Origin of the sequence: Rhizobium aethiopicum (assembly GCF_014197535.1) — a bacterium.
In the GTDB taxonomy this organism is placed as follows: Bacteria; Pseudomonadota; Alphaproteobacteria; order Rhizobiales; family Rhizobiaceae; genus Rhizobium; species Rhizobium aethiopicum_A.
Map to the genome: position 1 here is coordinate 1 of NZ_JACIFV010000029.1, position 57,038 is coordinate 57,038.

Sequence of the window (57,038 nt, forward strand, 5' to 3'; positions counted from 1 at the left end):
CGGGGTGGAGCAGCCCGGTAGCTCGTCAGGCTCATAACCTGAAGGCCGCAGGTTCAAATCCTGCCCCCGCAACCAAATCTTCCCAAAAGCCCGCCATATTGGCGGGCTTTTGTTTTTCCGGGACCTCAAAACATACGTTCAGCGAACGGCGCGGGAGTCCGATCCCTCACGTTCAGCTCGTTGCGGGCCAGGAATTCCGCGGGCCGAATCGTCTGCAATGCATTTGCAGCCTCCCTGAAGTAGGGAAGTGTTTGCCAGAGCGTGCGGTCGCCGACGATGTAGAAACGGCGCTTGGCGCGTGTCAGCGCCACGTTCAACAGGTTTGGCTTGGATGCGGCCCAGCCGGCCGCTCCGCGATGTTCGGCATCGGCGCCGAGGACCATGAAAACGATATCTTCTTCCTTGCCCTGGAAGGTATGGACCGTGCCGACCCGTTCCTGAAGCCATTTCTGCAGTTTCGCTGGAGATCCGTGCGCATATCCGTCTTGGCCGATCCAGACCGCATGGGAAAGAGCCCGTCTCAAACTGGTCTTGATCTCCTTGAACGGCGAGATGAGGTAGATGTCTGGCAATGCACCGTCTCGCCGATAAGTCGCGGCGAGGAGGTCGACGATGAAGTCGGTCTGCTCGGCGACGGCCTGTTTGCCCGATACCTTGCCCTTAACGTCGATCCAGGCACTGTCGCCATAGAAGGGCGATGCGTCGCCGGCCGGTTGGCGCTCTTGCAGCCCGAAGATCATGTTGTTCTGATAGGCGATCTGATTGGCAAGGCTGAACATCGGATCGATGCAGCGTCGATGCACTCTGAGCGGGCTGCCGATCCAAAGCCCATCTGCCTCCTCGCCCTGAAGTGTCGTTCCGTAGCGATTGGCGGCATCGGCCAGCATCTGCACAGACGCCCTGTTCGGCGAGTATTGGCCTGCCGCCGTGTGGGGTGAAAGAGCCGAAGCGCCTGAAATCAGCGCGCTGGGAAGCGTAAAAACCGGTTCGATCTGCAAGGGATCGCCGATCACCATGACGCGACGTGCCCGCAACAAGGCCCCGACCGCCGCCTGCGGCACGGCCTGGCCGGCTTCATCGATGAAGACCCAGCCGATCGAGCCGGGCCCGAGCCCGCGGAACTGCTTGGCAAAAGACGCGAACGTCGTCGACACGACCGGAATGATCATGAAAAGGCTCTGCCAGATCAATGCAATGTGCTTGTCATCGACGGGATTGTTGTTGGAAAGCAGCTTGGTGATGGCAACGATGTTTCCGCCAAAACCTCCGCCCTTCCTGCCGACATCGGCCAACCAAGCTTCGTGCAGCGTCAGCGCCGCTTCCAGCAATGCCGAACGCAGAGCCGCCAGTTCGTCCTGATGCCAGAGACCGTCGATCTGCACCTGATCCTTATCGAGATCGGCGAGACGCTCCGGTGCGGCGGGATGATCGAGAATTTCCCCCAGCCGCTCGAGTTCCTCTTTTTTCGCAGACCAGATTTTCCGCCGTGACCGCAGTGCCCGTTCGGCCCGGTCATGCTCTCGCAAAGCCCGCTCCAGCGTGGGTTTATCGGTTTTCGCAAGCCGATCTTCGCATTCGGTCAGCGCCTTGCGCAGTTCCAGCTGCTTTCGCGCATTGACGACGACGTCTTGCCGATGCTGCCGGGCCGGGTTGGTCGAGAGCACCCTCTTCCATCGCGCAGGAGCGCTGCGATCGAGCAGTTGTTCCTCCTCCTTCAGATAAGACAAATCGTCGGCGATGCGGCGCATTTCGGTCGCCAGCATGTCGCATCTGTTCTGCGCATGCAAAACTTCGTCCGCGGCGGCAGCCACCCTCTCGAGCGCTTCGCGGCAGAATACATTCTGCGAAACGGGCGCTATTTCATCGCGAAGATCGGCATAGCGCGCATATTGGCCGATCTTTTCGCGAACCATCTCGTCGGCAGCATGAAAAGCCGATGCCGCTTCGGCAAAGCTTGGACCCTCATAGCTCTTCAACCATTCCCAGATGCTCTGCGGCTTTGCGGCGCCCGACCAGCCGGGCTTCGGTCTTTCGGCGATCTCCATGAAGGCGAAACGTTCCTTGAAGGCTCGGCGGTTCCTGGAATTGCCGAGCGCACAGGCGATCAACCCCCATGGGCGGTCGCTGTCGGAGAGCTTGACGACGGCCCCATTGTCTTTCTGGCAGGCGATCTTGTGCGCGACCGTCTGCAGATATTGAAAGCAAGACTTCCTCGCGATCGAGCTCTGCTTGGGAAGGTCGCGCGAAATATTCTCCACGGCGGCATTGTTGGACGAGGCGACGACCATTTCGAACCCGGCAAGAGCCGGGATCAGCGCCGATATGGAGGCGGTGCTCCGATCCGTAAAACCGACACGGCGTGGCGAGCCGTCAAAGGCATCGCGCGCCGCCGTCAAGGAGGAGAGCACCCGGGCGCGCCGAACGATATTGTCGGCGAACATGTCGCGCAGCAGGGTCGTCTTTCCGGTGCCCGGTGGGCCGTTGACCGAGAACAATCCCGTTTCTGACAGGCCGCCGATCGCCGAACTGATCGCGAACTGTTGCATGAGGCTCATTGCAAGGTGAGGCTCGCTCAACCAACGTCCACGGTTGAGATTGCCGGGATGCAGCGCCCGAATGATCGCCCGGCGTCCTTCCTCTGAATAAAGGTCGACCCGATTTTCATCTGCCGGCGGGTTGAGGTACCGCCGGAGCGGCTCCGGGACATTGCCCTGCTTGACGCAGATCATCGCCCGTTCGATATCCTCGATAAAGAAGCTGTTCAGAATGCCAATGTCTTCATCAAGGCTGGCACTTTCGTCTTCCTCGTCGGCATTGGGTGCATGGTCCTCCTGTTGAGGCGGCAACGAGATGAGCTCGGGTCTTTCCGCCCTGTCGCGGTAGCGTATTTCAACGGCGGCGATGGGCTTTTCCTGGCGTGAGGCAAAACCCGCCCAATCGCAGAGCAATTCATGCAGCGCCAGGATTTCGCCGGCATCGATCGGCTGATCGGTGGCCGCCTCGAAGGATGAAGATCCCAGCTGTCGCTGCGCCTGAAAGTTTTGAAGCAATTCCGACAGCTGCCGCTTGCCGTCTGCAAATGCCTCATGGCTGAGCGAGGAGAGACCGGTTTTCCGTACCCGTCCGAGGGCCCACGGAAGCGTCGAGACGGAAAATGTTTCGAACATCGGCTGTCCGAGCGGAGTAAGCTGCAGGCTGGCAAAGCAGGTATCGCCATCGAGATCGCTCCGTTCGGCATCCTCATACTCGGCAATGTCGAGCGCAGCGCTGTCGAAGTGCCTGCGGATGTCGGCGATCTCGGATTTGCTGAAAACGCCGAGGAACAAGGTAAAGCCGGTGATCTGCTTCTCCTCGGGTATGACAGGACGGCCGAGTGCAGCGCTGTCCTGCAAGAGCGTCTCTGCACGCAGCCAGAAAACGGTCCGTCCTTCGCCGAGGACAAGGCGACTGGAGAGATCATAAGGTATGAAAAACTCGATTTTATGCCAGAAATCGAGAATGGCCAGAAGCCGTTCCCGTTCCGCCCTGTCCGCATCGATCTGCATGACGTCTCACTGAGGAGTGCAAAATAGGCTCACGCCTCTTTTAGCAGCGATTGCAGCTCAAAATCAAAGAGCATGGTGATGATGCGCCCGGTCGGCCGCCTTTCTTCACCTTGCAGGCGCCCCCTGTCCAGCGCACGAGGGTCTCCGGCACGATATCAGCCTTGCGATGCTCGGCCTCGGCGAACGACCGGACACGTTCGAGAGCAGCGCTGGCCTTGCAGGGATCGCGGCTGGGCACGAGCAGCTGGAATGCGAGACTTCCGCCAACCGCCGCGGGGTTGAACAACCCGCGAGCATTTCGCATGCCTCATAATCTTCAGGCGAAGATGACAAAAAATATTACAATTTGTACTGAAATATTACATTTACTGAATTATCTATAGTGGGGACAAATATAACCTTGAAGTATAAGGATCAGTAAAAATACAACCGATACGTAGTATCTTATTGTTTCTCGCTCCCTAAAACTAATCACTTTGGGCCATTTCCTTCCTTCTCAATCCGTATTAACATAATTAAGAAATGTCTAAAGAAAAAGGCGATGACACAATAGGACCGGCATTTCATACTATCTTATACCTGCCATCGCTTCATGTTTGAGTAAAGTGTACCGCTAGGGGAGGCGTATATGTTCATGACAGGCTCAGGAATGGAGAATGCGGACCAGGCAAGAAAGTCTAGCCCATCCGGAGATACTATCCTTGTAGTAGCCAAGGCTGATCTGTTTTCAGAATGCATGGTGGAAGCGCTGGCAAAGAAATTTCCCAATTGCGATGTGCCAAGCATAACGAACGCAAATCCGATGCTGGAAAAGGATACCAGCGATATAAAGCTCGTTTTATTTTACCATATACCCGCACCTGAGCTGCAAGAAGCGTTGCAGGCGGTCAGGGAAAATCACCCGGAAACCTCGATCGGACTTGTCGTCGAGGCCATCGACATGATGGAGCCCTATGTCAGCCGCTTGGTGGAGGCAAGAATCATCGACGGCGTTCTGCCGCTTAACCTCCGACTTGATGTTTTCATGGCGGCGGTGGATCTGCTGATGAAGGGCGGGGAGCATTTTCCCTCGGCGCTTCTCAACCGCCTCACCAATAAGGGCACCCAGTTGGAGGCCTCACTTTATCAGACGAAATCGGTTGATGCCGCCCGCAACAATGCGCTCAAGCTGAGACGCGACAGCATCTCCGCCTTGACGACTCGGGAGGTTCAGATCCTGGATCTCATCTGCAAGGGGACGCAGAACAAGATTATAGCCGACAAGCTGCACCTTTCCGAAAATACGGTGAAGGTTCACGTCCGCAACATCTATAAGAAGATGAACGTCCGAAACCGCACGGAAGCAGCGTCCCGCTTCTTCAATGATCATCCGGTCGGCGATGACGACATGTCCAGCCGTTGGCGCAACTGATCGACAGCGCCGCGCCCCTTGCGTGCAACAGCGTTGTCTCACTTTGAGTTACGCATGTTCTATCCTTAAATCGATTCCGATTTAAGAAATATGCAGCGGCGCTTTTGCTTCAGATCGAGGGACGCGCAAAGCAGCGCGACTTCTGTCCGAAGCCGCTTGGAGAGCAGATATAGCGCGCGGACCCGTGATAGGCGACGATGCGGGCTCGTGCCGCAGCAGGCCGAGCGGTTCGATTTTCCGGGTAGGTGTAAGCCTTCGAAACGGATGGCGTCTCGACGACAACAACATTCTTTTTCGCGATGGCGGCCATGTCGTCGTCAACGACCGCACAAGCCGTTGCTCCGATCGCAAGAAGCGTCGCTCCCCCGGCAAGCGTCGCAAAATGAAATGGACGCCAGCCTTTCGGCCGGGCTGCGGCGCGATTTTTGAACATGCCCAAATCCCTCGCATATGACGCTTCCGGATGCAAGGCCGGTCGCGCAGCCCTGCGCGGCCGACCTCTCCTCTTCTATCCGATCTTTATTGAGCAAAGTTTGAGCAACGCCGTGATTCCCGTATTACGTGAAAAAATAGGTAAAATGATTAATCATTTGTTACCCCAAAGAACAACGGCGTAATTATTTGGGATATTTTATGTTTTTAAAGTTGACCGCTATAACAATCGTCTTATCATTTCAATAGTAAATGAGTTATCGGAAGAATAACCTCGAAATTATTCCTGTATGGGTACTCAGTTGCATGAATATCCATCCGGGTAGTGGAGGTGTAAGGCGCCTTAATAATACAAAAGACTAAAACGTGGGGAGGAGTTTGTAATGCGTAGTTTCGTTCCCGGCAAAGGCTGTTCTGAAGTAAAGAACATAGCGGTGCTCAAGAATCTGGGCACCGCTCTTGTAAATGGCGGAGCCGGCTTTCTTGGCTCGCATCTCTGCGAAAGGCTTCTGCTGCGCGGCCACAGCGTCATATGCCTCGACAACTTTTCCACCGGCCGCCCCGCAAATGTCGAGCATCTCGCGTCGAACCCCCGCTTTCGCATCATCGAGCACGATGTCCGCCAGCCCTTCGATATCGAAGCGTCGCTGATCTTCAACTTCGCCTCTCCTGCCTCTCCCCCCGATTATCAACGGGATCCGGTGGGCACCTTGCTCACCAATGTGCTCGGCGCCGTCAACACCTTGGATTGTGCGCGCAAGACCGGCGCGATCGTCGTTCAGTCGTCGACGTCGGAAGTCTATGGCGATCCGACCCAGAGCCCGCAGCGCGAGTCCTATTGCGGCAATGTCAACTCCATCGGGCCGCGAGCCTGTTACGACGAGGGAAAACGCAGCGCCGAAACCCTGTTCTTCGATTATCACCGGACCCACGGCGTCGACATCAAGGTCGGCCGCATCTTCAACACCTACGGACCTCGCATGCGCCTGGATGATGGCCGCGTGGTCTCCAACTTCATCGTGCAGGCCCTGCGCAACGCCGACATGACGATTTACGGCGACGGCCTGCAGACCCGTTCTTTCTGCTATGTCGATGATCTCATCGAAGGTTTTCTGCGTTTCTCGGCCGCCGGCAGCGCATGCCACGGTCCGATCAATCTCGGCAACCCGGGCGAGTTCACCGTTCGACGACTGGCGGAGATCATCCGGGATCTCACGAATTCGCGCTCGCGCATCATTCACCTGCCTGCTGTCGTCGACGATCCCCGCCAGCGGCGGCCGGATATCTCACGGGCGATGACGGAGCTGGCATGGCAGCCTCATATCGAGCTCGAAGCCGGCCTGGCGCGCACCGTCGAATATTTCGACGGCCTGCTTGCCGGGACGGAGCAGGCGGAGGTTGTATGAGATGCCCCGCCATATTCTCGTCACCGGCGGCGCCGGTTTCATAGGCAGTCATATCTGCAAAGCGCTGTCGCGCGCCGGGATGATCCCGGTTACCTACGACAACCTCTCGACCGGACATGCCGACAGTGTCCGCTGGGGCCCGCTCGTCCGCGGTGAGCTCGGCGACGCAGCCGCGCTACGCCGGACGATGGCCGAATTTTCGCCGGATTGCGTCATCCATTGCGGCGCCAACGCCTATGTCGGCGAATCCGTCGACATGCCGAGGAAATATTACCGCAACAATGTCGTCGGCAGTCTCACGCTGCTCGAGGCCTGTCTCGACCAGGACATCGACAAGATCGTCTTTTCGAGCAGCTGCGCCACCTATGGCGTTCCCGCCTCGTTGCCGGTACGGGAGGAAAGTCTACAGCAACCGGTCAATCCTTATGGCCGCACCAAGCTGATCTTCGAGATGGCGCTCGAGGATTTTGCCGCCGCCTATGGCATCCGCTTCGCTGCCCTGCGTTATTTCAACGCGGCCGGCGCCGATCCGGATGGCGAGCTTGCCGAGCGTCACGAGCCCGAGACACATCTCATTCCTCGCGCCCTCCTCGCCGCCGCCGGCAGGCTGGAGCGGCTCGATATCTTCGGCACCGACTATTCGACCCAGGACGGAACCTGCGTTCGCGATTATATCCATGTCAGCGATCTCGCGCAGGCACATTTGGCCGCCGTCAACCACCTGATCGCAGACGGCGCCTCGCTCAGCGTCAATCTCGGTTCCGGCCGCGGCACGTCAGTGCGCGAGATCCTCGACGCGGTCTATCGCGCCAGCGGCCGCGAAGTCCCCGTCCGTTATCGCGCCCGCCGCCCCGGCGATCCGCCGATCCTATTTGCCAATACGGCACGGGCCAAGGCAGAGCTCGGCTTCGTGCCGGCTCTTTCGGATCTCGACACGATCATCCGCACGGCCGGACCCACCTTCGGGCTGGAGATGACGGCATGAGCCTGGTTTCGGAGATCGATCACCGGATCAGGACGGCGAAAGCCGCCGACGCATTCAACCCGGTTTTCACCGGTCGGAAGCGTGTCGCCTATGGTTTTGGCATCCTTTGCTGGCTGGCGGCGCTCGGCTACTTCTGGAGCTGGTGGTGTCAGTCCGCCCATATCATTTCCTGGTCAGCCTTCGTGCTCGTCACCGTCGTGCTTGCCTGGATCACGCTTGTGCCCGCCTATTTCATCCTGATCTTCCTCGATGCCAGAACGATCGGTTCGCGCGCCCGGCTGCCGGAAGGACGCGTGGCAATGGTCGTCACCAAAGCGCCGTCCGAACCCTTTGCCGTCGTCCGCGCCACGCTTCAGGCCATGCTCGATCAGACCGGTGTCGAGTTCGATGTCTGGCTGGCCGATGAGGATCCTTCCGCGGAAACCAGACGCTGGTGCGCCGAGCACGGCGTGCTGATATCGACGCGAAAGGGCGTGACGGAGTATCACCGCACGACCTGGCCGCGCCGGACGCGGTGCAAGGAAGGTAATCTCGCCTATTTCTACGACCATTTCGGCTATGCGCGTTACGATTTCGTCGCCCAGTTCGATGCCGATCATGTGCCGACACCGACCTATCTCCGTGAAGTCCTGCGCCCCTTCGCCGATCCTGGCGTCGGCTATGTTTCCGCTCCCAGCATCTGTGATGCGAATGCCGCGGCGAGTTGGGTCGCGCGCGGCAGGCTCTACGCAGAGGCAAGTCTGCACGGCTCGCTGCAAACCGGTTACAACAATGGCTGGGCGCCGCTGTGCATCGGCTCCCACTATGCGGTCCGCACATCAGCCCTTCGCCAGATCGGCGGCCTTGGCCCCGAGCTTGCCGAAGATCATTCGACGACGCTGATGATGAACGCCGGCGGCTGGCGCGGTGTCCACGCGGTCGATGCGATCGCTCACGGCGACGGCCCGGCGAATTTCGTCGATCTCGCCGTGCAGGAATTCCAGTGGTCGCGCAGCCTCGTCACCATCCTGCTGCAATATTCCCGCCGCTATCTCATCCATCTGCCGTGGCGGCTGAAATTTCAGTTCGTCTTTTCGCAGCTGTGGTATCCGCTCTTTTCCGCCGTCATGGCAGTGATGTTCCTGCTGCCGATTGCCGCCTTGCTGACGGGCCAGGTCTTCGTCAACGTGACCTATCCGGATTTTCTGCTGCATTGCGCGCCAATATCGATCGTGCTGACGCTCTTTGCTTTCTTCTGGCGGGCCACGGGAACCTTCCGGCCGCACGATGCGAAACTGTTTGGCTGGGAAGGGCTCGCCTTCATCTTTCTGCGCTGGCCATGGTCGCTGGCCGGCAGCCTGGCGGCCATTCGCGACTATGTCGCGGGTTCTTTCGTCGACTTTCGCATCACTCCGAAGGGAAGGCAGCAGCGATCTTTGCCGCTGCGCGTCGTTGCGCCCTATCTTGCTCTCGCGGGGTTTTGCGCCGCGGCCATGGTGTTCGCGGGCGAGGCCGCTGCCGCTCAGGGCTTTTATCTCTTCGCAGCGATGAACCTTGCAATCTATATGTCGCTGACGGTGCTGATCGTCATCCGCCATGCGATCGAGAACGGCCTGCCGCTGCTGCCGCAATCGCGCGGGCTTTGGTTCGCCACAGCCATGGGTTTGGCGATTTGTGTCACCGGCGGCATGCAGGCGAGTAATCACGGTCTGCGCGGCCTCGAAGCCCTTTCCCATGGCCAGACGTTTGTCAGTTTCAGCCAATCGCAATTTGCCGTCGCCGGGGCCGGGCTCGGCAAGACCAGGATCGTGAAGTTTCGTCTCAGGTGGAATGGATTCGGAAACACCAAGCGGGACCAACAGGGTGTTTGAACCGGCCACCGGGACGTGTCGAGGAGGAGCATATAATGAGCATCGGATCGAGACTGTATGGCGCAGCCCTGGCTCTCAGCCTGTGCCTGCCTGTGATGACGCACGCTGCCGAGGCCGCCAAGACGCCGCCGACGCCGCTCAGCGCCTATGAACTCTATCGCATCTACGGTGACAAGACCTGGACCTGGGGCACCGGCGGCGGCCGTTTCTTCGATGAAGGCCGGCGGTTCGTGGCCTGGACCAATGACAAGGGCAAGCAGTCCTTCGCCGAAGGCAAATGGGTGGTCGACGATCTCGGCCAGCTCTGCATGCGCGCGACCTGGACGAATGCCGAGGGAGCAGCGCGTGCCAGCACCTGTTTCGGTCACCGCAAGATCGGCAACACGATCTACCAGCGCCGTCAGCCGGACGGCGATTGGTACGTCTTCCGCCATTCTTCGCTGCGCCAGGATGACGAATTCCGCAAGCTCGTCTCCACGGATACCGTCAGCGCCAGGGCCTATGAACTGAAGCAGCTCCTGCTGAATCAGGAAATAGCCCGAAAAGGAGGGTGAGCCATGAAGAAGCTGACGAAAAATCACCTCTCGACCGCCGCGATCGCGCTGCTGCTGTTGTGCGCCGCGGAGCTTCCGGGCCGAAGTGAGGTGCAATATGCGGGCATTGCGCCGAACCTGACGGCGAGCGCGCGGACGATCACCGACAAACGCCCCGTCGTCCATGCCGACGGCATCAAGTTCGGCGCCTACGACCCGCATGGAGATTTCGGCGCCCAGGCCAATGTTTCGACCGAAGCCCTGTTCCTGCCGTGGGAAGACGTTGACCTGGAGACGCTGCGCGTTGCGGATGCCTATGCGCTGGCCAGGGGCCGCAACCTGCTGATAACGGTGGAGCCCTGGTCCTGGGACGTCGATACGCGGCTGCCTTCGGGCCAGCTTCGCGCAAAGCTTCTCCGTGGCGACTATGATGTCAACATGCGTGCGATCGCGCAGATGATATCGCAGCTGAAAAGTCCCGTCGTCATCCGCTGGGGACAGGAGATGGAGGACAAATCCGGGCGGTTTTCGTGGGCCGGCTGGAACCCGCAAGACTATATTACCGCCTACAGACGAATGATGGACATCGTTCGCGAAGAGGCGCCAGGCACCGAGCTAATGTGGTCGCCGAAGGGTGTGTCCGGCCTGCAGGATTACTATCCCGGCGACGATTATGTCGATCTCATCGGTGTCTCGGTTTTCGGGCTGGAGCGCTACGATGAACTTGCTTACAACAAGCACCGGACCTTCTCGGAAGCGCTGAAGCAGGGTTATGATCTCGTCGCCGGCTATGGAAAGCCTATCTGGGTCGCAGAGCTCGGCTACGAAGGCGGCGACGCCTATATGAGGCCCTGGATCGAAACCGCGACTTTGAAACAGAGCGCCTTTCCGAACCTTCGGGAAGTCGTCTATTTCAATGACCGCGAGGTGCATGCCTGGCCGTTCAATCTCGGCCGGCCTGACTGGCGCGTGGTCGAGAGCTTGGCGGCCAACTGATGTTGCGAGGGAGAGGCCCGTTGGGGTTGGCGGCCCTCTCCTCTCATATAAGGCAAGCGATCATCCCTTGAGCGTTGCCTTACCCTCTTCGACGAGCCGGGTCGCCGCATCGGCGGGCGAGGTCCGTTCGAAGGCGAGTTCGTCGCAGATCGGGCGCAGCACGCGCTGGTCGAATTGGGTTGCACCCATCGGCACCGGCGGCGGATATTCGCCGACCTGATCCTTGAGCATGTTGACGTATTTGACTGTTTCCTGCTCCGTCGGGTTCAGCTGCGGCAGAATGGCTTCACGCACGGCTGGCGACATCGGTACGCCGCGCTCGACGCCGAGAATCTTGCCGGCTTCGATGTCGTTGACGAAGAAGTCGATAAATTTGGCGGCCGCTTCGCCGTTCTTCGTCGTGGCGCCGACGCTCCAGATCAGCGCAGGGCGGTAGTAGTGGCCCGACGGCCCGCCCTTCTTTTCCCGCGGCAGCATGGTGATGCCGATTTTGTTCTTGATGATCAGCTGATAACCGATCATCTGGTTGGAATAGGCCATGCCGATCACCGATTTGCCGAGACCGAGGGCGTTGGTGTCAATGGTGTTCTGATCGAGCGTCTGGACGTCGGCAGCAACCGTGCCTCCCGCCTTGCGCAGCTTCTCCCAATAGTCGAACCACTCCGTGGCATCGTCGGCCGTGAAACCGAGCCCGACCGTTTCCTTCGCAAAGAGGCTTTTGCCGCGCTGGCGCAGCCAGGCATCGAAGACATAGGCGTAGCGGGCCGCATAAGGGCCGCCTGCCTTGCCCGAGGACTTGGAGAGTTCCACCGCCAGTTTGGCATATTCATCCCATGTCAGGTCGGGTGTCGGCAGCGGAATGCCTGCCTTTGCGAATTCCACCGTGTCGAAGAACATAGAGAAAGAGTTGAGGCCGAGGCCGACACCATAGAGTTTCCCGTCGATGGTGGTCAGTTTCAGCACGTCGGCGCCGAAGGACTGAACCTTCAACGTCGAGGGGACGAATTCGTCGAGCGGCATGCAGGCGCCGCGCTTGGAATAATCGGAGATCGTCCCCGGCTCGAGCTGAAAGACGTCAGCGATCGAGCGGCCGGCCATCTGCGTGGCGAGCTTCGTCCAGTAGCCGTCGCCCGAAAGCGATTCACCGACGATCGTCACGCCGGGTGTTTTCGACTGGTAGAGTTTGGCGACATCGAGCGTCCGCTTGGCGCGGTCGTTCGACCCCCACCACATGGCACGGAGCTGCGTGTCTTCGGCAAAGGCCGGGATGGCGCTTCCGGCGCCAAAGGCAAGGCCGGCGGCTGCACCGGCAGAACCCATCAGAAATGAACGGCGATTGACCTGCATGATATCCTCCCTTGTCCCAATATGTCCGCTGCCATCCTCCATGGCGTTGTCGGGCATTTTCCCGTGACAGGTTACGCAAAAAAGAATTTATTGCAAGAAATAACTCCGGTATTGCAACTTTGCATTATTTGCATAATGTTTGTCTATGAGCGATGAAAAAGTCAGACGGCTGCGGCAGGCCGACATAGCCACATTAGCGGGCGTCTCCGTCTCGACGGTGTCGCGCGTGCTCGCCAACGAACCGGGGATCAGCGAAACCGTCCGGCGGCAGATATTGAAGGTGGCGGCCGAGCACGGTTATCCCGTCAAGCCTGCTGCCGAAGCCGTTGCCGGTGGCCTGGCGCTGATTGCCAGCGACGGCGTCACCGGCGGGCTCAGCGTCTTCTATGAAGCGATTGTCGACGGCTTGCGCACCGGCGCCGCCGAAGCTGGCATGCCTTTCGAAATTCGGCTGGTCCGCGAGGATCGGATCACGCCGGATGCCGTGCGCGATTATATGCAGGCCGCGGGGGCCGCGGGTCTTTTTCTCGTCGGCATCGACCCCAACGAAAGCTTGCGCGACTGGCTGCAGGCCACCACGATACCGACTGTGCTCGTCAACGGCACTGATCCCAGGATGCAGTTCGATGGTGTTTCGCCGGCTAATTTCTTCGGGGCCTTCGAGGCGGCCAGCCGGCTGACGAGGGCCGGCCATCGCCGCATCCTGCATCTGAGCGGCTCTCACCGCCATACGATTCGGGAGCGCATTCGTGGCTTCGAGGCGGCGATCGCCGCCGTCCCCGGTGCCGAGGGGCGCTTCGTTTCGCTGGCGCTCCAGGGTAGCGCCAGCCGCGAGGCCCACGAACGCACCGCGGCAGTCCTTGCCGAAAATGCCGGCTTCACCGCGGCGTTCTGCATGAATGATTTCATTGCCGTCGGCGTTCTCGAAGCCGTCACCGAGGCCGGCCTGCGGGTGCCGGAGGATTTCGCGATAATCGGTTTTGATGATCTGCCCTGCGCATTGATGACCAATCCGCGGCTTTCCACCATGCGGGTCGACCGGGCTGCCCTCGGGCGCGAGGCCGTGTCGCTGATGTTGTCCCGTTTCCGTAACAGGACTGCGGCTGCGCGCCACATCTGCCAGGCGGTCGTTCCCGTTCCGGGAGGGAGCGTTGCCAATGCCGAGAAACCGTAAGAGGTGCCGATGACTTACGAGCCCGCCAGCGCCAATCCACTTGCCGGCAATTCGCTTGAAACCCGCGCCGATATGAGCCGCGCTCTGCTCGCTCTCTTCGATCCGCTGCTTCCCTGCTTTTCACAGGGCAATGCCCGCGTCAGGCTCAATGGCGCCGCCGCCCACTTCGATCGGGCGGCCGCCGATCTCGAGGGTTTTGCCCGCCCGCTCTGGGGATTGGCGCCTTTTGGCGCCGGCGGTGGCGACTTCGCCCACTGGTATCGATTTGCCGAAGGTCTCGCAAACGGCACCGACCCCGCCCATCCCGAATATTGGGGAACGGTCAATGGCCGGGATCAGCGGATGGTCGAGCTTGCTGCCCTTGGTTTTGCCCTGGCGCTGGTGCCGGAAAAGATCTGGGAGCCGCTCGATGCGCGCGCCCGCAGCAATGTCGTCGCCTATCTCAAACATGCCAGGCAGTTCGACTATGCCGACAACAACTGGAAATTTTTCCGCATCTTCGTCGATATCGCGCTGGATCGTCTCGGCGTCGATTTCGACCGCCGCCTGACGCGGCAATATCTACAGGAGCTCGAAGGCTTCTATATCGGCGACGGCTGGTATCGCGACGGAAACGTGCGTCGTATCGACCACTACATTCCCTTTGCCATGCATTTCTATGGGCTGATCTATTCGAAGCTCGTCGATGACGATTATGCGAAACGCTATCGCGAGCGCGCCATCCTCTTCGCCCGGGATTTCCGCCACTGGTTTGCCGCCGACGGCGCGACGATTCCCTTCGGCCGCAGCCTGACCTACCGTTTTGCCTGCGCCGGCTTCTGGTCGGCGCTCGCCTTTGCCGATGTCGAGGCTTTGCCCTGGGGTGAGGTCAAGCATCTCTGCCTGCAGCATCTGCGCTGGTGGAGGGACAAGCCGATCGCCGATCGCGACGGCGCTCTCTCGATCGGTTTCGGCTACCCGAACCTGCTGATGTCGGAAAGCTACAATTCCGCCGGCTCGCCTTATTGGGCCCTGAAGGCCTTCCTGCCGCTGGCGATCGCGGCAGATCATCCCTTCTGGAGCGCCAGCGAGAAGGCGCCGGAGCCCACGCCCGAGGTCGTTCCCCAGCGCCATCCCGGCATGGTCCTCATGCGGGCAGGCGGCGATGTCGTGGCGCTATCTTCCGGCCAGGAAAACCTGCAGATGCGTTTCGGCACCGAGAAATACGCGAAATTCGCATATTCGAGCCGATACGGCTTCAGCGTCGAATCCGACGAACGCGGTTTTGCGCTGGCCGCCTTCGATTCCATGCTGGCCTTCAGCGATGACGGCCTGCACTACCGCGTGCGTGAAACGAATGAGGAGGCCCGGCTCGCGGGTGATGTGCTTCATTCGAAATGGTCGCCCTTTCCCGATACCGAAGTCGAAACCTGGCTCGTGCCCGCCGCCCCCTGGCATATCCGCCTCCACCGGATCAGGTCGGGCCGGCCGCTGCGGATTGCCGAAGGCGGCTTTGCCATCGGCCGCCGCGACTTCGAGCAGGATAGGCTGTCGGCCTCGGAGGGGGCAGCCTATGCCATCGGCGAAGCCGACTTCACCGGCATTCTCGATCTCGGCTCTTCGGTCAAACGTGTCGGACTCGCGCAGAAGGCCCAGCCCAACACCAATGTGATCGTCGCGAAGACCATCGTGCCGCAACTGCGGGGGCAGATTCCGGCCGGTGAGACCATCCTGGTGACGGCGGTGCTGGCGCTCGACGATCCGGCTGCCGTCTCGTCGGCCTGGACGCGACCGCCGAAAGCGCCTGATATTGCGGCGCTGGAGGCCCTGGCGCGGGAAAAGGGTGTAACCGTCAGCGCCATCGAAGCGCCGGGTCAGATGCCATGAGCCGCCCGGCCATCGTCCTTGCCATGGAGCCGTCGCGCACGGAGCATGTCCTGCCCGATGAGATCCTGCGCCGGCTCGATACGATCGGGCGCCTGCTCGATCCCGAGCCGCTGCAGCGGCTGGACGACGCGCGGGCAAGACGCCTGCTTTCAGAAGCGGAGATCCTGATCACCGGCTGGGGTGTGCCCTATGTCGGGCCTGAGATCCCCGCGGCCGCGCCGCGGCTTCGTCTCGTCGTCCATGCGGCGGGGACGGTGAAGGGCATCATTGACGACGCCATCTTCGAAGCCGGCATAGCGGTCAGCCACGCGGCCGAGGCCAATGCCGTGCCCGTTGCCGAATTCACGCTGGCTGCGATCCTCTTCGCCGGCAAACGCGCCTTCCGTTTCCGCGACCTCTACGTCGGCGACCGCAATCGCGATCGGACCTATCCGATGCAGCGGGAAGCGATCGGCAATTATGGACGAACCCTCGGCATCGTCGGCGCCTCGCGCATCGGCAGGCGCGTGATCGAGCTCCTGAAACCCTTCGATTACAGGCTGCTGCTGTTCGATCCCATGCTCGATGCCGTCGAGGCCGCCGGATTGGGAGCGGAAAAGGTCGATCTCGACGAATTGATGGGCCGAGCCGATATCGTTTCCCTGCACGCGCCGTCACTGCCGTCGACGCAGCATATGATCGATGCGCGAAGACTGTCGCTGATGAAGGACGGGGCAACGCTTATCAACACCGCGCGCGGCATCCTCATTGATGAGGCAGCCCTGCTTTCGGAGCTGAAGACCGGCCGCATCGATGCGGTCATCGATGTGACCGATCCGGAAATTCCGGAGGTGGGTTCGGTGTTCTACGATCTGCCGAACGTTTTCCTGACACCCCATATTGCCGGCGCCATAGGCCTGGAACGGGCGCGTCTCGGGGAGATGGCGGCGGACGAGGTTGAGCGTTTTGTGACCGGCCGGCCGTTGCTCTACCAGATCCGCCGGCAGGATCTCGAAAACATCGCCTGACGCGCGCGATCGCGCTGGCCATGCGGTCAGCGTGGTGTTCTCAACGAATTGGGCGAACCGTCATTGGCAAGTTCGGGCATGAGTTCGGCGATATCGACCACCTTGCCGGTGCGCGAGCTCGTCAGCGCGGCAATGCCGCAGAGCACGGACATGGCGCCCGCCCGTGTGCCGGCGCGCTGGCCGAGCCGATCTTCCATGTCAGGCTTGAAGATCATGTTGCGCATCCGGTCGTCGCCGCCGTAATGGCCGCCGGTGAAATGCGGCACGACGATGCGCTCCACCGCCTCCTTCCCATTCGGGAAATTGCGGATGAGAAGGATGGTGTCTTCCCTCGGCACCTCCCAGGGCTGAGCCTCATACTGGCGAAGCTCGATGCGTCCCTTCGTACCGTTGAAGGCCAGGTGATGGCCCTCGATCGGCTGGAAGGTGTTCAGCGAATAGGAGACATGGACGTTGTTGCGGTAGCGGATGGACACGACCATCGTGTCGGGGATGTCGATATCTTCGCGAAAGACGCAGCCATCGCGGAAATAACCGTCGATCTTCGAAGGATCTTCGTAGAGCTGATCGAGGAACGGATCCTTTTCGATATCGAGATAATAGTCGCATTCCTGCGCATGCGGACAGAGCTTGCAGCGGGGTCCACGGAACGGGCCCTTGCGGCCGTAGTTCTGCAGATCGGCGAAAGAGGTGACGGCCTCGGGATCGCTGTCGAGATACCAGTTCAGCAGGTCGAAGTGGTGGGTGGCCTTGTGGACGAACAGGCTGCCGGAATTTTCTGTGTAGGCATGCCAGCGGCGGAAATAATCGGCGCCGTGCTTGGTGTTGAGATACCAGTGGAAGTCGACCGAGGTCACCCGGCCGATCTCGCCGGCATTGAGCAGTTCCTTGATCTTCGCGGCCGTCGGCGCATAGCGATAGTTGAAGGAGACGTCGACCCGGCGACCGGTACGCTTTTCGGCGTCGAGAATCCGGCGAATTTTCTCCACCGAGGTGGTCATCGGCTTTTCGGTGATGACGTCGATGCCGGATTCCAGCGCCCGCACGATGATATCGTCATGCGTATGGTCAGGCGTGCAGACGATGGCGAGATCCGGCCTCTGCTCGGCAAGCATGGAATCGATGTTTGCATAGAGCGGCGCATTGCTGCCGATCATGTTGCGGGCGCGCTCGCCGCGAAGCGAGTTCTTTTCGACGATGGCTGTGAGATCGACATGTTCGCGCCAGCCGGCAAGCAGGTCCTTGCCCCACATGGTGGTGCCGCGGTTACCGGTGCCGATCAGGGCAAAACGGCGTTTCTCCATCGAATGATTCCTCTTTCCATACGTGATGAAACAATTGGATTTCAGAGCAATTCCAGCAAAAGTGTGCAGCGGTTTTTGCGTCCGGAATTGCGTAAAGACAAAGAGATAGAGCATTTTCGTGTTTCGAAGAAAAACGGAAATGCTCTAGAATCAGATCTGGCAGCAGCTCCGGAAGCGCTCGACGCAAGTGGCGATCACCTCGTCGGCCGGACGCTTCCACCAGTTTTCGGCCGAAAAGATCTCCACTTCCTGCGCGCCGAAGAAACCGGCGGCTTCGATCATCCGTCTTATGCCCTTGAGGTCGATGACGCCATCGCCCATCATGCCGCGGTCGAGCAGCATGTCCTTCGTCGGCGCCAGCCAGTCGCAGATGTGATGGGCGAAGATACGGTTCATGCGGCCGGCGCGGGCAATCTGGTTGGGGAGATCGGGATCCCACCAGACATGGTAGACGTCGATCGCCACGCCGACATCCTCGCCGAGCTCATTGCACATGTCGAGCGCCTGGCCGAGCGTGTTCACGCAGGCGCGGTCGGCGGCATACATCGGGTGCAGCGGCTCGATGGCGAGCTTCACGCCGGCGGCCTGCGCATGCGGCAGCACGGCGGCAATGCCGTCGAATACCATCTGACGAGCCGCGACGATATCCTTCGAAGCACCCGGCAAACCACCGACCACCAGCACGAGGCAATCGGCGGAAAAGGCGGCCGCCTCGTCGATCGCACGCCTGTTGTCATCGAGGTTCTTCTGCCAGTCGGCCTCGTTTGCCGCCGGAAAGAAGCCGCCACGGCAAAGGCCGGTCAGCTTGATGCCGTTCGACTTGACGATTCGCACCGCCTCGTCGAGACCGGCCTTGGCAACCTGGTCGCGCCAGGGCGCGATCGACGTGATGCGGTGCTTCAGGCAGATATCGACGGCCTCGGCAAAGCCGCATTGCTCGCGGATCGTCGCCAGATTGATCGAAAGTCCTTCGACCTGCATGTCATTTCTCTCCCATAGCCGCACCGGCACTCAGTGAACGCCGTGGACGGCAAGCACCTGTTTCATGCGATCAGTCGCGAGCTCCGGATCGGCAAGAACGCGCGCCTTGTCGGCCAGGCGGAAAAGTTCAGCCAGATGCGTCAGCGAACGCGTGCTCTGCTGGCCGCCAACCATGGTGAAATGATCCTGCAACCCGTTGAGATAGGCGAGGAAGACGACGCCAGTCTTGTAGAAGCGGGTCGGCGCCTTGAAGATGTGGCGCGACAGCGGCACGGTCGGCTCCAGCAGATCGAAGAACTCGTGATTGCTCTTGAGGCCGAGCGCGTCGAGCGCAGCCGAAGCCGCCGGCGCGATCGCATCGAAGATGCCGAGCAGCGCGTCCGAATGGCCTTCTTCGTCGCCGGCGATCAGTTCCGCATAGTTGAAATCGTCGCCGGTATACATGCGCACGGATCTCGGCAGTTGCCGGCGCATCGTCACTTCCTTCTCCTTGGAAAGCAGCGAGATCTTGATGCCGTCGACCTTTGAGGCATTGGCTTCGATCACGCCAAGGCAGGTTTCCATTGCCTTGAGGTGGTCGCCGTTGCCCCAGTATCCCTCGAGCGCCGGGTCGAACATTTCTCCGAGCCAGTGGATGATAACGGGTTCCCTGACCTGGCGAAGAATGCGGTCATAGACCCTGATATAGTCGTCCGGCCCTTTTGCCGCGACGGCAAGCGCCCGGCTCGCCATCAGGATGATGCGGCCGCCGGCCGCCTCCACCGTTTCAATCTGCTCTTCGTAAGCCCTGATGATCGTGTCGACGGTCACATCGGGACCGGGCGACAGATGATCGGTGCCGGCGCCGCAGGCAATCAAGGCGTCCTTGCGGTCGGCCGCTTCGGCAAGCGCCCGGCGGATCAGGTCGCGCGCCTCCGGCCAGCCGAGGCCCATGCCGCGCTGCGCCGTATCCATCGCTTCGGCGACGCCGAGGCCGAGATCCCAGAGTCGGTGGCGGAAGGCGAGCGTCCGCTCCCAGTCGATCGCCGGCGTCAGCCAGGGATCATTGTCGGCAAGCGGATCGGCGACGACATGGGCGGCGGCGAAGGCGATGCGCGGAAAGCTCTTGGCGTCCCGCTTTTTGAGTTCGATTGGCGTACCGGTCAGCGTATAGGGAACGATCTTGCCGTCGAGGGGGAGATTGATCATTGTCACGGCTCAGAACTCCAGTGCGGGGACATCGAGCCAGCGGCGTTCGGCCCAGGATTTCAGCCCGAGCTCGGCAAGCTGCACGCCCTTGGCGCCGGCTTCCAGCCCGTAGGGCCACGGCGCATCTTCGACGACATGGCGAATGAACATTTCCCACTGCGCCTTGAAGCCGTTGTCGAAGGCCTGCGTATCGGGAACCTCGTCCCAGGTCTTGTAGAAGTCGATCGTCTGCGGCTGGTCGGGGTTCCAGACCGGCTTCGGCGTGTTGACGCGATGCTGGCTCCAGCATTTCGTCAGGCCGGCGACGGCTGAACCATGGGTGCCGTCGACCTGGAAGGTGACGAGATCGTCGCGCCGCACGCGCACCGCCCAGGAAGAGTTGATCTGCGCGATTGCGCCACCTTCGAGCTCGAAAGTCGCATAGGCCGCATCGTCCGTGTCGCAATCATAAGGCTTGCCCTGCTCGTCGATGCGCCGCGGAATGTGCGTGGCGCCGAGGCAGGAGACAGCCTTTACTTCGCCGAACAGGTTGTCGAGCACGTAGCGCCAGTGGCAGAGCATATCGAGGATGATGCCGCCGCCATCGCCCTTGCGGTAGTTCCAGGAGGGGCGCTGGGCCGGTACGCCCCAATCGCCTTCGAAAACCCAGTAGCCGAATTCGCCGCGCACCGAGAGGATCTTGCCGAAGAAGCCTGAATCCCTGAGCAGCGCCAGCTTGCGCAGGCCCGGCAGGAAGAGCTTGTCCTGCACGACGCCGTGCTTGAGCCCGGAGCGGCGCGCCTTGCGGGCAAGGTCGATCGCCACCTGCAGATCGTCCGAAATCGGCTTTTCGCAGTAGACGTGCTTGCCGGCGTCGAGTGCCTTCGACAGGAGCTCGGCGCGCATCAGCGTCGTGCCGGCGTCGAAGAAGATCGTGTCGTCGGGATTGGCGAGCGCAGCATCGAGATCGGTCGACCAGCGCTTGATGTTGTGCTTCTTCGCCAGCTCTTCCATCTTGGCGCCGTTGCGGCCGACGATAATCGGGTCGATGTCGAGTTTTTCTCCCGATTTCAACGTGATGCCGCTCTGGTCGCGGAAGGCCAGGATAGAGCGCACCAGGTGCTGGTTGTAACCCATGCGACCGGTGACGCCGTGCAAGATGATCCCCAAGCGTGCCATGTTTTCCTCCCTGCAATCTTCTTCTGCGGGAGCGGGCGTCCTGGCCCGGCCCTCCCAAGCCGGTAACTAAACGGTTACTTGATGGCAGAAGAGCGGCGAGCCTGTCAATAGTCAAATCCTGCTTTCGCTATTCAGCGCTTGATCGAGGCGAGGGTGACGTGGACGATATGCCTCTCCCAGGCATTGAGATTGGCCGGCTCGATCAGGTCGCGGCCGAAGATCGTCGAAAGCGTATACTGGTTGGAAAGATAGAAATAGCCGAGCGAGGCGATCGTCAGATAGACATGCAGGGGATCGGCAGTCTCGATGAAAACACCCTGTTTCTTGCCCTGCTCGAGCACTTGGGAAAGCTCGCCGATCAGATGCGAATGCAGTTCCTTGAGCCGGATGGACTGACGCAGCCATCGGGCACGATGCAGGTTTTCGGTGCCGAGCAGGCTCAGGAATTCCGGATGCTGGAGGAAATAACGCCAGGTGAAGAGCGCCAGTTCGCCGATGCCTTCCTCGGGGCTGCGGTCGCCGATATGCAGCGCGCGTTCCGCCGTGCGGATGCCGACATAGGCCTCTTCGAGCACCTTAAGGTAGAGCTGCTCCTTGTCGCCGAAATAGTGGTAGAGCATGCGTTTGTTGGTGCCGGCACGTTCGGCGATGGCGTCGACACGGGCTCCGCCCATGCCGTTTTCGGCGAATTCGCGGGTTGCTGCCTCGAGGATGGCGGCGCGTGTCCGCTCCGGATCGCGTTGGGCCGTCCGCTCCGTCGAAGGTCGCCGGGCCGGCTTCTTTTCTCTGTTTTCCCCGCTGTCGTGCATCGCTCCACCCCTGTCTTCACGTGTTGCGCTCATAAGCCTTCGGTGCGAAATTGTAAAAACCGAATTTGGAAGGGCGGCGCGCTGGAACGGAATGCTGAAAGCATGAGTCGCCGAGAACCTCTAACGCTTTCGACATCATGCTCTGACCGACACCGCTTGACAGGCTTGCCGCTTTGCCCGTAGCTTGTAACCAATTAGTTATTTGCGCAAGCAAAACTAAATCGGAAGCGTGTGGAGGCGCTTCCCTTTGGAGGAGGAAAAAATGACTCTACGTGTTAGCAGACGTAATTTCGTTGCAGGAAGCGCAGCGCTTCTGTCGCTTTCGGCGCTCGGAACCAGCGCCTTGGCACAGGAAACGCGCTTGCGTCTCCTGTGGTGGGGCTCGCAGCCGCGCGCCGACCGCACCAACAAGGTGTCGCAGCTCTATCAGACGAAGAACCCGGGCACCTCGATCACCGGCGAATTCCTCGGCTGGGGCGATTACTGGCCGCGTCTGGCGACCCAGGTCGCGGGCCGCAACGCGCCCGACGTCATTCAGATGGACTATCGCTACATTGTTCAATACGCCCGGCGCGGCGCGCTCGCACCGCTTGAATCCTATATGCCGGCCAAGCTCAATCTCGACGATTTCGACAAGGCGCAGATCGAAGGCGGCAGCGTCGACGGCCACCTCTATGGCGTCAGCCTGGGCGCCAATTCGGCTGCAACGGTGCTGAACACAACGGCTTTCAAAGAGGCCGGCGTCGATCTGCCGACGCAGGCGACCACCTGGGATGAATTCGCCCGCATGGGTGCGGAAATCACGAAGGCGGGCAAGCGCAAGGGCATGTTCGGCCTCGCCGACGGCAGCGGCGGTGAACCGCTGTTCGAAAACTGGCTGCGCCAGCGCGGCAAGGCGCTCTATACCGCCGACGGCAAGATCGGTTTCGGTGTGGACGACGCATCGGAATGGTACGACATGTGGGCCAAGTTCCGTGCGGCCGGCGCCTGCGTCCCTGCCGATATCCAGGCTCTCGACAAGAACGATATCGAAACCAACACGGTGTCGCTCGGCAAGGCTGCCGCCGGTTTTGCCCATTCCAACCAGTTCGTCGCCTATCAGGCCATGAACAAGGACAAGCTGGCGCTCACCAACTACATGCGCATCAAGCCGGACTCGAAGGGCGGCCATTATCGCAAGCCTTCGATGTTCTTCTCGGTCTCGGCGCAGTCGAAGTCGATCGATCTGGCGGTTGATTACATCAACTTCTTCGTCAAGAATCCCGAGGCTGTGTTGCTCCTGGATGTCGAGCGCGGCATTCCGGAATCGGCCGCCATGCGCGAGGTCGTCGCGGCGAAGCTCGACGACAACGGCAAGCTTGCCTTGGCCTATGTCAGCGGCCTTGGCGATCTCGCCGGCAAACTGCCGCCGCCGCCGCCGGCCGGTGCCGGCGAAGGTGAGTTGATGCTGCGCAACATTGCCGAACAGGTCGGTTTCGGACAACTTTCTCCTTCCGACGGCGGCAAGCAGCTTGTCACTGAAATTACGCAGATTCTCGCAAGAGGCTGATGCCGTATGAGCAATGCGATGCGCACGCCCGCAGGGGCCATACCAGTGGAGAGATATCAGGGGGCCGTGGCCGAAGGACGCTTCAGGCGTCTCTGGAATGCCAATGCTCCCGGCTATCTCTTCCTCCTTCCGTGGCTCATCGGCTTTTTCGGGCTGACGCTCGGGCCGGCCCTGATTTCGCTTTACCTGTCCTTCACCGACTTCGACATGCTGCAGTCGCCGCGGTGGGTGGGAGTTGCGAATTACGTGCGCATCGCCACGGCGGATCCGAAATTCTCCGCCGCAATGCATGTCACCCTGACCTATGTCGTCTTCTCGGTGCCGTTCAAGCTGACCTTCGCTCTGCTGGTCGCCATGGCGCTGAACCGCGGCCTGCGCGGTCTGCCCATCTACCGTGCCATCTTCTATCTGCCATCGCTGCTCGGCGGCAGCGTTGCCATCGCCGTGCTCTGGCGCCAGCTCTTCGCCAGCGACGGCCTCGTCAACGCCGCCCTCGCCCAGATCGGCATCGAGGGGCCGAGCTGGATCTCGCATCCGAATTATTCGATCTATACGCTGGTGGCGCTGTCCGTCTGGCAGTTCGGTTCGCCGATGATCATCTTCCTCGCCGGCCTGCGCCAGATCCCGCAGGATATGTATGAGGCCGCCAGCCTCGACGGCGCCTCGAAATTCCGGCAGTTCTACAAGATCACGCTGCCGCTTCTCACACCGGTGATCTTCTTCAACGCCGTCGTCCAGACGATTGAAGCCTTCAAGGCCTTCACGCCCGCCTTCATCATATCGGGCGGTACGGGCGGCCCGATCAACTCGACCCTGTTCTACACGCTCTACCTCTATCAGGAGGCCTTCGGCAATTTCCGTATGGGCTATGCCTCGGCGCTTGCCTGGATCCTGGTGGTGATCATCGCGATCTTCACCGCCTTCTCTTTCCTAAGCTCGCGTTATTGGGTGCACTACGATGACTGAGATGACCGCTTCCGTCACCGCGGCCAGGCCGCCATCGGACATCACCAAACGCAGCCTGCCCGTGTCGCTCATTGTCCACGCCCTGCTGATCGCCGCTTCGCTTCTCATGGTCTATCCGCTGCTGTGGATGGTTTCGGCATCGGTCAGGCCGGAAACCGAGATTTTCTCGTCGACCTCGCTCATTCCGTCGTCGATCGATTTCTCGTCTTATGCACGCGGTTGGGTCGGCCTCGACGTCAGCTTCGGCCGGTTCTTCTGGAATTCGCTCGTCATCTCGCTGCTGGTCGTGACGGGCAATGTCATCGCCTGCTCGCTGACGGCCTTCGCCTTTGCGCGGCTGCGTTTTGCCGGCCGGAACTTCTGGTTCGCGATCATGCTCGGCACGCTGATGATCCCCTATCACGTGACGCTGATCCCGCAATATGTGCTCTTCCTCAATCTTGGCTGGGTCAACACCATCCTGCCGCTCGTCGTACCGAAGTTCCTGGCAAGCGATGCTTTCTTCATCTTCCTGATGGTGCAGTTCTTCCGCGGCATCCCTCGCGAACTCGACGAGGCGGCGATGATGGACGGCTGCAGCGCCTGGCGGATCTATTGGAAGATCATGCTGCCGCTGTCGCTGCCGGTGCTGGCAACGGCCGCCATCTTCTCCTTCATCTGGACCTGGGACGATTTCTTCGGACCACTGATCTACCTGAACGACATGAACACCTACACGATCCAGCTTGGCCTGCGCACCTTCGTGGATTCGACCAGCGCCTCGGATTGGGGTGGCTTGTTCGCCATGTCGACCCTGACGCTGGTGCCGGTCTTCTTCTTCTTCCTGTTCTTCCAGCGCCTGCTGATCGAAGGCATCGCCACGACCGGCATGAAACGCTGATGGCGGCAATGGAAAAGAGTGACATGAGCATCAAGACCGTCGCGATCGTCGGCTGCGGCATTGGCCGTTCGCATATCGTCGAAGGCTATCTGCCGCATTCCGATAAGTTCAAGGTGGCGGCGATCTGCGATCTGAACGAAGAACGCATGGCTGCCGTCGGCGACGAGTTCGGCATCGAACGCCGCACCACCTCTTTCGAGACGCTGCTGGCCGACGAAACGATCGACATCATCGATATCTGCACCCCTCCCGGCATTCATCTGGAGCAGGTGGTCGCCGCTCTCGGTGCCGGCAAGCATGTCGTTTGCGAAAAGCCGCTGACGGGCTCGCTAGCCGGCGTCGATACGATCATGGAAGCGGAAAAGACCGCCAAAGGCGTGCTGATGCCGATCTTCCAGTACCGCTACGGCGACGGCATCCAGAAGGCCAAACGGATCATCGATGCCGGCATTGCCGGCAAGCCCTATACGGCTTCCGTGGAAACCTTCTGGCTGCGCAAGCCCGAATATTACGCCGTGCCCTGGCGCGGCAAATGGGCGACCGAACTCGGCGGCGTGCTCGTCACCCATGCCCTGCACCTGCACGACATGCTGATGCATCTGATGGGTCCAGCGGCAAGGGTCTTCGGCCGCGTCGCCACCCGCGTCAATGATATCGAGGTCGAGGATTGTGCCTCCGCCAGCCTGCTGATGGAAAACGGCGCCTTCGTCTCGCTGTCCTGCACGCTCGGCTCGCAGGAACAGATCAGCCGGCTGAGACTGCATTTCGAGAATGTCACCTTCGAAAGCACGCACGAACCCTATACGCCGGGCAAGGATCCCTGGAAGATCATCGCCGCCAATGACGACGTTCAGGAAAAGATCGATCGCGTGGTCGGCGACTGGCAGCCCGTTGCGCCGCGCTTCACCACCCAGATGGGTCAGTTCCACGCCTTCCTCAGCGGCACTGGACCCCTGCCGGTGACTACGACGGATGCGCGCCGTGCGCTTGAACTCGTCACCGCCATCTACCAGTCTTCCGACAGCGGCGCCGAAGTGCCGCTGCCGGTCGGTCCCGACAGTCCGAAATACGCCGATTGGCGCGCAAGAACCAAGTAACCGGAAGTAACCGCCAAGAGAGGTTTTGAGACGATGGCAACCAGTGTCGTTCTTCAGAAGGTCGAGAAGCGTTACGGCGCCTTCGATGTGATCCATGGCATCGACCTGACGATCGATCCCGGCGAATTCGTCGTTTTCGTCGGCCCCTCGGGCTGCGGAAAATCCACTCTGCTGCGCATGATCGCCGGCCTCGAGGAAATCACCGGTGGGGCGCTGCTGCTCGACAGCGAGCGCATGAACGAAGTGGCGCCGGCCAAGCGCGGTATCGCCATGGTCTTTCAGTCCTATGCGCTCTATCCCCACATGTCGGTTTACAAGAACCTCGCCTTCGGCCTGGAGACGGCGGGCTACAAGAAGGCCGAGATTCAGCCGAAGGTGAAACGCGCCGCCGAAATCCTGCAGATCGAGAAGCTTCTCGAACGCAAGCCGAAGGCACTCTCCGGCGGCCAGCGCCAACGTGTCGCGATCGGCCGCGCCATCGTGCGCGAACCACGCATCTTCCTGTTCGACGAGCCGCTGTCCAACCTTGACGCCGAGTTGCGCGTGCAGATGCGTGTCGAGATCTCCCGCCTGCATCGGCAGCTCGGCAATACCATGATTTATGTCACCCACGACCAGGTCGAGGCCATGACGATGGCCGACAAGATCGTGGTGCTGAATTCGGGCCGGATCGAGCAGGTGGGGGCGCCGCTCGATCTCTACAACAACCCGGCCAACCGCTTCGTCGCCGGTTTCATCGGCAGTCCGAAGATGAACTTCCTCAAGGCCCGCATCGAAAAGGTCGGCGAGGCCGAAACCAGCATCCATGTCTGCGGCAACTCCGTCCGCCTGCCGCGCCGGCTGAAAGGCGAGGCCGGTCAGGAGGTCACCTTCGGCATTCGTCCCGAACATCTTTCGCTTACAGAGGGCGCCATCACGCTCTCGACCGTCAATGTCGATCTCGTCGAAAATCTTGGCGGCGCCACCATGCTTTACACTACGACGCCGGATGGGCAGCTCTTGACGATCGCCCTTGACGGCCAGCAGAAGGTCGAGCGGGGCGCCAATGTGAAGACTTTCTTCGATCCCGCCCGCTGCCACGTATTCGACGCCGCCGGCAAAACGATCTGACCGTCGGGAGCGCTCCCGCGAGTCCGGAGGACGCGTAGCGCTGCCGCCGCTGCTTGACAGCCGATCCTGCTCTGTCCCATCTTTCGGAAGGGGCCGAAAGGAGGGGGTGAGCATGACGCCTGAGGATAGGATTCATGCGCTTGGCATCTGGCGGGGCTCGATCGAAATATCGCCGATAGCAGGCGGCATCACCAACAGGAACTATCTGGTCAGCGATGCCGTCGCGCGTTGCGTGGTGAGATTGGGCACAGATATTCCGATCCATCACATCAGCCGTCAGAACGAGCTTGCCGCCAGCCGCGCCGCACATGCCGCCGGCCTGTCGCCCGCCGTCATCCATCATTCGGCCGGCGTGCTGGTGCTCGAATATGTCGAGGCGAGGGCGCTTGTCCCGGAGGACATCAGGGCGCCTGACATGCTTGCCCGCGTGGTCCCGCTGGTGCGCGCCTGCCATCACGACATCGCCCGGCATTTTCGCGGCCCGGCGATGATCTTCTGGGTTTTCCACGTGATCCGCGATTATGCCGCCAGCCTGAAGGCGGCGGGCAGCGCCTACCTTCCCTTGCTTGCGACACTCCTCGCCAGGGCCGAGACGCTGGAAGAAGCGGCAGGACCCTTCGACATCGCCTTCGGCCACAACGACCTGCTCGCAGCCAATTTTCTCGATGACGGCAAGCGGCTTTGGCTGATCGACTGGGATTATGCGGGCTTCAACACGCCGCTTTTCGATCTTGGTGGATTGGCCTCCAATAACGAACTGCCGGAATCGGCCGAGCGGCTGATGCTGGAAATCTATTTCGAGCGGCCGCCAACCGATGATCTCATCAGACGATACGCCGCGATGAAATGCGCCTCGCTGCTGCGCGAGACGCTCTGGAGCATGATTTCGGAAATCCATTCCACGATCGATTTCGACTATGCCGCCTATACCGCCGAGAATCTCGCTCGTTTCGAGCGCGCCTATCAAGCCTTTGCACGGGATCAATAAATGACGAGACAATTACCGAAGACGGCAAAGGCCGTGGTCATCGGCGGCGGCATCATCGGCTGCTCGACAGCCTATCATCTCGGCAAGCTCGGCTGGACCGATACCGTCCTCTTGGAACGCAAGAAGCTGACCTCCGGCACCACCTTTCATGCCGCTGGCCTTGTCGGCCAGCTGCGCACGAGCGCCAACATCACCCAGCTGCTCGGTTATTCCGTCGATCTCTACAAGCGGCTGGAGGCGGAAACCGGCCTCGGCACCGGCTGGAAGATGAATGGCGGCCTGCGCCTTGCCTGCAATGAGGAACGCTGGACGGAGGTCAAACGCCAGGCGACCACGGCCCAATCCTTCGGCCTCGAAATGCAGCTGCTGACGCCGCAGGAAGCCTTCGATCTCTGGCCGCTGATGACAACAGACGATCTGGTGGGGGCGGCGTTCCTTCCGACAGATGGGCAGGCCAACCCTTCCGACATCACACAGGCTCTCGCCAAAGGCGCCCGCATATCAGGCGTGTCGATCTTCGAGGACACCGAAGTCCTCGGCCTGGAAATCGACAGGGGAAAAATCCGCGCCGTCATCACTGCAGAGGGGCGTATCGAATGCGAGCGCGTCGTCGTCTGTGCCGGCCAATGGTCGCGCGCCTTCGCCGCTCGTTTCGGCGTCAACGTGCCGCTGGTCTCCGTCGAGCATCAATACATCATCACCGAATCCTTCGGCGTGCCTTCCAACCTGCCGACGCTGCGTGATCCCGATCGCCTGACCTATTACAAGGAGGAGGTCGGTGGTATCGTTATGGGCGGCTATGAGCCGAACCCGATTGCCTGGGCGAAAGATGCGATCCCCGAGGGTTTCCACTACACGCTGCTGGACAGCAATTTTGAGCATTTCGAGCAGATCATGGAGCAGGCGCTCGGCCGTGTTCCGGCGCTGGAGAATGTCGGCGTCAAGCAGCTCTTGAACGGCCCGGAAAGCTTCACGCCCGACGGCAACTTTATTCTCGGCGAGGCGCCGGAGCTGAAGAATTTCTTCGTCGGCGCTGGTTTCAACGCCTTCGGCATCGCATCTGCCGGCGGCGCCGGCATGGCGCTTGCCGAATGGGTGACGAAGGGAGAGCCGCCCTATGATCTCTGGCCGGTCGACATCCGCCGTTTTGGACGCCCGCATTTCGATACCGACTGGGTGCGCACCCGCACGCTCGAAGCCTATGGCAAACACTACACCATGGCCTGGCCGTTCGAGGAGCATTCGAGCGGCCGCCCCTGCCGCAAATCGCCGCTCTATGACCGGCTGAAGGCACAGGGCGCCTGTTTCGGCGAGAAGCTCGGCTGGGAGCGGCCGAACTGGTTTGCCGATCTCTTCGCCAATGAAGAGCCACGGGATATGTACAGCTATGGCCGTCAGAACTGGTTCGAGGCCGTCGGCCGCGAGCATAAGGCGGTGCGCGAAGCGGCGGTCATCTTCGACCAGACCTCCTTTGCCAAATTCGTGCTGAAGGGCAGGGATGCCGAGGCAGCACTCTCCTGGATCGCTTCCAACGATGTCGCAAAGCCTGTGGGATCGCTCGTCTACACCCAGATGCTGAACGACAGGGGTGGCATCGAATGCGATCTGACCGTCGCCCGTATCGCCGAGAACGAATATTACATCGTCACCGGCACGGGTTTTGCCACCCACGACTTCGATTGGATCGCACGCAATATTCCGGACGAGATGCATGCCGAACTTGTCGACGTCACGTCAGCTTATTCCGTTCTGTCGCTGATGGGGCCGAATGCGCGAGCGGTGCTCGAAAACGTGACCGGCGCCGATGTCTCCAATGCGGCCTTCCCCTTCGGCCAGGTCAGGACCATCGGCATATCGGGCTGCCCGGTGCGCGCGCTGCGCATTACCTATGTCGGCGAACTCGGCTACGAGCTGCATGTCCCAGTCGAATTTGCCACCACAGTCTATGACGTGCTGATGGCATCAGGCGGCGAATTCGGCCTTGTCAATGCCGGCTATCGCGCCATCGAGAGCTGCCGTCTGGAAAAGGGGTATCGCGCCTGGGGATCCGATATCGGCCCCGATCACACGCCTGTCGAAGCCGGCCTCGGCTGGGCGGTGAAGATCCGCAAGAACATCCCCTTCCGCGGCCGCGGGGCGATCGAGCGGCAGCTGAAGGACGGCGTGAAAAAGCGCCTTGGCTGCTTCGTTCCCGACGATCCCAATACAGTGCTGCTCGGCCGCGAAACCATCTATCGCGACGGCAAGCGTGTCGGCTGGCTCTCGAGCGGCGGCTTCGGTTATACGCTTGGGAAGGCGATCGGCTACGGCTACGTCCGCAATCCCGAGGGGGTGACCGAGGATTTCGTCCTCTCCGGCGTCTATGAGCTCGACGTCGCAAGGGAACGCATTCCCTGCAAGGTGTCGCTGGCGCCGCTCTATGATCCGGAGATGGCGCGCGTGAAGGGCTGACATGAAGTGACGCGAAGAGACGGCGTGCCGTGGGACACCCCCCTCTGCCCTGCCGGGCATCTCCCCCACAAGGGTGGAGATCGGCAAGAGGCGACCGCTCGGTCCCTTTCCAGCAATTCACGGACTGCCAAGCGGTGTTGTTTGGCGAAACCGCTGGGCCCAGCCGATCTCCCCACCTGTGGGGGAGATGCCCGGCAGGGCAGAGGGGGGTGCCACACGGCAAGCCCTTTGCTGAAAGCCTTCAAGCTCTCAAAACAGCGGCAGCCGGTCGTCCTGGATCAAGATCTCGAGCTTGTCCGAAACATCCTGCGTCCAGGCCCGGAATCTTGTCAAAGCCGACGGGAAGAGGCCGGGCAGGGTGAAGAGCGCCGCCGAAATCGCCGGACCGGTGCGGGGGACATCGGCAATCAGCGCGGCGATTTCCTGAGCGCGGGGATCGCGCAACTCATAGCGTTCGCCATTGCCGCGCTCGCCCATCGCATAACGCATCCATGCCGCGACGGCGATCGCATAGGTCTCCGCCCTGTCGCCATGGGCCAGCGCCTCGCAAGCCGGCTCCAGCAGGCGCTGCGGCAGTTTTTGCGTGCCGTCCATGGCGATCTGGTAGGTGCGATGCGCGATCGCCTTGTTTGCAAAGCGTGCTATCAATTCCTTGGCGTAATCGTCGAGATTGATGCCCGGCACGGCGTCGAGCGTTCTCGCGGCCGCGTGCATGTGGCGGTAGGCCAGGGCGGCGAGGCCCGCATCATCCATCACGTCGCGAATGAATTCATAGCCGCCGATATAGCCGAGATAGGCAAGCAACGAATGCGCGCCGTTCAGCATCCTAAGCTTCATTTTTTCGTAGGCCGAAACTTCCTCGACCATCAGCGCGCCGCGCACCTTTTCCCAGGCCGGCCGACCATTAGCGAAATGGTCTTCGATGACCCATTGCGTAAAGGGCTCGGTCTCGATCGCCGCCATATCGGTGCGGCCCGTCAGGCGTTCGGCATCGGCATACGTCGCTTCGGTGCTGGCGGGCGTGATGCGGTCGACCATCGTCGACGGGAAGGGGACATTCGCTTCGATCCAGCGATGCAGGTCGGGATCGATGCGTGAGGTGAATTCCAGCACGAGTCGCCTCAGCACCGCTCCATTGCTCGGCAGGTTGTCGCAGCTGAGCGGCGTGAAGGGCGCTACACCCTTCTGCCGGCGGCGTGCGAGGCCTTCGACGAGATAACCGATGACGCCGCGCGGCGCATGCCGGTTGGCGAGGTCGGCGACGATGTCGGGATGTTTGAGGTCGAGGCCGCCGGTTGCGGGATCGAAACCATAGGCTTTTTCCGTGACCGTCATGCTGACGATGCGGATGGCGGGATCCTCGAGCCGTGCCAGCAGTCCGGCCGGATCGCGCGGCGCAACATGCGCCTTCAGGATCGAGCCGATCACTTCGGCCGTGGTGCCTGACGTGTCGCGGATCAGCATCGTATAGAGGCCGTTCTGGGCGGAGAGATTGTCCGCGACGTCGGGCGTGCGCAGGCTCGCCACCTCGATGCCCCAGTCGCCGCCTGCGGCCGCAAGCGCAGCATCCGTGAAGGGTGCGAAATGGGCGCGGAAGAAGGCGCCCGGGCCGAGATGCAGGATGCCGGCCTTCAGCGCATTCCTGTCATAGGCGGGAAGCTTCGCCGTCGGCGCAAGGCCGGTCACGTTCTGCAGTCTATCGCTCACAGCTTATAGGCCTTCTTTGCATTGTCATAGGAGAGTTCGCGCGCGACAATCTCGGCTTCCTTCCTGGAAATCCGGTGCTCGGCGGCGAGCCCAGCGAGGAAGCGGCAGACTTCGCGCCGCCAGACGTCATGGCGGGCCGGGATCGACAGCAGCGCGCGCGTGTCGTCGTTGAAACCAGCCATATTGGCGAAACCGGCAGTCTCGACCACCTGGTCGAGATAGCGGCGAATCCCGAGCGGGCTGTCATGGAACCACCAGGGCGGGCCCACCATCAGGCAGGGCCAATGGCCCGCCATCGGCGCCAGCTCCCGCGCATAGGTCGTCTCGTCGAGCGTGAACAGCAAGATGCGCAGGCCCGGCGCATGGCCATATTTGGAAAGCAGCGCATTGAGGCCGCCGACCCAGTCTGTGCGCGTCGGGATATCGGCGCCCATATTGGGGCCGCGGGTGGCAAAGAGCCCGCTGTCGGTATTGCGTCTCGAGCCCGCATGGATCTGCATTACCATGCCGTCCTCGGCCGAAAGACCGGCCATTTCGGTCATCATCTGGCCGCGGAAGAGCTCGGCGTCAACAGCCGAAAGCGGGGCCTTTAACGCCTTGTCGAGCAGCGCCTGCTTTTCGGCAAGCGGCAGATCGGCGGTGAAAGCCGTGGGCACGCCGTGATCGGTCGCCGTTGCGCCGAACTGGCGGAAATAGGCGCGCCGACGCCGATGCGCCTCGATCAGGCCGTCCCAGCGCGTCACATCGGCGCCGGTGATCTCTCCGAATTTGACGAGATTGTCGCGGAAGCCGACGGCATCGGGATCGGTGACGCTGTCCGGCCGGTAAGTGGTCCGGACCTTGCCGATCCAGCCCTCCGCCGCCATTTTCTGGTGATGGACAAGCGGGTCGAGCGCGCCTTCCGTCGTCGCGATCGTTTCGATGCCGAATCGCTGATGCAGCGCCCGCGGGCGGAATTCGGGACGGGCGAGCTGGGCATTGATGTGATCGTAGAGCGCGTCGGCATTATCAGCCGTCAGCGGCTCGGTGCAGCCGAGCACGACTGACATCGCGTGGTCCACCCAGAGGCTCGAGGGCGTTCCGCGGAAGAGATGGTAATGTTTGGCAAAGGTCCGCCAGATGGCACGGCCCTCGGCCACTGGCTTGCCGTCGAGCCTGGGAACGCCGAGTTGGTCCAGGGTGACGCCGACGCTGTGCAGCATGCGGAAGAGATAATGATCGGGAATGACCAGCAGCGAAGCCGCATCTTCGAAGGGCTTGTCGTCGGCGAACCAGGATGGCTCGGTGTGCCCGTGCGGGCTGACGATCGGAAGATTGCGCACTGTCTCGTAGAGGTCCCGCGCGATGGTCCGTGTCGCCGGGTCGGCCGGAAAGAGCCGGTCCGGATGAAGAAAGCCGTTGCCTGCGTCCATCAGTATTCCTCCCTGACGGATAGGGCACTACCCCACAACATCAGGCACGGCAAGGTCTTTTAGTAACCAAACGGTTCAGTTTTGCGCATGGCCGCGCCGGCGGTCGAAAACATTGACGTGGCGGCCTATTTCCGCTTTGGAAAACTCATCTATTCTGCCGGTGTCGGCAAAGGAGGATCGATGTCCGACGAGACCAACCGCATCACCCGGCTGGAGGAAATGCTGGCCTATCAGGCAAAGACGATCGAGGAGCTTTCCGATCAACTCGCCGAACAATGGAAAATCGTGGAGCAGATGCGCACCAAGCTGGACCGGCTGACGGAACGCTTCCTGTCGCTGGAGGAGCAGTCGCTGGACGCGCCCCCGATCACCCGCCCGCCGCATTATTAACGAGGCGCGGAGGAAGACCGCTTGCCTGCTACGTTCATCAAGAAGCTCAAGTCTTCCAAGGTATTCCGAAGCCATAATCTCCGGACACTTAGAGCAGTCACGAAAGCGCTGCGCCGAGCCTCGCAGTGGCAGGGTTGCAGCTACGCCTGAAGCCTACTTTTAGGAAAATCAGGTTACGCGCTCTTGGGCGCATTGGCGAGAAAAACACCGACGAGCTCGCGTTTTCGCACGTCAAATGCGTCGATTTTCTCTTTGACCGAAACGATATCAATTTGCGAATTCGCAATCTGCTCCGCCACTAGATCCAGTAACTTATATTGGTCGGCAATGAGCGGGTTAATGATGTCATCCTTCAGACCCGCCAACTCAAACGCCCCTTCGTCATCATAACCGACCATTTGATGGACCATCGTATTCGTTTTTAGATCGAGTCCCAGGATTTCCCTGTAATATTCACTGTGCAGTCGTAGCTCTAGTTTTTTGGCACTGTTGAAAGCATGGATTTTCGCTGCTAGCTCTTCCAAACACGCTACGCTGAGCAACGCGATTATGTACCGTTGCGACAAAAGCCCATTCCAATGTTCTTTTGGAATGGCGGCGAAAGGTTCCACCTCGGAAACTAGGTGTCCCCATACCGGCGCTTCAACGTCTTTGGCGGACGCCCAAATATCGCACCATCCTTGTTCAGCTAAGAACAGCTCTAAGAGCCTTGCCCGTTGACCTTGCCACGTCTTCTGGGCAGCGATTTCGTCCAATTGCATCGAAAAAGTTTTGCGCCAGTAATCCCACAGTGAGAGGCCTGACTTTCCTACAAGGCCCGCAGCGGCTTCATACATTCCTTTTGGTAAAGGCGGCTTCATCATGTTTTGCCTGGTCAGCCGGTGCAGGTCCGCCGATGTGAGCGGACGCTTAAGTAAACGCTTTAAAATCGTCATGGCGCATCCACGGGTAGAGCTACTTCCGATAGCCTTGGATCACGCGCGAAAAAATGTCCATGTCGGCTAGCTGTTTTCCCATAATAAACTGAGAAGGGAGATCACGCTTGGAGCAACTGTCGTCAGCCCGTGGCAACCGCAGGCGGCACTTTGAGAACGTGAAACACTGCCGGATACGCACTATTGGCACCGGCGCCTTCGGCCAGGTCAATCCCGGTCCGCTTAGAGACGCGCCAGCAACAGAGCCTCTTCGACACAGAGAGGCTCAAGTACGCGGTCCGGGATACCCGGCCGGAGATCGACCGGCTTCCACACGAAAACCAGCATGCCGGCCGTGTTCCTCGCTACCGGCACCTACCCTGGTCAAGGATCGAGGCTGGCCGATCAGACGCCGCCAATGCAGAGATATTTCATCTCCAGATAATCGTCGGCGCCGTGGCGGGAGCCCTCGCGGCCGAGGCCGGATTGCTTGATGCCGCCGAAAGGCGCTGTCTCGGACGACATCAGGCCGGTATTGATGCCGATCATGCCATATTCCAGCGCCTCCGCCACGCGCCAGACCTTCTTAAGGTCGCCGGCATAGAAATAGGCGGCCAGGCCGAATTCCGTGTCGTTGGCCTGAGCAATGACGTCCTCGGCCGTCTCGAAGCGGAAGAGCGGCGCTACCGGCCCGAAGGTTTCCTCGCGCGCCACCGTCATACCGCGGGTCACGCCGGTCAGCACTGTCGGCGCAAAGAAGGTGCCGGTGCCGTCGAGGCGCTTGCCGCCGGTCAGAACATTGGCGCCCTTGGCAAGCGCGTCGCCGACATGGTCCTCCACCTTGGCGAGCCCCTGCTCGTCGATCAGCGGCCCGATCTCGACACCCGGCTTGAACCCGTCGCCAACCGACATTGCGGCGACTTTGGCGGCGAGCTTGGCGGCAAAGGCGTCATAGACGTTTGATTGGATATAGAGGCGGTTGGCGCAAACGCAGGTCTGCCCTGCATTGCGATATTTGGAGGCGATCGCGCCCTCCACTGCGGCGTCGAGATCAGCATCATCAAAGACGATGAACGGCGCATTGCCGCCGAGCTCCAGGCTCACCTTCTTGATCTGGTCGGCACATTGTCGCATCAGGATACGGCCGACCTCGGTCGAACCGGTGAAGCTGATTTTGCGCACTTTTTCGTTGCCGCAGAGCTCGCGGCCGATCGCCGGGCCATCGAGCCCGACAATGAGATTGAAGACGCCGGCGGGAATGCCGGCCTGTTCGGCGAGCACGGCAAGGGCAATCGCCGTCAGCGGCGTCTGCTCGGCCGGCTTCGACACGACAGTGCAGCCGACGGCAAGCGCCGGCGCGATCTTGCGGGCAATCATCGCCGCCGGGAAATTCCACGGCGTGATCGTGCCGACGACGCCGACCGGCTGCTTGATGACGATCATGCGTTTATCGTTGGAAGGCGCCGGGATCGTCTCCCCGTAAATGCGCTTGGCCTCTTCCGCATACCATTCGATATAGGCGGCGGCATAAAGGATCTCGCCGCGTGCTTCCGGGAAGGGCTTGCCCATTTCGGCCGTCAGGATCGCCGCGAGTTCGTCGGCATTGGCGACGATCAGGTCGAACCATTTGCGCAGGATGACGCTGCGCTCCTTGGCCGGGCGGGCAGCCCAGGCCGGCTGGGCGGCATGGGCCGCATCGATCGCCGTTCGCGTTTCGGCTGCGCCCATATCGGGCAGGGAGGCGAGCAGCTCGCCGGTTGCCGGGTTGAGCACGTCGAAAGTTCCAGCAGCATTGCCTGATGTCCAGACGCCGTTGATGTAGCCGGCGTCGCGAAGCAAGGGAGAAGAGAAAGGAACGTGCTTTGTCAGTGCGGTGGTGAAAGCCATGTCATATCCTCATTGGGAATTGAATGCGGTTCCGATGCGGTCACTTGCCCGTGCTTGCTTCCAGCATTGACGTCTCGAGAATGTCGAGCGCCTCGCCAAATACCTCGTCCTGAATGGTGATCGGCGCGAGGAAGCGGATGACGTTGCCATGGACGCCGCAGGTGAGCAGGATCAGCCCCTTGTCGAGCGCTGTCAGCCGCACCTTGTTGGCGAAGTCAGCACTCGGCAATCCCGTCGTCCGGTCATTGAATTCGACGGCGTTCATGAAGCCGGGTCCGCGAATATCGGCAATCTCCGGCACCTTCTCGCGCAAGGATTCAAGCCGCTGCTTCAGCCGTCCGCCGAGCTGGTTGGCGCGACTGCAGAGGTCTTCGTCCGCGATGACGTCGAGGACGGCATGGGCAGCTGCGATGCCGAGCGGGTTGCCGCCGTATGTGCCGCCGAGCCCGCCCGGTCCCGGCGCGTCCATGACTTCGGCGCGGCCGGTGACGGCAGCAAGTGGGAAGCCGCCGGCAAGGCTTTTCGCCATCGTCGTCAGGTCGGCGGCCACCTCGTGATGATCCATCGCGAACATTCTGCCGGTGCGGGCAAAACCGGTCTGCACCTCGTCAGCGATCAAGAGGATGCCATGCTGGTCGCAGAGTTCGCGCAGTGCTTTCATGAACGCTACGGGCGCCGGATAGAAGCCGCCTTCGCCCTGCACCGGCTCGAGGATAATGGCGGCGACGCGCTGCGGATCGACATCGGCGGCGAAGAGTTTCTTCAGCGCCGCAAGCGACTGATCGACGGAGACGCCATGCAGTTCGACGGGGAAGGGAACATGGAAGACATCGCCCGGCATTGCACCGAAGCCGACCTTGTAGGGCACGACCTTGCCGGTCAGCGCCATGCCCATGAAGGTGCGGCCGTGGAAGCCGCCGCCGAAGGCGATGACGGCCGAGCGGCCGGTGGCGGCGCGGGCGATCTTGACGGCGTTCTCGACCGCCTCGGCGCCAGTGGTGACGAAGATGGTTTTCTTCTCGAAATCGCCGGGCACCAGCGCGTTCAACCGTTCGGCGAGATGCACGTAGCTCTCGTAGGGCACCACCTGATGGCAGGTATGGGTGAAGCGGTCGAGTTGATCCTTGACCGCCGCAATGACCTTGGGATGGCGGTGACCGGTGTTGAGCACGGCGATGCCGGCGGCGAAATCGATATAGCGGCGGCCCTCCTTGTCCCAGATTTCGGCATTCTCTGCGCGGTCCGCATAGATCTGGGTGGTCATGCCGACACCGCGCGAAATCGCGGCGTTCTTCCGGTCGGTAAGGCTTGTCGCGGTCATCGATCTGTTCCCATGTTGAAGATTCTGGAATTATCTTACATAATTTCTGTAAGATGCTCTGGAAATTCCTACATTTTTTCTGCAAGAAAACAAGCGGCATTTTTTGCTTCAAACATCACGCGATTTGATGAATGCTCGCGCAACGAAAATCGGGGTATTGGCTGATGAGTGACAACGGGCCTGTGCGCTACAAGGTGGCGGAGGCCGCGCGGCTGGCGGGCGTCTCCGCCTCGACGCTGCGCCTCTGGGAAAGCCAGGGTCTGGTCGTTCCCGGCCGCTCCGAAACCGGCCATCGGCAATATAGCGCCGACGACGTGGCGCGGCTGAAGCGCATCTCCTGGTACCGGGTCGAGCGCGGTCTCAATCCGGCAGCAATCCGAGAGGCGCTGGAGGGCGAGGAACCTTCCGCCGACGGCGTCGAAACCGGCCAGGGTTCCGGCCTCGGCCGGAAACTGCGGAGCCTCCGCCACGCCGCCGGCAAGACCCTCGATCAGGTGGCGAGCGATATCGGCATCACCGCTTCGACGCTCTCGACGCTGGAGCGCACCTCGCAGGGCGTCGGATTCAAGACGCTGCACGACCTCGCCGAATATTACGCCACCACCGTCTCCCGCCTCTCCGGCGAGGAAAGCGAGGAGGTGCCGGCAGTGATACGCGCCGGCGAGTGGCGCACCTGGCCGGAAACGACCCCCGGGGTTATGGTGCAGCTGCTTGCCGAAGGCAGCCGAATGATGGATTGCCATCGTTTCGTGCTGGCGCCAGGCGCCGCCAGCGAGGGTGCCTATCGCCACGAAGGCGAGGAATTCATGCATGTCCTGTCCGGCCGGTTGGAACTGGTGCTCGACAGCGACCAGTTCTTCGATCTCGGTCCGGGCGATTCACTGTATTTCGAAAGCTGCCGCTACCATTCCTGGCGCAACCGCCACGATGGCGAAACCGTGCTTTTATGGATCAACACGCCGCCGACATTCTGAACCAGCCGCAACAGGAAGCAGTTTCGCAATGCGTGCCTTTGCGCTATAGCGCCAGTGGAGAGAATCCGAACGAAAGACAGTCTCATGGCCGCCACCATCCGTTATCACGAAGGCGATATTTCCGCGGCCGACGCGGCCCGCTACACCGGCGCGATCGCGATCGATACCGAGACGCTGGGCCTGGTGCCGCGGCGGGATCGTCTCTGCGTCGTCCAGCTTTCTCCGGGTGACGGCACCGCCGACATCATCCGCATCGCCGCCGGCCAGAAAGAGGCCCCCAATCTGGTCGCTCTTCTCGAAGATCCCACGCACCAGAAGATCTTTCATTATGGCCGCTTCGATATCGCCGTGCTCTTCCATACCTTCGGCGTCACGACGAACCCGGTTTTCTGCACCAAGATTGCCTCGCGCCTCTGCCGGACCTACACCGATCGCCACGGCCTCAAGGACAATCTCAAGGAGATGCTCGATGTCGATGTCTCCAAGGCGCAGCAATCGTCCGATTGGGCGGCCGAGACGCTGTCGCCGGCTCAGCTCGAATATGCCGCTTCCGACGTGCTTTACTTGCACGCGCTTCGCGACAAGCTGACGGCACGCCTGATCCGCGACGGCCGGTTCGATCATGCCACGGCCTGCTTCGCATTCCTGCCGACCCGCGCCAAGCTCGACCTGCTCGGCTGGGAAGAGGCCGATATCTTCGCTCACAGCTGAACGAATTGCCGTCAATCTTCACTGTCTGCAGTCGCGGATGAACTGATCCGCCGGCGTTAGCGATTCGTTAATCTCTGTTTCTTAATATTCGATTTAATTTTTAGGCATTCGATGGCGCCGTTTGCGTCATGCGGACAGGAGGATCTGCTCGGGATGCAAGGGACCGGATGAGCGCGGTCCTTTCATAGAGCCTGCTTTCATCGTCACTTTACGAAAGGGCATGCCATGTTGACCCCCGTTCGTGCAGCGTCCAATGCAAGCTTTTCATCTCAGGGCCAGACTGCGGCGATCGTGGCCGGCGGTCTTGACCGTTCGGTGATTGTCCCCGCGCCGGTCAACCCGGTCGAAGCCGCCGACCTGAATTCCGCCATTGCCGGCAAGCTCAATATCCTGCTCCTTGCGGCACGCGAGCGCATGGTCGAAGCCCTTTTCGATGTCATCGATGCGGCCGGCCGTTCCATTTCCCTCGATCGCCGTGAAGACGAGACAAATCTGGCCTTCGCCTCTCGGCTTGCCGACGCCATTCAGCGGCTGCCGGCCGCCAGAATCGATGAGGTCGAACGCCAGCTCACTGAGCAAGGTCACAACCTGCCGCTCCGGATGATCGCCGAAGCCCTGAAGAACCCGGCGGGGCCTGAGGCGGCGCGTGTCATCGCCTATCTGGAAATAGTGCGTTACAAGGATCGCGATCTCGCCGCCCGCGCCGTCGTCCGCTCCTATGGCCAGAACGACGCGTCGCCGATGCGTGCCGAGGCCCGGCCCGAGATCCAGCTGCATGAAGACAGCCTGCCCGCCACGATCCGCCAGCCGGCGGAAAAGCGAACTGAACCAGCCGGCAAATTGATCGAGACCGCCCTGCTTCCGACAACCGAGGAGGCGGTCATCGCCGCAGCCGTGGAAGCCGCTGACCCCGAAAATTCGCCGCCTGAAAACCGGATTAGCTCCGCTTCGGTGACAAAAGCAGAGGTTGCCCCGAAGGTCGAAGCTCGGCAATCGACGTCGGCAGAGCCGGATGCGGGTGACGACACGGCCGAGGTGACGGAGTCGCCGGTCATTCAGCCTCGCGCAACGTCGGAAAAAGCCGATCCAATCATTCCCCGGAACTGGACGGGAATCGTCGCCTCCATGACCGAAGAGGTCTCCGAGATGATCGTCACCATCATCCGTGAGCAGGACTTGGAAAACGTGCTGGAGGACGGTGCTGTCGAGGCGGCGGTGGAGGTCGATGTCATTCTCGACGAGGCCGTCATCAGCGAAGCGAAGGAGACCTTGACGAGACAGCCGGCTGATCTCGCCGCCGCCGATGCTCGACAGTCCGCAGCGCCCCACCCGTCGCAGATGGAAACCCGGGCCACGGCTGTGGCCGCTCGCCAGCCGAAAGAAATTGCCGCACAGCCGCAACCGATGCCGCTTCCCGAGATGGCCGAGGCTTCTTATGCGCCGCTTGCGGCGAGGGTGCCGGAGGGCTTTGCCTATGCCCAGCTTCCTTATCAATTCGCCAAGGATACGCCGTCGAACGAAAAGGCCGATGAAACGAGCCACCAGCATCACCATCAACAGGACGGTGCGCCGCAGGACGAGCAGCAGGCGCAATCCGGCGGCGAGGATGCCGAGCCCGATACTGAATTGGCGGAGGCGGCACCCGAGCGCAGGACGCCGAAGATGATCGACACCGAGCCGTCGGCGTATCGGCCGGACACGGCAGCCGATCCGGTCTACGCGCTCTATCAGCGCATGGTCGGCTGGGAATAGCGGTTTTCATCACCTGAAAATGAAGAACCCGCCGGATCGCTCCGACGGGTTCTTCAGTTCAAAGAGGAAGCGAGGCTTATTCGCCGCCGCGGTTCTTCAGAGCCGCGCCGAGAATGTCGCCGAGCGAAGCGCCCGAGTCGGACGAACCGAACTGAGCGACGGCTTCCTTCTCTTCCGCAATCTCCAGAGCCTTGATGGACAGCATGATCTTGCGGTCCTTCTTGGAGAAGTTGGTGACGCGGGCGTCGACGACCTGGCCGACCGAGAAGCGCTCAGGACGCTGCTCGTCGCGGTCGCGGGCGAGATCGGCGCGACGGATGAAGGAAGTGATGTCCTCGTGGTTGACGAGCTTCACTTCGATACCGCCATCGTTGATCGCGATGACTTCGCAGGAAACAACGGCGTTCTTGCGCAGGTCGCCCGATGCAGCGGCTTCGCCGACAGCATCCTTGCCGAGCTGCTTGATGCCGAGCGAGATGCGTTCCTTCTCGACATCGACGTCGAGAACGACGGCCTTGACGACGTCACCCTTGTTGTACTCTTCGATGACCTGTTCGCCCGGACGGTTCCAGTCGAGGTCGGAGAGGTGCACCATGCCGTCGACATCGCCGTCGAGACCGATGAACAGGCCGAATTCGGTCTTGTTCTTGACTTCGCCTTCGACTTCAGTGCCGGCCGGATGGCTGCGGGCGAATGCTGCCCACGGATTTTCCAGCGTCTGCTTGAGGCCGAGCGAAATACGGCGCTTGGACGGATCGACTTCGAGAACGACGACTTCGACTTCCTGGCTCGTGGACAGGATCTTGCCGGGGTGAACGTTCTTCTTGGTCCAGGACATTTCCGAGATGTGGATCAGGCCTTCGATGCCCGGCTCCAGCTCGACAAACGCACCGTAGTCGGTGATGTTGGTGACGGTACCGGAAATCTTCTTGCCTTCCGGATACTTGGCCTGGATGCCATCCCACGGATCGGACTCGAGCTGCTTCATGCCGAGCGAGATGCGGTGGGTTTCCTGGTTGATGCGGATGATCTGAACCTTGACCTGCTGGCCGATGTTCAGGATTTCCGACGGATGGTTCACACGGCGCCATGCCATGTCGGTGACGTGCAGCAGGCCGTCGATGCCGCCGAGGTCGACGAACGCACCGTAATCGGTGATGTTCTTGACGACGCCGTCGACAACCTGGCCTTCTTCGAGGTTCTGAACGATTTCAGAACGCTGCTCGGCACGGGACTCTTCCAGAACCGTACGGCGCGAAACCACGATGTTGCCGCGGCGCTTGTCCATCTTGAGGATTTCGAAGGGCTGCGGGTTGTGCATCAGCGGGGTTACGTCGCGGATCGGACGGATGTCGACCTGCGAACGCGGCAGGAAGGCGATCGCACCGTCGAGGTCGACGGTGAAGCCGCCCTTGACCTGGTTGAAGATCACGCCTTCGACGCGCTCGCCGGCTTCGAACTTGGCTTCGAGCTTGATCCAGCTTTCTTCGCGGCGAGCCTTCTCGCGCGACAGAACGGCTTCACCAAGCGCGTTTTCGATGCGCTCGACATAGACTTCGACTTCGTCGCCGACCTTCAGCGAACCATCCTTGGCGCGTGCGCCGAATTCCTTGAGCGCGATGCGGCCTTCGACCTTGAGGCCGACGTCGACAACGGCGACATCCTTTTCGATGCCCGTGACGATGCCCTTGGTGACATAGCCTTCAGCCAGATCGTTCTTGGCAAAGGACTCTTCGAGAAGGGCCGCGAAATCCTCGCGAGAGGGAGTTGCTACTGACATAAAATCTCCTGCGTGGCCTTCGATAGCTTCAAGGCTCACGTATGCGCCGGTTGGTTTGCGTTGAACGGGCCTGAACCCAGTCCGCCTTCTTTCACGAAGGCAATCCGGCGCTTGGACGGAATTTCAGGCTGCAGTAAAGCGATCCATGCTTCTGAGCACGCAAAATCGCTTGAATTTAGGCATTTCGATTCAAGACCGCATCGATGATCGATTGAGCAGCTTGAAACGCGGCTTCTATACTCATTTCCGACGTATCAAGCAAGTGCGCATCATCGGCTGGTTTCAAAGGGCTGTCGGCCCGTCCCATGTCGCGTTCGTCGCGCCGCTTGACGTCCTCGAATATCGCCTCGAAATCCGCCGTCGCCCCCTTGCCGAGGATCTCGTCGTAACGTCGTCTGGCGCGCACCTCCGGCGACGCCGTCACATAGAGCTTCACCGGCGCATCCGGGCAGACGACGGTGCCGATATCGCGTCCGTCGAGCACTGTCCCCGGCGCTTTCGTCGAAAACCGACGCTGCGCCTCGACCAAGGCCCGGCGCACCGCCGGCATCACGGCGATCTTCGAGGCGGCTTCGCCGATCTCGTGTCGGGAAAGTATATCGCGATCCAGCCCGGCAAGTTCAACCTCCCGCGCGATCTTTTCCGCCACCGCCTCGTCGTCGAGCGGCAAGCCGGCGTCGAGCAGCGCCTTGGCCGTGGCGCGGTAGGTGAGCCCCGTGTCGAGATGGTGAAAGCCGTATCGTTCAGCGATAAGACGCGAAAGCGTCCCCTTGCCGGCCGCCGCCGGGCCGTCGATGGCGATGGTGAAACTCTTGGTTGCCATGCGAATCAATCCTGCGATGATGGGCGAAGGGGCCCGTGTTGCCGAAATGCGGCCGGAAGATCTCGAAGTTGACGGCAGCCTGCGGCGCAGACCCGTGCATCGCGTAATCCCCTGTAACTGCAGCACATTTCTTCCGAAGCTTCGGTTTTGCCGGCTGCTGCCTTCGCGCGCTTCTTCTACTGCCGCGGCTCGTTACCACAAACGCCGTCAGCGGTCATCCGCCAGCCGGCGAAAACGGCCGCACGGAGATGATAAAGTTTGGCTTTGACATGGGAAGCCACAGCGATTAAGGGGACCGGCTTATAAATTCCGATGGAACGCCGGCTTGCACGGCATTTTGCCGAATCGCGGATTCGGCCATTCTCACGAGGCTTATAGTGGCGAAAGCGGAACTTGGAACCAAGCGCACCGATCCGGAAACCGGCAAGAAGTTTTATGATCTGAACCGGGATCCGATCGTTTCCCCTTATACCGGCAAGTCCTATCCCCTGTCCTTTTTCGAGGAAACCTCGGCGATCGCCGATGTTGCCGAAGAAGACGAGGTCGCGGAAGTCGATACCGAAAACACCGAAGTCGAACTGGTTTCGCTCGAGGATGCCGATGACGCCGCCGGCGGCGACGACATCCCCGATATGGGCGACGACGACGTCGAAATCGAAGGCGACGACGATGACGACACCTTCCTCACGCCCGACGAAGACGACGACGATGACGACATGAGCGACATCATCGGCGTCACCGGCGACGAAGACGAAGTCTGACGACTGCATTTCGGCCCGGCGAGGAAAAAATTCTCCGGGCCGAATTTTTTAGGCTTGCTATCTCCGAAAACCGGAAGTAATAAGCCGCCACTCCGCAGGGCACGCGCCTTCGGAGCATCCCAGGACCGGCCCTGAGCCGGACCATCTTGATGGGGCTATAGCTCAGCTGGGAGAGCGCTTGCATGGCATGCAAGAGGTCAGCGGTTCGATCCCGCTTAGCTCCACCAGCCTACGCTCTTCGAGCTTCGGCTCGGCAAGCCGGAAGGCTTGGCGGACGAAGACGAGAAGGAAGCGGAGGCTGCCGCGACGAAGTTGCGAAGCAACGTAGGCGGGCCGTGATTCCTTCATGAAATATGTCTACATTCTCCATAGCATCACCTTTCCGGATCGCTATTACGTTGGCGTGACGGGCGACCTTAAGTCGCGTCTGGCAAAACACAATGCTAGAGAGGTCTCGCACACTTCAAAATACGTCCCTTGGTCTCTGAAGACCTATCTCGCTTTCTCCGACGAAGCTCAGGCCTTTGCCTTTGAGAGATACTTGAAGTCGGCATCCGGCAGAGCATTCGCAAAGAAAAGACTTTAACCACCTCAGCCAACTCCGGCAGGCCGCTCCCACGGCCCGCCGGAACCTTCCGCCTCACATCTCCACGATCGCTGCCGTCACCCGTTTCACCACCGGCAGCACCAATAACAGCACCGGAAAGGCGATTGCCCAGGAGAGGGCCCAGGCGGATGGCCACATGGCAAGTGCAGCTGCGGTCAGGCCTTGTGCTCTGACGATGCTGATCGCCGAGACGACTGAGGTCATCAGCAGCGAGAGGATGAGCGGCGTGACGATCGTGTTGTAACGTTTGGGGAGTTTGCCTTTGGGCATTTTGATCTCCGTAAGATGCCGATCGAAACAATCGCGCAGCGCCGACCGGCGGGTTGCGCGTTGATTGACGTAAACGCTTACGGAGCTTCGGTCTGAAGCGACGCCGTTTTATGATCGAAAAATTCCTGCCGTACAAGCCCCGTCTCGGTGAAATCCTCTTTGCCAGTTCCTCAACGAAGAGGATTTAGAATCGCAGTGATTCGCCTTCAGGACCCTTCGACCAATGACCAGAGCACGACGCCGCCGTATCATTCGTACACGACGAACCCTGACCGGGCTCGGCCTCGTTGGTTCGATTTCGTTTCTGGCCGGCATGACCGACGCGACCGGCCTGCTGCTGACCGGCGATTTCGTCTCCTTCATGACGGGCAATACGACGCGGGCCGCACTCGCCCTGAGCCAGGGCAATCTTTATCATGCGGCGGTGCTGATCTCCGCCATTCTCGTTTTCGTGCTCGGCAATGCGGCCGGCATCGTCATCGCCCATGTCTCCGAGCGGCGCATCTTCGTCGTGCTCGGCTGCGTCGGCGCCGTTCTGGCGCTTGCTTCGATGACGACGGCTGAGAGCCTGATGCTCGCGCGGTTCTACATGATCGTTTGTTCCATGGGCATGGTGAACGCCGCCGTAGAACATATCGAAGGCCTGCCGATCGGCCTGACTTATGTGACGGGCGCGCTGTCGCGTTTCGGCCGCGGCATCGGCCGCTGGATCATCGGCGATCGCCGTGTCGAATGGACCATCCAGCTCGTGCCCTGGGGCGGCATGATGCTCGGCGCGATCGCCGGTGCGGTCCTGACGCGGCTGACCGGTGCCCATGCCTTGTGGCTGGTCTCCATCTTTGCCATGGCGCTGGCGCTTGTCGCCAAGTTCATTCCCCGGCCGCTTCAGCGGCGCTTCAACCAGAAGCTCGCGCCGCACCACACGGGCGCCCTGCGCTAGAGATAAGACCCGTCGCATTCCTGTTACGGTCGAATCGGATAGGAAGGACCGCCGCCCATCCTCAAGGAGTAGGTCTTGTTCATCATTTCGAAGCTTGTCTGGATTTTTGCCCAGCCGCTATCGCTGGCATTCTTTTTCGTCTTCTTCGCCTTTGCCGCCGGCCTCCTGCGCTGGCGCACCTTGAGCATCCTCGGCGCGATTGCTTCAGCCGTCATCCTCTTCGTCACGCTCTACACCACGGCCGGCAACCTTCTGATGCAGGATCTCGAGGAGCGCTTCGCCAAACCCGCAGCCGACCCTGATAGCCTGCAATGCATGATCGTGCTCGGCGGCGCCTTCGAAAACGAGGTGAATACGGCGCGTCACGGCATTGAATTCAACCCTGCCGCCGACCGCTTCATCGAAGCCCTGCGGCTCGCGCAGAAATTTCCGCAGTCGCGCATCCTGATCTCGGGCGGCGACGGCTCACTCTCGGGCATTTACGAAGGCGATGCGGCGGCCTCCGAGCGTTTCTTCCCGCTCTTCGGCATCGGCAAGGATCGCCTGATCGAGGAGCGGCAATCGCGAACGACCTTCGAAAATGCCGTCAACGCCAGGGAATTCCTCGCCGGCCAGGGTCTTTCCCGTTGCCTGCTGATCACCTCCGGCTTCCATATGCCGCGTTCCGTCGGTATCTTCCGCAAGCTCGGCATCGACATCGTGCCCTGGCCGACCGACTATCGTACCGACGGGCAGGTTCGGCTGAGCCTGGATTTCACTCAGCCGAATCTCAATGCCCAGAATATGGCGACGGCGATCCGCGAATGGTACGGCCTCATCGGCTACTATCTCGCCGGCCGGACGTCGGAGCTTTATCCGCGCTAAGTTATTTCTTCGAGATGGTGACGAATTTCGCGCCGCGCACACGCGCGGTCACGATGCAGGGATCGCCTTCGGTGCGGTCGCAGAAACGCGGATGCATCTTCATCGCCAGCACCATGTTGCCGAAGCGCCGAACGAAGTCGTAGCCGTAGATCTGTGCCGTCGCGATCATGAAATAACCGCCTTCGGCGACCTGCAGATAGAAATTATAGGTGCAGCCGTCGTCGTTGCATTGCGGCCCCTTCTGCCCGTCGCAGGTCAGCTGGCCCTCATTGACCACGGCGTCGATCAGTCCGTCATTGTTGATGTCCTGCCTGATAACGAAGCCGTCGGCGAATTCGGCCGCCTTGCACTGTTCCTGGAAATGCTTCTTCTCGTAGATCTCGGGGTCCGAGATCAGCGATTGCTGGGCAAGCGCGGCAACCGGCATGGCGAGCAGCAGGACGATATTGAGAACGGCGAGCACCAGCGTTTTCACGGGCTTTCCTCTTTTGGACAAAGGCTCTGCACCAATGCGTGTCACCCAAAACCGCGCAGCGGTTCTTGGATAACGACATGCATCGAATAAAGACGGATGCTTTATGGCCGCGCCGCCTTGCGCCGCCCTTGCCGCCATGGTTCTTTCCGGAAACTGTTCGCCGGTTCCGGGGTCCGCATGTCCTTGCTCGTCTATCTCGATTATGCCGGCATTGCGCTGTTTGCCGCGACAGGCGCGCTCGCCGCCTCGCGCAAGCAGCTCGATCTGATCGGTTTTCTGTTTTTCGCCATGGTGACGGGAACCGGCGGCGGCACCGTGCGTGACATCGTGCTCGGCCGTGTGCCGGTCTTCTGGGTGCTGAACCCTGCCTATATCCTCGTCTGCTGCATCATGGGCGTCATTGTCTTCTTCACCGCCCATCTGCTGGAATCGCGCTATCGCCTGCTGATCTGGCTGGATGCGATCGGTCTTGCCGCCTATTGCGTTCTCGGTGCCGCCAAGGGTCTTGCCGCCACCGGCTCGCCGACCATCGCGATCGTCACCGGCACATTGACGGCGACCTTCGGCGGCATCCTGCGCGATCTGATGGCAAACGAGCCTTCGGTGCTGTTGCGGCCGGAAATCTATGTGACGGCGGCGCTGATCGGGGCCGGCGTGTTCACACTCGCCAATGCGTTGGGAATGCCGCTCTATCTCGCCTCGGGCTGCGGCGTCGTGGCGGCCTTTGCCGTTCGCGGCGGCGCCCTGTGGTTCGGCTGGACCTTCCCGATCTACAAGCACAAACCCGGGCGGCATCCCGACGATGTGATGTGAGCCTTTTGGGCGCTGTCAGCCCTGCTTGGCCCGCAGCCGGATCACCACGTCGACGTGAGCGATCTCCATACCTTCGGGCGGCTCCGGCAGATTGCCGATCGTCAGGTTGCTGACGGGAATGTCGAGCACCTTGTTGTGGCCTTCGATGAAGAAATGGTGGTGGTCGGAAACATTGGTGTCGAAATAGGTCTTGGCGCTCTCGACGGCGAGAACGCGGATGAGACCGGCTTCGGTGAACTGGTGCAGCGTGTTGTAGACGGTCGCCAACGAAACCGGCACGCCAGCGGCAACCGCCTCCTCATGCAGTTCCTCGACGGTCAAATGCCGGTCGCCCTTGGCAAACAGGAGGTCGCCGAGCGCGACGCGCTGGCGTGTGGGGCGCAGGCCCGCGCCGCGCAGCCTTACCTCTATTGCGATCGGGAGTGCACCCGTCATCAACACGAACTCCGGTTATTCCTGCATAAAGCAATCATGTTTCTTCAAGCGGTATAACTTTTGCATCGGAGCCTTTCAATAGTTCAGTGGGGACAAGAGCCTGATAAACGCGGCAAAAACGGGCTTTTGATGCAAATAGGTCTGGTCGCAGCTCTGGCCTTCCTGTATGCGACCACCAAATAATGGCGTAAGCCTGGTCCAAACCGATGAATGAAGCTGCCTTGCTTGTGCTTCATTTTCTGAAGAACTTGGACTACACGTTCACATCCATCGGCTTCACGCGGGGGGAAAAAGAAATTTTATGACCACCAGACAGTCCAGCTTCTCGTATGAAGAACTCATCGCTTGCGCCCATGGCGAGCTGTTCGGACCCGGTAATGCGCAGCTGCCGCTGCCGCCCATGCTGATGGTTCACCGCATCACGGACATTTCCGAAACGGGCGGCGCCTTCGACAAGGGCTATCTCAGGGCCGAATACGACGTACGCCCCGACGACTGGTACTTTCCCTGCCATTTCGAAGGCAATCCGATCATGCCGGGCTGCCTCGGCCTCGACGGCATGTGGCAGTTGACCGGTTTCTTCCTGGGTTGGCTCGGCGAGGAAGGTCGCGGCATGGCGCTTTCAACCGGCGAAGTGAAATTCAAGGGCATGGTCCGGCCGCATACGAAGCTGATCGAATACGGCATCGATTTCAAGCGCGTGATGCGCGGTCGCCTTGTGCTCGGCACGGCCGACGGCTGGCTGAAGGCGGACGGCGAGACCATATACCAGGCGTCCGACCTTCGCGTCGGTCTATCGAAAGACAAGACCGCCTGAAACCGCATTTCGAGCGGCTGACGAAAACAACAAAGGTTTGATCAGATGAGACGGGTAGTTGTCACGGGTCTGGGTATCGTTTCCTCGATCGGAAGCGACGCGGCCGAAGTCACCGAATCCTTGCGCCAGGCAAAGTCGGGCATTTCCTTTTCCAACGATTTCGCCGAACACGGCTTCAAGTGCCAGGTCTGGGGCAGCCCGAAGCTCGGCCCGGCGGAGCTTGCCGAACTGGTCGACCGCCGTGCCATGCGCTTCCTGTCGCAGGGCGGCGCCTGGAACCATGTCGCCATGAAGCAGGCGATCGCCGATTCCGGTCTTGAAGAGAAGGACTACGCTCAGAATGAACGCGCCGGCATCATCATGGGATCCGGCGGACCGTCCACCCGCACGCTCATCGAGGCGGCCGAGATCACCGTCAAGAACAATAGCCCGAAGCGCATCGGTCCCTTCGCCGTGCCGAAAGCGATGTCCTCCACTGCTTCGGCCACGCTCGCCACCTGGTTCAAGATCCATGGCGTCAACTATTCGATCTCGTCGGCCTGCTCGACTTCTGCCCATTGCATCGGCAATGCCGCCGAAATGATCCAGTGGGGCAAGCAGGACATGATGTTTGCCGGCGGCCACGAAGATCTCGACTGGACGATGTCCAATCTCTTCGACGCCATGGGCGCCATGTCCTCCAAATATAACGACACGCCCGATACCGCCTCGCGCGCCTATGACGTCAACCGCGACGGTTTCGTCATCGCCGGCGGCGCCGGCGTGCTGGTGCTGGAGGAGCTGGAGCACGCCAAGGCCCGCGGCGCCAAAATCTACGCCGAAATCGTCGGCTACGGTGCCACCTCCGATGGTTACGACATGGTCGCCCCCTCGGGCGAAGGCGCTATCCGCTGCATGCGCCAGGCGCTCTCCACCGTCAAAGGCGATGTCGACTATATCAACACCCACGGCACGTCGACGCCGGTCGGCGACAGCAAGGAAATCGGCGCCATCCGCGAGGTGTTCGGCACCAAGATCCCGCATATCCAATCGACGAAGTCGCTGACGGGCCATTCACTGGGTGCGGCCGGCGTGCAGGAATCGATCTATTCACTGCTGATGATGCAGCAAGGTTTCATCGGCGAAAGCGCCCATATCACCGAGCTCGATCCCGAATTCGAAGGCGTGCCGATCGTGCGTAAGCGTATCGACGATGCGAAGATCGATATCGCTCTCTCCAATTCCTTCGGCTTCGGCGGGACGAACGCCACGCTCGTCTTCCAGCGCTATAACGGATAACAACATGACTGGAATCATGCAGGGTAAGCGCGGCCTCATCATGGGCGTCGCAAACAACCATTCGATTGCCTGGGGGATTTCAAAAGCGCTCGCCGCACAGGGTGCGGACCTCGCCTTCACCTATCAGGGCGATGCGCTCGGCAAGCGCGTCAGGCCGCTGGCCGCTGAAGTCGGCTCGGATTTCGTGCTGCCTTGCGACGTCGAGGACATTGCGTCCGTCGATGCTGTGGTCGACGCGCTCGGCGAGCGCTGGGGCAAACTCGATTTTATCGTCCATGCCATCGGCTTCTCCGACAAGAACGAGCTGAAGGGCCTCTACGCCGATACGACGCGGGAGAATTTCAGCCGCACCATGGTCATCTCCTGCTTCTCCTTCACCGAGATCGCCAAGCGCTGCGCTCCGCTGATGGAAGGCAGTGGCGCGATGCTGACGCTGACCTATAACGGCTCGACGCGCGTCATTCCGAATTACAATGTCATGGGTGTCGCCAAGGCGGCGCTCGAGGCTTCGGTGCGTTATCTCGCCGCCGATTACGGCCCGCGCGGCATCCGCGTCAACGGCATTTCCGCCGGCCCGATCCGCACGCTTGCCGGCGCCGGCATTTCGGACGCACGCGCGATTCTCTCCTGGAACCAGCGCAATGCGCCGCTGCGCAAGACCGTGACCATCGATCAGGTCGGCAGCTCGGCGCTCTATCTGCTCTCCGACCTCTCCGCCGGCGTCACCGGCGAAATCCATTTCGTCGATGCCGGCTTCAACATCACCTCAATGCCGACGCTGGATACCTTGCGCAACGCCGACGTGGAATAAGGCCCACTCCCGGTGATGTCACAAGGCCATGCGTATTTTAATACGCATGGCCTTGTTGTTTTATCCGGACGAACTATACTGGTAGGGGACAGGGTGTGGAGCGAAACAGTCACAAGATTATCGCCAGGTTGAAGCGGGAGGGCTTCGAAGTGGTTTCGATCAAGGGCTCGCACCACAAGCTTCGAAGAGGCAATCAGACCATCATCGTTCCGCATCCCAAAAAGGATCTGCCGATCGGCACTGCGCTTGCGATTGCGAAGCAGGCCGGATGGAATGAGTGAGGCATCATGAAGTATTTCATTGCGCTCGTGCATAAGGACAGGAATAGCGCCTTCGGCGTCAGCTTTCCGGACCTGCCGTCGGTATTCTCCGCGGCAGATGAGGAAGAGGATCTTACCGCAAACGCCATCGAAGCACTTCGTCTCTGGGCGGAAGATGAAACCTTGCCGATACCGTCCTCCTACGACGAGATCAGCTCGAGACCGGATATCCGCGAGCAGCTGGCTGCAGGCGCTTTTCTGACGCGGGTGCCCTTTATCGAAGATACGACGCGCACCGTTCGAGCCAATGTCACTTTCGACAAAGGCATGCTTGACGCGATCGACAAGGCCGCAAAGGAGCGCGGCCTTACCCGTTCGGCTTTCCTTGCAAGCGCTGCCCGCAAGGAGATCGAGGCCGCTTGAGCCTTATTTCTTCGCCCACAGCACCTTGAAACGTGCATTGCGGCAGGTTTCGCCGCTTTCCCTGAAGTTCGCCGCCAGAACCGGCTCGTAAGGCAGGCCCCGATTGGCGACCAGCATCAGCCGGCCGCCGCCGCGAAGGGCGGAGGCGGCGGTCTTGATCATCGCCTGGCCAAGCGACGGCTCGGCCGCATGGCCCTCGTGGAAGGGCGGGTTCATGATGACGAGGTCGTATTTGTCCTTGACCGGCTCGCCCGCCAGATCGTGCCAGAAGAAGCGCACCGGCGCGTTCGGGCAGTTCTCCGCCAGATTATCCCGTGCGGCCTCCAGGGCCGCGTGATTGGCCTCATAGAGGTCAAGGCGGGCCAGTCCACGCGATCTCTGCGCCATCTCGACCGAGAGATAACCCCATCCGGCGCCGAAGTCGGCGACATCGCCGGTAAAATCCTGCGGCAGGCGCGTGGCGAGCAGTTCCGATCCGGCATCGATCCGGTCATGCGAGAACATGCCGGCTGTTGCATGGAAGCGATTATCGACGCGCACCGGCGCCTTTGCCAGTTTCGAGACGATCTCGCTTTCATCGGCCGGCCGGCCGAACCAGAAGGCGACGCCGTGATATTTCGGCATGTGGTCGATGGCGAGGCTGAAACCTTCCATACGCTTGCGCAACGGCTGGATGCCATCCTCCTTGGCGCCGGCGACGACGATCAGCCCGCCGGCCCGCGTCCGGGCGATCGCGGCGGCGAGGTTGGCCTCGTTCTCGCCCTTGTGCTTCGTGCAGAGCACGAGAGCTGCGTCATAGTCCTCGCCGTCGATTTCGGGCGTCGCTTCGATCCGCTGCGCCAGCAGTTGGCGGTAGAGCGGCCGGAAGCCCTGGACGGCGCTGAGCGAGGCCGCAAAACCTTCCGGCAGCGCGAAGCCTGCCTCGGCCCCGAGGAAGAGCACACGCTCGCCTTCGCCGGGCGCCGCGATTGTGCCGCTGGCAAACGGATGGAACAGGGTCTTCAGTGTCTCGCGGCTCATGGCTCTCGTCTCGACTTTGGATACAAAAAGGGCGCGGAAGATTCCCGCGCCCGGAATTGAAGCTGGCAGATGCGGCTTATTCGGCCGCTTCTTCCTTCTTCTTCTCGTTCGGGATCTCCTGGCCGGTGGCCTGATCGACGACCTTCATCGACAGGCGAACCTTGCCGCGCTCGTCGAAGCCGAGCAGCTTGACCCAGACCTTGTCGCCTTCCTTGACGACGTCGGTCGTCTTGGCGACGCGCTCGGAAGCGAGCTGCGAGATATGGACGAGGCCGTCGCGGGCGCCGAAGAAGTTGACGAAGGCGCCGAAGTCGGCGGTCTTGACGACAGTGCCTTCATAGATCTGGCCGATTTCAGGCTCGGCGACGATCGAGTGGATCCACTTGCGGGCCGCTTCGATTTCCTTGCCGGAAGAGGAGGCGATCTTGACGGTGCCATCGTCCTCGATGTTGATCTTCGCGCCGGTCTTTTCGACGATTTCGCGGATGACCTTGCCGCCGGAGCCGATGACTTCGCGGATCTTGTCGACCGGGATGTTCATGACTTCGATGCGCGGAGCGAATTCGCCGAGCTGGCCGCGGCTTTCGGTGATCGCCTTGGACATTTCACCGAGGATATGGGCGCGACCGCCCTTGGCCTGACCGAGAGCGACCTTCATGATCTCTTCGGTGATGCCGGCGATCTTGATGTCCATCTGCAGCGAAGTGATGCCATCGGCCGTACCGGCAACCTTGAAGTCCATGTCGCCGAGATGATCTTCATCGCCGAGAATGTCGGAGAGGACGGCGAAGCGATCGCCTTCGAGGATCAGTCCCATGGCGATACCGGCAACCGGCTTGGCGAGCGGGACACCTGCATCCATCAGCGCCAGCGACGTGCCGCAGACGGTTGCCATCGAGGACGAGCCGTTGGATTCGGTGATCTCGGAAACGACGCGCAGCGTGTAGGGGAACTGCTCCGCCGACGGCAGCATCGGACGGATCGCACGCCATGCGAGCTTGCCGTGGCCGATCTCGCGGCGACCTGGAGAACCCATGCGGCCGGTCTCGCCAACCGAGAAGGGAGGGAAGTTGTAATGGAGCAGGAAGCGCTCCTTGTACATGCCGGTCAGGCTGTCGACATACTGCTCGTCTTCGCCGGTGCCGAGCGTGGCAACCACGATCGCCTGCGTTTCACCGCGCGTGAAGAGCGCCGAACCGTGCGTGCGCGGCAGAAGGCCAACTTCCGAAACGATCGGACGAACGGTTTCAAGATCGCGGCCGTCGATGCGGCTCTTGGTGTCCAGAATGTTCCAGCGGACGATCTTGGCCTGCAGGTGCTTGAAGATCGCGCCGACTTCCTCGGCCGTATACTTGGCTTCGCCTTCCTCGGGGAGGAAATGCGCCTTGACCTTTGCCTTGACGGCGTCGACGGCGGCGTAGCGATCGGCCTTCTGGGTGATCTTGTAAGCTTCGCGGAGTTCTGCTTCGAAATGCTTCAGCATCTCGCCTTCGAGCTCGGAATAGTCTTCCGGCTGGAAGTCGCGCGGCTCCTTGGCGGCGACTTCGGCGAGTTTGATGATCGCATCGAGAACCGGCTGGAAGCCCTTGTGGCCGAACATGACGGCGCCGAGCATGACGTCTTCGGGCAGTTCCTTGGCTTCGGACTCGACCATCAGCACGGCGTCGTAGGTGCCGGCGACGACCAGGTCGAGGCTCGACTCATCCATCTCGTCGAGATGCGGGTTGAGAACATATTCGCCATTGATGTAGCCGACGCGCGCGCCGCCGACCGGGCCCATGAAAGGAACGCCCGAAAGCGTCAGCGCCGCCGAAGAGGCGATCATGGACAAGATGTCGGGATTGTTTTCAAGGTCGTGTTGGACGACGGTGACGACGACCTGCGTGTCGTTCTTGTAGCCTTCCGGGAAGAGCGGGCGGATCGGGCGGTCGATCAGGCGGGAGACGAGCGTTTCGTTTTCGCTCGGACGGCCTTCACGCTTGAAATAGCCGCCGGGAATCTTGCCGGCCGCGTAGGTCTTTTCCTGGTAGTTGACGGTCAGCGGAAAGAAGTCCTGGCCAGGCTTCGGCGCCTTGGCCGAGACGACGGTGGCGAGAACGACCGTCTCACCATAAGTAGCGAGAACCGCACCGTCGGCCTGACGGGCAATCTTGCCGGTTTCGAGCTTCAGCGGGCGGCCGGCCCACTCGATTTCCACTGTGTGTGTATCAAACATATCTTGTCCTTCAATGCGGGAGCACGCGCCATCGCCGATATCAGGGCGCAGCGCACAGTCGACCGCAATCAATGTGACGTATCACGGGCAAGACAACGGGAGGCTTTTCATCGGCAGTTTCCCGAACTTGAGAGTTCCTGAGAAACTTGGGCCAAAGCCTTGGAGAGCTTTGGCCGAAAGCATCCGGCAATCCTGCCCCATGACAGGTCAGCGGTTGGTTTGGCAGAACCGGCCCATCCGGGCCTGCCGGTCGTTCCACCGCTTGAGATAGGGCGCGGGTGGAACATTTCATCGGGAGCGTCGTCCCGAAACAGATCCGGCGGACGCTTAAAGCGTCCGCCGGAC

General features: G+C 60.9%; 50 protein-coding genes and 1 tRNA gene. 31 read left to right on the top strand and 20 right to left on the bottom strand.

What is annotated here, in order from left to right:
• Positions 1-125: 125 nt before the first annotated feature.
• Positions 126-3,545 carry a DEAD/DEAH box helicase gene (locus GGD53_RS26965; RefSeq protein WP_184459792.1) on the bottom strand — a complete coding sequence of 1,140 codons (3,420 nt, stop codon included), beginning with the start codon at positions 3,543-3,545 and terminating at the stop codon, positions 126-128.
• A 628-nt stretch (positions 3,546-4,173) separates the two neighbouring features.
• On the opposite strand from GGD53_RS26965, the gene GGD53_RS26970 reads away from it, so the two are divergent.
• Positions 4,174-4,956 carry a helix-turn-helix transcriptional regulator gene (locus GGD53_RS26970; protein WP_184459793.1) on the top strand — a complete coding sequence of 261 codons (783 nt, stop codon included), beginning with the start codon at positions 4,174-4,176 and terminating at the stop codon, positions 4,954-4,956.
• 109 nt (positions 4,957-5,065) lie between these two features.
• Here GGD53_RS26970 and GGD53_RS26975 read toward each other — a convergent pair whose 3' ends face one another.
• On the bottom strand, positions 5,066-5,389 hold the full coding sequence (locus GGD53_RS26975; protein ID WP_184459794.1) for a hypothetical protein: 324 nt from the start codon (positions 5,387-5,389) through the stop codon (positions 5,066-5,068).
• Positions 5,390-5,771: 382 nt separating this feature from the next.
• Here GGD53_RS26975 and GGD53_RS26980 point away from each other — a divergent pair, with 382 nt between their 5' ends.
• From GGD53_RS26980 to GGD53_RS27000, 5 genes are read left to right on the top strand one after another with little or no spacing between them, the layout of a single operon-like run.
• Complete coding sequence (locus tag GGD53_RS26980; RefSeq protein ID WP_184459795.1) at positions 5,772-6,794, top strand: UDP-glucuronic acid decarboxylase family protein; 1,023 nt, start codon at positions 5,772-5,774, stop codon at positions 6,792-6,794.
• 1 nt (position 6,795) lies between these two features.
• Positions 6,796-7,779, top strand: a complete 984-nt coding sequence (gene galE, locus GGD53_RS26985; RefSeq protein WP_184459796.1) for a UDP-glucose 4-epimerase GalE — start codon at positions 6,796-6,798, stop codon at positions 7,777-7,779.
• The gene (locus GGD53_RS26990; RefSeq protein ID WP_184459797.1) at positions 7,776-9,629 is read left to right on the top strand and encodes a glycosyltransferase family 2 protein; all 1,854 of its coding nucleotides are present in this window, start codon (positions 7,776-7,778) and stop codon (positions 9,627-9,629) included. Before galE ends, GGD53_RS26990 begins: the two co-directional genes overlap by 4 nt.
• 35 nt (positions 9,630-9,664) lie before the next feature.
• Positions 9,665-10,183, top strand: a complete 519-nt coding sequence (locus tag GGD53_RS26995) for a DUF995 domain-containing protein (protein ID WP_184459798.1) — start codon at positions 9,665-9,667, stop codon at positions 10,181-10,183.
• A gap of 3 nt (positions 10,184-10,186) precedes the next feature.
• Positions 10,187-11,158, top strand: coding sequence for a glycoside hydrolase family 26 protein (locus GGD53_RS27000; protein ID WP_184459799.1), 972 nt, complete (start codon positions 10,187-10,189; stop codon positions 11,156-11,158).
• Positions 11,159-11,218: 60 nt separating this feature from the next.
• On the opposite strand, the gene GGD53_RS27005 is transcribed toward GGD53_RS27000, so the two are convergent.
• The gene (locus tag GGD53_RS27005) at positions 11,219-12,505 is read right to left on the bottom strand and encodes an ABC transporter substrate-binding protein (RefSeq protein ID WP_184459800.1); all 1,287 of its coding nucleotides are present in this window, start codon (positions 12,503-12,505) and stop codon (positions 11,219-11,221) included.
• Between the two features lie 145 nt (positions 12,506-12,650).
• Here GGD53_RS27005 and GGD53_RS27010 point away from each other — a divergent pair, with 145 nt between their 5' ends.
• Genes GGD53_RS27010 through GGD53_RS27020 form a run of 3 tightly spaced genes read left to right on the top strand, consistent with a single transcriptional unit; the run spans position 12,651 to position 16,552 of the window.
• Positions 12,651-13,679: a LacI family DNA-binding transcriptional regulator gene (locus GGD53_RS27010; RefSeq protein ID WP_184459801.1), complete on the top strand. Its 1,029-nt coding sequence runs from the start codon at positions 12,651-12,653 to the stop codon at positions 13,677-13,679.
• 9 nt (positions 13,680-13,688) lie between these two features.
• Positions 13,689-15,545: a DUF2264 domain-containing protein gene (locus GGD53_RS27015; protein WP_184459802.1), complete on the top strand. Its 1,857-nt coding sequence runs from the start codon at positions 13,689-13,691 to the stop codon at positions 15,543-15,545.
• Positions 15,542-16,552: a hydroxyacid dehydrogenase gene (locus GGD53_RS27020; protein WP_184459803.1), complete on the top strand. Its 1,011-nt coding sequence runs from the start codon at positions 15,542-15,544 to the stop codon at positions 16,550-16,552. Before GGD53_RS27015 ends, GGD53_RS27020 begins: the two co-directional genes overlap by 4 nt.
• Before the next feature lie 26 nt (positions 16,553-16,578).
• Here the strand turns inward: GGD53_RS27020 and GGD53_RS27025 are convergent, their stop codons facing one another.
• From GGD53_RS27025 to GGD53_RS27045, 5 genes are all read right to left on the bottom strand, one after another.
• The gene (locus GGD53_RS27025; RefSeq protein WP_184459804.1) at positions 16,579-17,856 is read right to left on the bottom strand and encodes a Gfo/Idh/MocA family protein; all 1,278 of its coding nucleotides are present in this window, start codon (positions 17,854-17,856) and stop codon (positions 16,579-16,581) included.
• Positions 17,857-18,006: 150 nt separating this feature from the next.
• The gene (locus GGD53_RS27030; RefSeq protein ID WP_184459805.1) at positions 18,007-18,837 is read right to left on the bottom strand and encodes a sugar phosphate isomerase/epimerase family protein; all 831 of its coding nucleotides are present in this window, start codon (positions 18,835-18,837) and stop codon (positions 18,007-18,009) included.
• Between the two features lie 30 nt (positions 18,838-18,867).
• Positions 18,868-20,031, bottom strand: a complete 1,164-nt coding sequence (locus GGD53_RS27035) for a DUF993 family protein (RefSeq protein ID WP_184459806.1) — start codon at positions 20,029-20,031, stop codon at positions 18,868-18,870.
• Between the two features lie 3 nt (positions 20,032-20,034).
• Entirely contained in the window at positions 20,035-21,183 is a 1,149-nt protein-coding gene (locus tag GGD53_RS27040; RefSeq protein WP_184459807.1) for a Gfo/Idh/MocA family protein, read from the bottom strand.
• Between the two features lie 131 nt (positions 21,184-21,314).
• Entirely contained in the window at positions 21,315-21,992 is a 678-nt protein-coding gene (locus GGD53_RS27045) for a TetR/AcrR family transcriptional regulator (protein WP_184459831.1), read from the bottom strand.
• Positions 21,993-22,254: 262 nt separating this feature from the next.
• Between GGD53_RS27045 and GGD53_RS27050 the strand changes: the two genes are divergently transcribed.
• The 7 genes from GGD53_RS27050 (at position 22,255) to GGD53_RS27080 (ending at position 31,033) form a co-directional block, all read left to right on the top strand.
• Positions 22,255-23,541, top strand: a complete 1,287-nt coding sequence (locus tag GGD53_RS27050) for an ABC transporter substrate-binding protein (protein ID WP_184459808.1) — start codon at positions 22,255-22,257, stop codon at positions 23,539-23,541.
• 6 nt (positions 23,542-23,547) lie between these two features.
• Entirely contained in the window at positions 23,548-24,507 is a 960-nt protein-coding gene (locus tag GGD53_RS27055; protein WP_184459809.1) for a carbohydrate ABC transporter permease, read from the top strand.
• Positions 24,500-25,387 (top strand): carbohydrate ABC transporter permease, encoded by an 888-nt coding sequence (locus tag GGD53_RS27060; protein WP_432443166.1) that lies wholly within the window; start codon positions 24,500-24,502, stop codon positions 25,385-25,387. Before GGD53_RS27055 ends, GGD53_RS27060 begins: the two co-directional genes overlap by 8 nt.
• Positions 25,387-26,484, top strand: a complete 1,098-nt coding sequence (locus GGD53_RS27065; protein ID WP_184459810.1) for a Gfo/Idh/MocA family protein — start codon at positions 25,387-25,389, stop codon at positions 26,482-26,484. Before GGD53_RS27060 ends, GGD53_RS27065 begins: the two co-directional genes overlap by 1 nt.
• A 33-nt stretch (positions 26,485-26,517) precedes the next feature.
• Positions 26,518-27,594, top strand: coding sequence for an ABC transporter ATP-binding protein (locus GGD53_RS27070; RefSeq protein WP_184459811.1), 1,077 nt, complete (start codon positions 26,518-26,520; stop codon positions 27,592-27,594).
• A 112-nt stretch (positions 27,595-27,706) separates the two neighbouring features.
• On the top strand, positions 27,707-28,582 hold the full coding sequence (locus GGD53_RS27075; protein WP_184459812.1) for a phosphotransferase: 876 nt from the start codon (positions 27,707-27,709) through the stop codon (positions 28,580-28,582).
• On the top strand, positions 28,583-31,033 hold the full coding sequence (locus tag GGD53_RS27080; RefSeq protein WP_184459813.1) for a GcvT family protein: 2,451 nt from the start codon (positions 28,583-28,585) through the stop codon (positions 31,031-31,033).
• Between the two features lie 249 nt (positions 31,034-31,282).
• Here GGD53_RS27080 and GGD53_RS27085 read toward each other — a convergent pair whose 3' ends face one another.
• Positions 31,283-32,740, bottom strand: a complete 1,458-nt coding sequence (locus tag GGD53_RS27085; RefSeq protein ID WP_184459814.1) for a mannitol dehydrogenase family protein — start codon at positions 32,738-32,740, stop codon at positions 31,283-31,285.
• Positions 32,737-34,152 (bottom strand): glucuronate isomerase, encoded by a 1,416-nt coding sequence (gene uxaC, locus GGD53_RS27090; RefSeq protein ID WP_184459815.1) that lies wholly within the window; start codon positions 34,150-34,152, stop codon positions 32,737-32,739. Before uxaC ends, GGD53_RS27085 begins: the two co-directional genes overlap by 4 nt.
• 180 nt (positions 34,153-34,332) lie before the next feature.
• On the opposite strand from uxaC, the gene GGD53_RS27095 reads away from it, so the two are divergent.
• Positions 34,333-34,542, top strand: coding sequence for a SlyX family protein (locus tag GGD53_RS27095; protein ID WP_183706140.1), 210 nt, complete (start codon positions 34,333-34,335; stop codon positions 34,540-34,542).
• 173 nt (positions 34,543-34,715) lie between these two features.
• Here the strand turns inward: GGD53_RS27095 and GGD53_RS27100 are convergent, their stop codons facing one another.
• From GGD53_RS27100 to GGD53_RS27110, 3 genes are all read right to left on the bottom strand, one after another.
• A complete protein-coding gene (locus GGD53_RS27100; RefSeq protein WP_183706142.1) occupies positions 34,716-35,477 on the bottom strand; it encodes a hypothetical protein in 762 nt (253 codons plus the stop codon).
• 384 nt (positions 35,478-35,861) lie between these two features.
• A complete protein-coding gene (locus GGD53_RS27105) occupies positions 35,862-37,343 on the bottom strand; it encodes an NAD-dependent succinate-semialdehyde dehydrogenase (protein ID WP_184459816.1) in 1,482 nt (493 codons plus the stop codon).
• A gap of 40 nt (positions 37,344-37,383) precedes the next feature.
• Positions 37,384-38,664 carry a 4-aminobutyrate--2-oxoglutarate transaminase gene (locus GGD53_RS27110; RefSeq protein ID WP_184459817.1) on the bottom strand — a complete coding sequence of 427 codons (1,281 nt, stop codon included), beginning with the start codon at positions 38,662-38,664 and terminating at the stop codon, positions 37,384-37,386.
• Positions 38,665-38,828: 164 nt separating this feature from the next.
• Here GGD53_RS27110 and GGD53_RS27115 point away from each other — a divergent pair, with 164 nt between their 5' ends.
• The 3 genes from GGD53_RS27115 to GGD53_RS27125 all read left to right on the top strand — a co-directional run bounded on the left by GGD53_RS27115 (position 38,829) and on the right by GGD53_RS27125 (position 42,101).
• Positions 38,829-39,638 (top strand): MerR family transcriptional regulator, encoded by an 810-nt coding sequence (locus GGD53_RS27115; RefSeq protein ID WP_184459818.1) that lies wholly within the window; start codon positions 38,829-38,831, stop codon positions 39,636-39,638.
• An 84-nt stretch (positions 39,639-39,722) separates the two neighbouring features.
• A complete protein-coding gene (locus GGD53_RS27120; RefSeq protein ID WP_064800202.1) occupies positions 39,723-40,349 on the top strand; it encodes a ribonuclease D in 627 nt (208 codons plus the stop codon).
• A gap of 225 nt (positions 40,350-40,574) precedes the next feature.
• Positions 40,575-42,101 carry a hypothetical protein gene (locus GGD53_RS27125; RefSeq protein WP_184459819.1) on the top strand — a complete coding sequence of 509 codons (1,527 nt, stop codon included), beginning with the start codon at positions 40,575-40,577 and terminating at the stop codon, positions 42,099-42,101.
• 76 nt (positions 42,102-42,177) lie between these two features.
• On the opposite strand, the gene rpsA is transcribed toward GGD53_RS27125, so the two are convergent.
• Positions 42,178-43,881, bottom strand: coding sequence for a 30S ribosomal protein S1 (rpsA, locus tag GGD53_RS27130; RefSeq protein ID WP_064800204.1), 1,704 nt, complete (start codon positions 43,879-43,881; stop codon positions 42,178-42,180).
• A 175-nt stretch (positions 43,882-44,056) separates the two neighbouring features.
• Complete coding sequence (cmk, locus tag GGD53_RS27135) at positions 44,057-44,704, bottom strand: (d)CMP kinase (protein WP_184459820.1); 648 nt, start codon at positions 44,702-44,704, stop codon at positions 44,057-44,059.
• A gap of 377 nt (positions 44,705-45,081) precedes the next feature.
• On the opposite strand from cmk, the gene GGD53_RS27140 reads away from it, so the two are divergent.
• From GGD53_RS27140 to GGD53_RS27150, 3 genes are all read left to right on the top strand, one after another.
• Positions 45,082-45,465 carry a TIGR02300 family protein gene (locus GGD53_RS27140; protein ID WP_038686030.1) on the top strand — a complete coding sequence of 128 codons (384 nt, stop codon included), beginning with the start codon at positions 45,082-45,084 and terminating at the stop codon, positions 45,463-45,465.
• A gap of 151 nt (positions 45,466-45,616) precedes the next feature.
• Positions 45,617-45,692: transfer RNA gene (locus tag GGD53_RS27145), tRNA-Ala, on the top strand.
• Positions 45,693-45,811: 119 nt separating this feature from the next.
• On the top strand, positions 45,812-46,051 hold the full coding sequence (locus GGD53_RS27150; protein WP_184459821.1) for a GIY-YIG nuclease family protein: 240 nt from the start codon (positions 45,812-45,814) through the stop codon (positions 46,049-46,051).
• Between the two features lie 54 nt (positions 46,052-46,105).
• Here GGD53_RS27150 and GGD53_RS27155 read toward each other — a convergent pair whose 3' ends face one another.
• Complete coding sequence (locus GGD53_RS27155) at positions 46,106-46,342, bottom strand: DUF2798 domain-containing protein (protein ID WP_184459822.1); 237 nt, start codon at positions 46,340-46,342, stop codon at positions 46,106-46,108.
• A 223-nt stretch (positions 46,343-46,565) separates the two neighbouring features.
• Between GGD53_RS27155 and GGD53_RS27160 the strand changes: the two genes are divergently transcribed.
• Positions 46,566-47,282: a YoaK family protein gene (locus GGD53_RS27160; protein WP_184459823.1), complete on the top strand. Its 717-nt coding sequence runs from the start codon at positions 46,566-46,568 to the stop codon at positions 47,280-47,282.
• 75 nt (positions 47,283-47,357) lie between these two features.
• On the top strand, positions 47,358-48,146 hold the full coding sequence (locus GGD53_RS27165) for a YdcF family protein (protein WP_184459824.1): 789 nt from the start codon (positions 47,358-47,360) through the stop codon (positions 48,144-48,146).
• Between the two features lies 1 nt (position 48,147).
• On the opposite strand, the gene GGD53_RS27170 is transcribed toward GGD53_RS27165, so the two are convergent.
• Entirely contained in the window at positions 48,148-48,621 is a 474-nt protein-coding gene (locus tag GGD53_RS27170; protein WP_184459825.1) for a hypothetical protein, read from the bottom strand.
• A 177-nt stretch (positions 48,622-48,798) separates the two neighbouring features.
• Between GGD53_RS27170 and GGD53_RS27175 the strand changes: the two genes are divergently transcribed.
• Positions 48,799-49,434, top strand: a complete 636-nt coding sequence (locus GGD53_RS27175; RefSeq protein WP_064805816.1) for a trimeric intracellular cation channel family protein — start codon at positions 48,799-48,801, stop codon at positions 49,432-49,434.
• 15 nt (positions 49,435-49,449) lie between these two features.
• Here the strand turns inward: GGD53_RS27175 and irrA are convergent, their stop codons facing one another.
• Positions 49,450-49,869 carry an iron response transcriptional regulator IrrA gene (gene irrA, locus GGD53_RS27180; protein WP_064800210.1) on the bottom strand — a complete coding sequence of 140 codons (420 nt, stop codon included), beginning with the start codon at positions 49,867-49,869 and terminating at the stop codon, positions 49,450-49,452.
• A 301-nt stretch (positions 49,870-50,170) separates the two neighbouring features.
• Here irrA and fabA point away from each other — a divergent pair, with 301 nt between their 5' ends.
• The 5 genes from fabA (at position 50,171) to GGD53_RS27205 (ending at position 53,458) form a co-directional block, all read left to right on the top strand.
• Positions 50,171-50,686: a 3-hydroxyacyl-[acyl-carrier-protein] dehydratase FabA gene (gene fabA / locus GGD53_RS27185; protein ID WP_020920068.1), complete on the top strand. Its 516-nt coding sequence runs from the start codon at positions 50,171-50,173 to the stop codon at positions 50,684-50,686.
• Between the two features lie 45 nt (positions 50,687-50,731).
• Complete coding sequence (fabB, locus tag GGD53_RS27190; RefSeq protein WP_184459826.1) at positions 50,732-51,964, top strand: beta-ketoacyl-ACP synthase I; 1,233 nt, start codon at positions 50,732-50,734, stop codon at positions 51,962-51,964.
• Between the two features lie 4 nt (positions 51,965-51,968).
• Complete coding sequence (fabI, locus tag GGD53_RS27195) at positions 51,969-52,775, top strand: enoyl-ACP reductase FabI (protein WP_184459827.1); 807 nt, start codon at positions 51,969-51,971, stop codon at positions 52,773-52,775.
• A gap of 95 nt (positions 52,776-52,870) precedes the next feature.
• Positions 52,871-53,056 (top strand): type II toxin-antitoxin system HicA family toxin, encoded by a 186-nt coding sequence (locus tag GGD53_RS27200; protein WP_184459828.1) that lies wholly within the window; start codon positions 52,871-52,873, stop codon positions 53,054-53,056.
• Positions 53,057-53,062: 6 nt separating this feature from the next.
• Positions 53,063-53,458, top strand: coding sequence for a type II toxin-antitoxin system HicB family antitoxin (locus GGD53_RS27205; RefSeq protein WP_184459829.1), 396 nt, complete (start codon positions 53,063-53,065; stop codon positions 53,456-53,458).
• Positions 53,459-53,461: 3 nt separating this feature from the next.
• Here GGD53_RS27205 and GGD53_RS27210 read toward each other — a convergent pair whose 3' ends face one another.
• A complete protein-coding gene (locus GGD53_RS27210) occupies positions 53,462-54,478 on the bottom strand; it encodes a class I SAM-dependent methyltransferase (protein WP_184459830.1) in 1,017 nt (338 codons plus the stop codon).
• Positions 54,479-54,554: 76 nt separating this feature from the next.
• On the bottom strand, positions 54,555-56,693 hold the full coding sequence (gene pnp / locus GGD53_RS27215) for a polyribonucleotide nucleotidyltransferase (protein WP_085779915.1): 2,139 nt from the start codon (positions 56,691-56,693) through the stop codon (positions 54,555-54,557).
• Positions 56,694-57,038: the final 345 nt, after the last annotated feature.

Bases quoted from the DNA above. Each gene is read 5' to 3' on its own strand.
- GGD53_RS26965 (WP_184459792.1), bottom strand. From the start codon at position 3,545: ATGCAGATCGATGCGGACAGGGCGGAACGGGAACGGCTTCTGGCCATT.
- GGD53_RS26970 (WP_184459793.1), top strand. From the start codon at position 4,174: ATGTTCATGACAGGCTCAGGAATGGAGAATGCGGACCAGGCAAGAAAG.
- GGD53_RS26975 (WP_184459794.1), bottom strand. From the start codon at position 5,389: ATGTTCAAAAATCGCGCCGCAGCCCGGCCGAAAGGCTGGCGTCCATTT.
- GGD53_RS26980 (WP_184459795.1), top strand. From the start codon at position 5,772: ATGCGTAGTTTCGTTCCCGGCAAAGGCTGTTCTGAAGTAAAGAACATA.
- galE (WP_184459796.1), top strand. From the start codon at position 6,796: ATGCCCCGCCATATTCTCGTCACCGGCGGCGCCGGTTTCATAGGCAGT.
- GGD53_RS26990 (WP_184459797.1), top strand. From the start codon at position 7,776: ATGAGCCTGGTTTCGGAGATCGATCACCGGATCAGGACGGCGAAAGCC.
- GGD53_RS26995 (WP_184459798.1), top strand. From the start codon at position 9,665: ATGAGCATCGGATCGAGACTGTATGGCGCAGCCCTGGCTCTCAGCCTG.
- GGD53_RS27000 (WP_184459799.1), top strand. From the start codon at position 10,187: ATGAAGAAGCTGACGAAAAATCACCTCTCGACCGCCGCGATCGCGCTG.
- GGD53_RS27005 (WP_184459800.1), bottom strand. From the start codon at position 12,505: ATGCAGGTCAATCGCCGTTCATTTCTGATGGGTTCTGCCGGTGCAGCC.
- GGD53_RS27010 (WP_184459801.1), top strand. From the start codon at position 12,651: ATGAGCGATGAAAAAGTCAGACGGCTGCGGCAGGCCGACATAGCCACA.
- GGD53_RS27015 (WP_184459802.1), top strand. From the start codon at position 13,689: ATGACTTACGAGCCCGCCAGCGCCAATCCACTTGCCGGCAATTCGCTT.
- GGD53_RS27020 (WP_184459803.1), top strand. From the start codon at position 15,542: ATGAGCCGCCCGGCCATCGTCCTTGCCATGGAGCCGTCGCGCACGGAG.
- GGD53_RS27025 (WP_184459804.1), bottom strand. From the start codon at position 17,856: ATGGAGAAACGCCGTTTTGCCCTGATCGGCACCGGTAACCGCGGCACC.
- GGD53_RS27030 (WP_184459805.1), bottom strand. From the start codon at position 18,837: ATGCAGGTCGAAGGACTTTCGATCAATCTGGCGACGATCCGCGAGCAA.
- GGD53_RS27040 (WP_184459807.1), bottom strand. From the start codon at position 21,183: ATGGCACGCTTGGGGATCATCTTGCACGGCGTCACCGGTCGCATGGGT.
- GGD53_RS27045 (WP_184459831.1), bottom strand. From the start codon at position 21,992: ATGCACGACAGCGGGGAAAACAGAGAAAAGAAGCCGGCCCGGCGACCT.
- GGD53_RS27050 (WP_184459808.1), top strand. From the start codon at position 22,255: ATGACTCTACGTGTTAGCAGACGTAATTTCGTTGCAGGAAGCGCAGCG.
- GGD53_RS27055 (WP_184459809.1), top strand. From the start codon at position 23,548: ATGAGCAATGCGATGCGCACGCCCGCAGGGGCCATACCAGTGGAGAGA.
- GGD53_RS27060 (WP_432443166.1), top strand. From the start codon at position 24,500: ATGACTGAGATGACCGCTTCCGTCACCGCGGCCAGGCCGCCATCGGAC.
- GGD53_RS27065 (WP_184459810.1), top strand. From the start codon at position 25,387: ATGGCGGCAATGGAAAAGAGTGACATGAGCATCAAGACCGTCGCGATC.
- GGD53_RS27070 (WP_184459811.1), top strand. From the start codon at position 26,518: ATGGCAACCAGTGTCGTTCTTCAGAAGGTCGAGAAGCGTTACGGCGCC.
- GGD53_RS27075 (WP_184459812.1), top strand. From the start codon at position 27,707: ATGACGCCTGAGGATAGGATTCATGCGCTTGGCATCTGGCGGGGCTCG.
- GGD53_RS27080 (WP_184459813.1), top strand. From the start codon at position 28,583: ATGACGAGACAATTACCGAAGACGGCAAAGGCCGTGGTCATCGGCGGC.
- uxaC (WP_184459815.1), bottom strand. From the start codon at position 34,152: ATGGACGCAGGCAACGGCTTTCTTCATCCGGACCGGCTCTTTCCGGCC.
- GGD53_RS27095 (WP_183706140.1), top strand. From the start codon at position 34,333: ATGTCCGACGAGACCAACCGCATCACCCGGCTGGAGGAAATGCTGGCC.
- GGD53_RS27100 (WP_183706142.1), bottom strand. From the start codon at position 35,477: ATGACGATTTTAAAGCGTTTACTTAAGCGTCCGCTCACATCGGCGGAC.
- GGD53_RS27105 (WP_184459816.1), bottom strand. From the start codon at position 37,343: ATGGCTTTCACCACCGCACTGACAAAGCACGTTCCTTTCTCTTCTCCC.
- GGD53_RS27110 (WP_184459817.1), bottom strand. From the start codon at position 38,664: ATGACCGCGACAAGCCTTACCGACCGGAAGAACGCCGCGATTTCGCGC.
- GGD53_RS27115 (WP_184459818.1), top strand. From the start codon at position 38,829: ATGAGTGACAACGGGCCTGTGCGCTACAAGGTGGCGGAGGCCGCGCGG.
- GGD53_RS27120 (WP_064800202.1), top strand. From the start codon at position 39,723: ATGGCCGCCACCATCCGTTATCACGAAGGCGATATTTCCGCGGCCGAC.
- GGD53_RS27125 (WP_184459819.1), top strand. From the start codon at position 40,575: ATGTTGACCCCCGTTCGTGCAGCGTCCAATGCAAGCTTTTCATCTCAG.
- rpsA (WP_064800204.1), bottom strand. From the start codon at position 43,881: ATGTCAGTAGCAACTCCCTCTCGCGAGGATTTCGCGGCCCTTCTCGAA.
- cmk (WP_184459820.1), bottom strand. From the start codon at position 44,704: ATGGCAACCAAGAGTTTCACCATCGCCATCGACGGCCCGGCGGCGGCC.
- GGD53_RS27150 (WP_184459821.1), top strand. From the start codon at position 45,812: ATGAAATATGTCTACATTCTCCATAGCATCACCTTTCCGGATCGCTAT.
- GGD53_RS27155 (WP_184459822.1), bottom strand. From the start codon at position 46,342: ATGCCCAAAGGCAAACTCCCCAAACGTTACAACACGATCGTCACGCCG.
- GGD53_RS27160 (WP_184459823.1), top strand. From the start codon at position 46,566: ATGACCAGAGCACGACGCCGCCGTATCATTCGTACACGACGAACCCTG.
- GGD53_RS27175 (WP_064805816.1), top strand. From the start codon at position 48,799: ATGTCCTTGCTCGTCTATCTCGATTATGCCGGCATTGCGCTGTTTGCC.
- irrA (WP_064800210.1), bottom strand. From the start codon at position 49,869: ATGACGGGTGCACTCCCGATCGCAATAGAGGTAAGGCTGCGCGGCGCG.
- fabA (WP_020920068.1), top strand. From the start codon at position 50,171: ATGACCACCAGACAGTCCAGCTTCTCGTATGAAGAACTCATCGCTTGC.
- fabB (WP_184459826.1), top strand. From the start codon at position 50,732: ATGAGACGGGTAGTTGTCACGGGTCTGGGTATCGTTTCCTCGATCGGA.
- fabI (WP_184459827.1), top strand. From the start codon at position 51,969: ATGACTGGAATCATGCAGGGTAAGCGCGGCCTCATCATGGGCGTCGCA.
- GGD53_RS27205 (WP_184459829.1), top strand. From the start codon at position 53,063: ATGAAGTATTTCATTGCGCTCGTGCATAAGGACAGGAATAGCGCCTTC.
- GGD53_RS27210 (WP_184459830.1), bottom strand. From the start codon at position 54,478: ATGAGCCGCGAGACACTGAAGACCCTGTTCCATCCGTTTGCCAGCGGC.
- pnp (WP_085779915.1), bottom strand. From the start codon at position 56,693: ATGTTTGATACACACACAGTGGAAATCGAGTGGGCCGGCCGCCCGCTG.